This is a genomic window from Mesorhizobium sp. WSM4833, from assembly GCF_055811095.1.
Genome location: NZ_JBVVQG010000006.1, coordinates 275,598 through 329,357, shown reverse-complemented (window position 1 = coordinate 329,357; position 53,760 = coordinate 275,598). Strand labels below are relative to the sequence as shown.

64 protein-coding genes (1 of these 64 cut by a window edge) are annotated in these 53,760 nt (G+C 62.1%); 35 read left to right on the top strand and 29 right to left on the bottom strand.

Translation table 11 applies throughout. The features are described from left to right. From AC0L2D_RS14685 to AC0L2D_RS14675, 3 genes are all read left to right on the top strand, one after another. Positions 1–643 carry the 3' portion of an ABC transporter ATP-binding protein gene (locus AC0L2D_RS14685; RefSeq protein WP_013532066.1) on the top strand. It extends 98 nt beyond the left edge of the window, so only the last 643 of its 741 coding nucleotides appear in the window; the start codon falls outside the window, past its left edge; it ends in the stop codon at positions 641–643. 34 nt (positions 644–677) lie between these two features. After that, positions 678–1,640 (top strand): quinoprotein relay system zinc metallohydrolase 2, encoded by a 963-nt coding sequence (locus AC0L2D_RS14680; RefSeq protein ID WP_473541403.1) that lies wholly within the window; start codon positions 678–680, stop codon positions 1,638–1,640. 118 nt (positions 1,641–1,758) lie between these two features. Then, entirely contained in the window at positions 1,759–2,622 is an 864-nt protein-coding gene (locus AC0L2D_RS14675) for a quinoprotein dehydrogenase-associated SoxYZ-like carrier (protein ID WP_013532068.1), read from the top strand. Between the two features lie 123 nt (positions 2,623–2,745). Here the strand turns inward: AC0L2D_RS14675 and AC0L2D_RS14670 are convergent, their stop codons facing one another. Next, positions 2,746–3,099, bottom strand: coding sequence for a hypothetical protein (locus tag AC0L2D_RS14670; RefSeq protein ID WP_127368065.1), 354 nt, complete (start codon positions 3,097–3,099; stop codon positions 2,746–2,748). An 813-nt stretch (positions 3,100–3,912) separates the two neighbouring features. Here AC0L2D_RS14670 and AC0L2D_RS14665 point away from each other — a divergent pair. The 8 genes from AC0L2D_RS14665 (at position 3,913) to pqqE (ending at position 11,333) form a co-directional block, all read left to right on the top strand. Beyond that, positions 3,913–5,688, top strand: coding sequence for a methanol/ethanol family PQQ-dependent dehydrogenase (locus tag AC0L2D_RS14665; RefSeq protein WP_128278335.1), 1,776 nt, complete (start codon positions 3,913–3,915; stop codon positions 5,686–5,688). A gap of 178 nt (positions 5,689–5,866) precedes the next feature. Beyond that, positions 5,867–6,391, top strand: coding sequence for a c-type cytochrome, methanol metabolism-related (locus tag AC0L2D_RS14660; RefSeq protein ID WP_013532071.1), 525 nt, complete (start codon positions 5,867–5,869; stop codon positions 6,389–6,391). Continuing rightward, the gene (locus AC0L2D_RS14655) at positions 6,363–7,256 is read left to right on the top strand and encodes a quinoprotein dehydrogenase-associated putative ABC transporter substrate-binding protein (protein ID WP_013532072.1); all 894 of its coding nucleotides are present in this window, start codon (positions 6,363–6,365) and stop codon (positions 7,254–7,256) included. Before AC0L2D_RS14660 ends, AC0L2D_RS14655 begins: the two co-directional genes overlap by 29 nt. Continuing rightward, entirely contained in the window at positions 7,253–7,813 is a 561-nt protein-coding gene (locus AC0L2D_RS14650; protein ID WP_024504368.1) for a PQQ-dependent catabolism-associated CXXCW motif protein, read from the top strand. The genes AC0L2D_RS14655 and AC0L2D_RS14650 overlap by 4 nt, the downstream gene beginning before the upstream one ends. A gap of 415 nt (positions 7,814–8,228) precedes the next feature. Beyond that, positions 8,229–9,167, top strand: a complete 939-nt coding sequence (gene pqqB / locus AC0L2D_RS14645) for a pyrroloquinoline quinone biosynthesis protein PqqB (RefSeq protein WP_275954631.1) — start codon at positions 8,229–8,231, stop codon at positions 9,165–9,167. After that, complete coding sequence (gene pqqC, locus AC0L2D_RS14640; RefSeq protein WP_275954632.1) at positions 9,164–9,922, top strand: pyrroloquinoline-quinone synthase PqqC; 759 nt, start codon at positions 9,164–9,166, stop codon at positions 9,920–9,922. Before pqqB ends, pqqC begins: the two co-directional genes overlap by 4 nt. After that, positions 9,922–10,215 (top strand): pyrroloquinoline quinone biosynthesis peptide chaperone PqqD, encoded by a 294-nt coding sequence (gene pqqD / locus AC0L2D_RS14635; RefSeq protein WP_032808964.1) that lies wholly within the window; start codon positions 9,922–9,924, stop codon positions 10,213–10,215. The genes pqqC and pqqD overlap by 1 nt, the downstream gene beginning before the upstream one ends. Continuing rightward, a complete protein-coding gene (gene pqqE, locus AC0L2D_RS14630; protein WP_024504365.1) occupies positions 10,212–11,333 on the top strand; it encodes a pyrroloquinoline quinone biosynthesis protein PqqE in 1,122 nt (373 codons plus the stop codon). Before pqqD ends, pqqE begins: the two co-directional genes overlap by 4 nt. A gap of 19 nt (positions 11,334–11,352) precedes the next feature. Here the strand turns inward: pqqE and AC0L2D_RS14625 are convergent, their stop codons facing one another. After that, positions 11,353–11,907, bottom strand: a complete 555-nt coding sequence (locus AC0L2D_RS14625; protein WP_473541402.1) for a hypothetical protein — start codon at positions 11,905–11,907, stop codon at positions 11,353–11,355. 55 nt (positions 11,908–11,962) lie between these two features. Further along, the gene (locus AC0L2D_RS14620) at positions 11,963–12,484 is read right to left on the bottom strand and encodes a hypothetical protein (RefSeq protein ID WP_473541401.1); all 522 of its coding nucleotides are present in this window, start codon (positions 12,482–12,484) and stop codon (positions 11,963–11,965) included. A 164-nt stretch (positions 12,485–12,648) separates the two neighbouring features. Between AC0L2D_RS14620 and AC0L2D_RS14615 the strand changes: the two genes are divergently transcribed. Next, positions 12,649–13,008 (top strand): hypothetical protein, encoded by a 360-nt coding sequence (locus AC0L2D_RS14615; RefSeq protein ID WP_013532081.1) that lies wholly within the window; start codon positions 12,649–12,651, stop codon positions 13,006–13,008. Positions 13,009–13,022: 14 nt separating this feature from the next. Here the strand turns inward: AC0L2D_RS14615 and AC0L2D_RS14610 are convergent, their stop codons facing one another. The 10 genes from AC0L2D_RS14610 to AC0L2D_RS14565 all read right to left on the bottom strand — a co-directional run bounded on the left by AC0L2D_RS14610 (position 13,023) and on the right by AC0L2D_RS14565 (position 21,009). Beyond that, positions 13,023–13,988, bottom strand: coding sequence for a DUF3592 domain-containing protein (locus AC0L2D_RS14610; RefSeq protein ID WP_473541400.1), 966 nt, complete (start codon positions 13,986–13,988; stop codon positions 13,023–13,025). A gap of 118 nt (positions 13,989–14,106) precedes the next feature. Next, entirely contained in the window at positions 14,107–14,715 is a 609-nt protein-coding gene (locus tag AC0L2D_RS14605; RefSeq protein ID WP_013532083.1) for a class I SAM-dependent DNA methyltransferase, read from the bottom strand. Positions 14,716–14,941: 226 nt separating this feature from the next. Continuing rightward, positions 14,942–16,039, bottom strand: a complete 1,098-nt coding sequence (locus AC0L2D_RS14600; protein ID WP_027162631.1) for a glycoside hydrolase family 25 protein — start codon at positions 16,037–16,039, stop codon at positions 14,942–14,944. 148 nt (positions 16,040–16,187) lie between these two features. Continuing rightward, positions 16,188–16,976: a phosphodiester glycosidase family protein gene (locus AC0L2D_RS14595; RefSeq protein ID WP_013532085.1), complete on the bottom strand. Its 789-nt coding sequence runs from the start codon at positions 16,974–16,976 to the stop codon at positions 16,188–16,190. A gap of 71 nt (positions 16,977–17,047) precedes the next feature. Continuing rightward, positions 17,048–17,920 carry an undecaprenyl-diphosphate phosphatase gene (locus AC0L2D_RS14590; RefSeq protein WP_473541399.1) on the bottom strand — a complete coding sequence of 291 codons (873 nt, stop codon included), beginning with the start codon at positions 17,918–17,920 and terminating at the stop codon, positions 17,048–17,050. Positions 17,921–18,109: 189 nt separating this feature from the next. Beyond that, positions 18,110–18,307, bottom strand: coding sequence for a hypothetical protein (locus AC0L2D_RS14585; protein WP_013532087.1), 198 nt, complete (start codon positions 18,305–18,307; stop codon positions 18,110–18,112). A 185-nt stretch (positions 18,308–18,492) separates the two neighbouring features. After that, the gene (locus AC0L2D_RS14580) at positions 18,493–18,891 is read right to left on the bottom strand and encodes a GFA family protein (protein ID WP_013532088.1); all 399 of its coding nucleotides are present in this window, start codon (positions 18,889–18,891) and stop codon (positions 18,493–18,495) included. Between the two features lie 187 nt (positions 18,892–19,078). Further along, positions 19,079–20,035 (bottom strand): alpha/beta fold hydrolase, encoded by a 957-nt coding sequence (locus tag AC0L2D_RS14575; RefSeq protein ID WP_224672927.1) that lies wholly within the window; start codon positions 20,033–20,035, stop codon positions 19,079–19,081. A 40-nt stretch (positions 20,036–20,075) separates the two neighbouring features. Beyond that, the gene (locus AC0L2D_RS14570) at positions 20,076–20,561 is read right to left on the bottom strand and encodes an SRPBCC family protein (protein ID WP_024504356.1); all 486 of its coding nucleotides are present in this window, start codon (positions 20,559–20,561) and stop codon (positions 20,076–20,078) included. A gap of 199 nt (positions 20,562–20,760) precedes the next feature. After that, positions 20,761–21,009 (bottom strand): ParB N-terminal domain-containing protein, encoded by a 249-nt coding sequence (locus tag AC0L2D_RS14565; protein ID WP_013532091.1) that lies wholly within the window; start codon positions 21,007–21,009, stop codon positions 20,761–20,763. A 197-nt stretch (positions 21,010–21,206) separates the two neighbouring features. On the opposite strand from AC0L2D_RS14565, the gene AC0L2D_RS14560 reads away from it, so the two are divergent. Next, positions 21,207–21,623 (top strand): acyl-CoA thioesterase, encoded by a 417-nt coding sequence (locus AC0L2D_RS14560; protein ID WP_027162634.1) that lies wholly within the window; start codon positions 21,207–21,209, stop codon positions 21,621–21,623. Between the two features lie 15 nt (positions 21,624–21,638). Here AC0L2D_RS14560 and AC0L2D_RS14555 read toward each other — a convergent pair whose 3' ends face one another. Next, on the bottom strand, positions 21,639–22,598 hold the full coding sequence (locus AC0L2D_RS14555; protein ID WP_063171990.1) for a LysR family transcriptional regulator: 960 nt from the start codon (positions 22,596–22,598) through the stop codon (positions 21,639–21,641). 135 nt (positions 22,599–22,733) lie between these two features. Here AC0L2D_RS14555 and AC0L2D_RS14550 point away from each other — a divergent pair, with 135 nt between their 5' ends. The 9 genes from AC0L2D_RS14550 (at position 22,734) to AC0L2D_RS14510 (ending at position 31,196) form a co-directional block, all read left to right on the top strand. Beyond that, positions 22,734–23,516: an ABC transporter substrate-binding protein gene (locus AC0L2D_RS14550; protein ID WP_024504354.1), complete on the top strand. Its 783-nt coding sequence runs from the start codon at positions 22,734–22,736 to the stop codon at positions 23,514–23,516. 64 nt (positions 23,517–23,580) lie between these two features. Further along, the gene (locus AC0L2D_RS14545; protein ID WP_473541398.1) at positions 23,581–24,228 is read left to right on the top strand and encodes an amino acid ABC transporter permease; all 648 of its coding nucleotides are present in this window, start codon (positions 23,581–23,583) and stop codon (positions 24,226–24,228) included. Between the two features lie 12 nt (positions 24,229–24,240). Then, positions 24,241–24,900 (top strand): amino acid ABC transporter permease, encoded by a 660-nt coding sequence (locus tag AC0L2D_RS14540; protein WP_013532096.1) that lies wholly within the window; start codon positions 24,241–24,243, stop codon positions 24,898–24,900. Further along, positions 24,897–25,661 (top strand): amino acid ABC transporter ATP-binding protein, encoded by a 765-nt coding sequence (locus AC0L2D_RS14535; protein ID WP_013532097.1) that lies wholly within the window; start codon positions 24,897–24,899, stop codon positions 25,659–25,661. Before AC0L2D_RS14540 ends, AC0L2D_RS14535 begins: the two co-directional genes overlap by 4 nt. Positions 25,662–25,669: 8 nt before the next feature. Beyond that, positions 25,670–27,313, top strand: a complete 1,644-nt coding sequence (locus AC0L2D_RS14530; RefSeq protein WP_473541397.1) for a N,N-dimethylformamidase beta subunit family domain-containing protein — start codon at positions 25,670–25,672, stop codon at positions 27,311–27,313. A 1-nt stretch (position 27,314) separates the two neighbouring features. Next, positions 27,315–28,700, top strand: a complete 1,386-nt coding sequence (locus AC0L2D_RS14525; RefSeq protein WP_063171985.1) for an aminotransferase family protein — start codon at positions 27,315–27,317, stop codon at positions 28,698–28,700. A gap of 3 nt (positions 28,701–28,703) precedes the next feature. Continuing rightward, positions 28,704–29,633, top strand: coding sequence for a 3,5-dioxohexanoate:acetyl-CoA acetone transferase (gene kce, locus AC0L2D_RS14520; RefSeq protein WP_126069292.1), 930 nt, complete (start codon positions 28,704–28,706; stop codon positions 29,631–29,633). 25 nt (positions 29,634–29,658) lie between these two features. Next, positions 29,659–30,171 carry a GNAT family N-acetyltransferase gene (locus AC0L2D_RS14515; RefSeq protein ID WP_473541396.1) on the top strand — a complete coding sequence of 171 codons (513 nt, stop codon included), beginning with the start codon at positions 29,659–29,661 and terminating at the stop codon, positions 30,169–30,171. Then, the gene (locus AC0L2D_RS14510; protein ID WP_473541395.1) at positions 30,168–31,196 is read left to right on the top strand and encodes a histone deacetylase family protein; all 1,029 of its coding nucleotides are present in this window, start codon (positions 30,168–30,170) and stop codon (positions 31,194–31,196) included. The genes AC0L2D_RS14515 and AC0L2D_RS14510 overlap by 4 nt, the downstream gene beginning before the upstream one ends. Before the next feature lie 15 nt (positions 31,197–31,211). Here the strand turns inward: AC0L2D_RS14510 and AC0L2D_RS14505 are convergent, their stop codons facing one another. The 3 genes from AC0L2D_RS14505 to AC0L2D_RS14495 all read right to left on the bottom strand — a co-directional run bounded on the left by AC0L2D_RS14505 (position 31,212) and on the right by AC0L2D_RS14495 (position 34,166). Next, positions 31,212–32,477 carry a cysteine desulfurase-like protein gene (locus AC0L2D_RS14505; protein WP_473541394.1) on the bottom strand — a complete coding sequence of 422 codons (1,266 nt, stop codon included), beginning with the start codon at positions 32,475–32,477 and terminating at the stop codon, positions 31,212–31,214. Between the two features lie 51 nt (positions 32,478–32,528). Beyond that, entirely contained in the window at positions 32,529–33,596 is a 1,068-nt protein-coding gene (locus tag AC0L2D_RS14500; protein WP_473541393.1) for an aldo/keto reductase, read from the bottom strand. A gap of 114 nt (positions 33,597–33,710) precedes the next feature. Further along, complete coding sequence (locus AC0L2D_RS14495) at positions 33,711–34,166, bottom strand: hypothetical protein (protein WP_473541392.1); 456 nt, start codon at positions 34,164–34,166, stop codon at positions 33,711–33,713. A gap of 92 nt (positions 34,167–34,258) precedes the next feature. Between AC0L2D_RS14495 and AC0L2D_RS14490 the strand changes: the two genes are divergently transcribed. Then, positions 34,259–34,489 carry a hypothetical protein gene (locus AC0L2D_RS14490; RefSeq protein WP_473541391.1) on the top strand — a complete coding sequence of 77 codons (231 nt, stop codon included), beginning with the start codon at positions 34,259–34,261 and terminating at the stop codon, positions 34,487–34,489. Continuing rightward, positions 34,473–34,637 carry a hypothetical protein gene (locus AC0L2D_RS14485; RefSeq protein ID WP_023706483.1) on the top strand — a complete coding sequence of 55 codons (165 nt, stop codon included), beginning with the start codon at positions 34,473–34,475 and terminating at the stop codon, positions 34,635–34,637. Before AC0L2D_RS14490 ends, AC0L2D_RS14485 begins: the two co-directional genes overlap by 17 nt. 60 nt (positions 34,638–34,697) lie before the next feature. Here AC0L2D_RS14485 and AC0L2D_RS14480 read toward each other — a convergent pair whose 3' ends face one another. Then, on the bottom strand, positions 34,698–35,204 hold the full coding sequence (locus AC0L2D_RS14480) for a DUF1993 domain-containing protein (protein ID WP_027162644.1): 507 nt from the start codon (positions 35,202–35,204) through the stop codon (positions 34,698–34,700). Positions 35,205–35,342: 138 nt separating this feature from the next. On the opposite strand from AC0L2D_RS14480, the gene AC0L2D_RS14475 reads away from it, so the two are divergent. Then, positions 35,343–36,395 (top strand): DUF1176 domain-containing protein, encoded by a 1,053-nt coding sequence (locus tag AC0L2D_RS14475; RefSeq protein WP_027162645.1) that lies wholly within the window; start codon positions 35,343–35,345, stop codon positions 36,393–36,395. Positions 36,396–36,424: 29 nt separating this feature from the next. Here AC0L2D_RS14475 and AC0L2D_RS14470 read toward each other — a convergent pair whose 3' ends face one another. The 7 genes from AC0L2D_RS14470 to AC0L2D_RS14440 all read right to left on the bottom strand — a co-directional run bounded on the left by AC0L2D_RS14470 (position 36,425) and on the right by AC0L2D_RS14440 (position 42,825). After that, complete coding sequence (locus tag AC0L2D_RS14470; protein WP_473541390.1) at positions 36,425–37,315, bottom strand: alpha/beta hydrolase family protein; 891 nt, start codon at positions 37,313–37,315, stop codon at positions 36,425–36,427. Between the two features lie 32 nt (positions 37,316–37,347). Continuing rightward, the gene (locus AC0L2D_RS14465) at positions 37,348–38,958 is read right to left on the bottom strand and encodes an NTP transferase domain-containing protein (RefSeq protein ID WP_024504343.1); all 1,611 of its coding nucleotides are present in this window, start codon (positions 38,956–38,958) and stop codon (positions 37,348–37,350) included. Continuing rightward, positions 38,955–39,659: an XdhC family protein gene (locus AC0L2D_RS14460; protein WP_473541389.1), complete on the bottom strand. Its 705-nt coding sequence runs from the start codon at positions 39,657–39,659 to the stop codon at positions 38,955–38,957. The genes AC0L2D_RS14465 and AC0L2D_RS14460 overlap by 4 nt, the downstream gene beginning before the upstream one ends. A gap of 65 nt (positions 39,660–39,724) precedes the next feature. After that, on the bottom strand, positions 39,725–40,063 hold the full coding sequence (locus AC0L2D_RS14455) for an XdhC family protein (RefSeq protein ID WP_013532112.1): 339 nt from the start codon (positions 40,061–40,063) through the stop codon (positions 39,725–39,727). Positions 40,064–40,123: 60 nt separating this feature from the next. Continuing rightward, on the bottom strand, positions 40,124–41,368 hold the full coding sequence (locus tag AC0L2D_RS14450; RefSeq protein WP_024504342.1) for a vWA domain-containing protein: 1,245 nt from the start codon (positions 41,366–41,368) through the stop codon (positions 40,124–40,126). A gap of 3 nt (positions 41,369–41,371) precedes the next feature. Further along, positions 41,372–42,301 (bottom strand): AAA family ATPase, encoded by a 930-nt coding sequence (locus AC0L2D_RS14445; protein ID WP_473541388.1) that lies wholly within the window; start codon positions 42,299–42,301, stop codon positions 41,372–41,374. After that, complete coding sequence (locus AC0L2D_RS14440; RefSeq protein ID WP_013532115.1) at positions 42,298–42,825, bottom strand: flavin reductase; 528 nt, start codon at positions 42,823–42,825, stop codon at positions 42,298–42,300. The genes AC0L2D_RS14445 and AC0L2D_RS14440 overlap by 4 nt, the downstream gene beginning before the upstream one ends. A 179-nt stretch (positions 42,826–43,004) precedes the next feature. Between AC0L2D_RS14440 and AC0L2D_RS14435 the strand changes: the two genes are divergently transcribed. Then, positions 43,005–44,078: a branched-chain amino acid ABC transporter substrate-binding protein gene (locus AC0L2D_RS14435; RefSeq protein WP_473541387.1), complete on the top strand. Its 1,074-nt coding sequence runs from the start codon at positions 43,005–43,007 to the stop codon at positions 44,076–44,078. Beyond that, on the top strand, positions 44,078–45,103 hold the full coding sequence (locus AC0L2D_RS14430; protein WP_473541386.1) for a P1 family peptidase: 1,026 nt from the start codon (positions 44,078–44,080) through the stop codon (positions 45,101–45,103). Before AC0L2D_RS14435 ends, AC0L2D_RS14430 begins: the two co-directional genes overlap by 1 nt. A gap of 9 nt (positions 45,104–45,112) precedes the next feature. On the opposite strand, the gene AC0L2D_RS14425 is transcribed toward AC0L2D_RS14430, so the two are convergent. Then, positions 45,113–45,367 (bottom strand): DUF2171 domain-containing protein, encoded by a 255-nt coding sequence (locus AC0L2D_RS14425; protein ID WP_013532118.1) that lies wholly within the window; start codon positions 45,365–45,367, stop codon positions 45,113–45,115. 128 nt (positions 45,368–45,495) lie between these two features. Between AC0L2D_RS14425 and AC0L2D_RS14420 the strand changes: the two genes are divergently transcribed. The 3 genes from AC0L2D_RS14420 (at position 45,496) to purB (ending at position 48,109) form a co-directional block, all read left to right on the top strand. Next, on the top strand, positions 45,496–46,221 hold the full coding sequence (locus tag AC0L2D_RS14420; RefSeq protein ID WP_473541385.1) for a DUF2259 domain-containing protein: 726 nt from the start codon (positions 45,496–45,498) through the stop codon (positions 46,219–46,221). 107 nt (positions 46,222–46,328) lie between these two features. Further along, complete coding sequence (locus AC0L2D_RS14415) at positions 46,329–46,742, top strand: hypothetical protein (RefSeq protein ID WP_082826442.1); 414 nt, start codon at positions 46,329–46,331, stop codon at positions 46,740–46,742. 59 nt (positions 46,743–46,801) lie between these two features. Further along, positions 46,802–48,109 carry an adenylosuccinate lyase gene (purB, locus tag AC0L2D_RS14410; protein WP_127367026.1) on the top strand — a complete coding sequence of 436 codons (1,308 nt, stop codon included), beginning with the start codon at positions 46,802–46,804 and terminating at the stop codon, positions 48,107–48,109. 125 nt (positions 48,110–48,234) lie between these two features. Here the strand turns inward: purB and AC0L2D_RS14405 are convergent, their stop codons facing one another. Further along, positions 48,235–49,047: a VOC family protein gene (locus tag AC0L2D_RS14405; RefSeq protein ID WP_013532122.1), complete on the bottom strand. Its 813-nt coding sequence runs from the start codon at positions 49,045–49,047 to the stop codon at positions 48,235–48,237. Positions 49,048–49,296: 249 nt separating this feature from the next. On the opposite strand from AC0L2D_RS14405, the gene AC0L2D_RS14400 reads away from it, so the two are divergent. Further along, complete coding sequence (locus AC0L2D_RS14400; protein ID WP_224673101.1) at positions 49,297–49,845, top strand: RBBP9/YdeN family alpha/beta hydrolase; 549 nt, start codon at positions 49,297–49,299, stop codon at positions 49,843–49,845. Positions 49,846–50,044: 199 nt separating this feature from the next. Next, positions 50,045–50,218, top strand: a complete 174-nt coding sequence (locus AC0L2D_RS14395) for a hypothetical protein (protein WP_473541384.1) — start codon at positions 50,045–50,047, stop codon at positions 50,216–50,218. Positions 50,219–50,256: 38 nt separating this feature from the next. Here AC0L2D_RS14395 and AC0L2D_RS14390 read toward each other — a convergent pair whose 3' ends face one another. Both AC0L2D_RS14390 and AC0L2D_RS14385 read right to left on the bottom strand, forming a co-directional pair. Beyond that, positions 50,257–51,030: an HpcH/HpaI aldolase family protein gene (locus tag AC0L2D_RS14390; RefSeq protein ID WP_473541383.1), complete on the bottom strand. Its 774-nt coding sequence runs from the start codon at positions 51,028–51,030 to the stop codon at positions 50,257–50,259. A gap of 128 nt (positions 51,031–51,158) precedes the next feature. Next, positions 51,159–51,479 (bottom strand): DUF1476 domain-containing protein, encoded by a 321-nt coding sequence (locus tag AC0L2D_RS14385; protein ID WP_013532126.1) that lies wholly within the window; start codon positions 51,477–51,479, stop codon positions 51,159–51,161. 274 nt (positions 51,480–51,753) lie between these two features. Here AC0L2D_RS14385 and purC point away from each other — a divergent pair, with 274 nt between their 5' ends. From purC to purQ, 3 genes are all read left to right on the top strand, one after another. Beyond that, positions 51,754–52,548, top strand: a complete 795-nt coding sequence (gene purC, locus AC0L2D_RS14380) for a phosphoribosylaminoimidazolesuccinocarboxamide synthase (RefSeq protein ID WP_063171969.1) — start codon at positions 51,754–51,756, stop codon at positions 52,546–52,548. Between the two features lie 43 nt (positions 52,549–52,591). Next, positions 52,592–52,834, top strand: coding sequence for a phosphoribosylformylglycinamidine synthase subunit PurS (purS, locus tag AC0L2D_RS14375; protein ID WP_013532128.1), 243 nt, complete (start codon positions 52,592–52,594; stop codon positions 52,832–52,834). Positions 52,835–53,048: 214 nt separating this feature from the next. After that, positions 53,049–53,717 (top strand): phosphoribosylformylglycinamidine synthase subunit PurQ, encoded by a 669-nt coding sequence (purQ, locus tag AC0L2D_RS14370; RefSeq protein WP_024504558.1) that lies wholly within the window; start codon positions 53,049–53,051, stop codon positions 53,715–53,717. The last annotated feature ends 43 nt before the right edge of the window (positions 53,718–53,760 follow it).

Below are 53,760 nucleotides of genomic sequence, written 5' to 3'. Positions count from 1 at the left end.
TTCCTTCGAGGTCCGGCAAGGCGAATTCGCCTGCTTGCTTGGACCGTCGGGCTGCGGCAAGACCACGACGCTGCGTATCCTGCTTGGCTTGGACAAAGACTTTTCCGGCTCCTTCCAGTTGCCGCAAGGAGGTTCGAACCGCATCGCCGCCGTATTCCAGGAACCGACCCTGCTGCCGTGGCGAACGGTGGAGCAGAATGTCAGGCTGGCGTTGCCGAAAAGCTTGAGGGCGAAAAATCTCGACGGGCTGTTCGACACGCTCGGCCTCGCGGCCATGCGCTCGCTCTATCCTGCCGAACTGTCGCTCGGCCTTGCGCGCAGGGCAGCACTTGCCAGGGCTTTCGCCACGGAGCCGGCGGTGCTTTTCCTGGACGAACCCTTTGTCTCGCTCGACGAACAGACCGCCGAGCGGCTTCGGCATCTGCTTTTGACCGTGTGGTCGGCACGGCCCACGACCGCCTTGATGGTGACCCACAATCTACGCGAGGCACTGATGCTCTCGGACCGCATCATCGTGCTCGCGCCGCGGCCAACCCATGTGCTCGGCGTGTTCGACGTACGGTTGCCACGGCAACATCGCAATTCGCAGGTGATGAGCGACCTTCTGCGGTCGTTCCATCATAGATTTCCGGACGTCACCTGATCGCCTGCAGGTGAAATGCATATCGGAGGCCTTCATGTCGATCGATCGGCTAAGACGCAGGCTTGTGCGTGGCTTCGCCTGTACCGCCGCCAGCGCCGCCTTGCTGCCGTGCTGCCTCGGACGAGCCGCGGCTGGCAACCTGGGATTCTCGCTCAGGCAGATCGCCGACGGCGTCTTCGCCTTCCAGGGCACGGATGAATTGATGACCGCCGCCAACGACGGTGCGATCTGCAATCTGGGCGCCGTCATCGGTACCGATGCGGTTGCCGTCATCGACAGCGGTGGCAGCCTGATCGAGGCGCACGCCTTTCTCGCCGCGATCGGAAAGGTAACCGCAAAGCCGGTTCGCTTCCTGGTCAACACCCACATGCACCCCGACCACATCTTCGGCAATGCGGCATTCCGGGAGATCGGCGCGACCATCGTCGGTCACCGCAATCTGCCGCGCGCCCTCGACGCGCGTGGCGCGTTCTATCTGCACAACTATCGCGAACAGCTTGGCGAGGCGCTGATGGAGGGGGTCGAGATCGTGTCGCCGACCAGGCTGGTCGACGATCACCTGCAACTCGACCTCGGCGGGCGCACGATCGAACTGCGGGCATGGAAGGCGGCGCACACCGACAACGACCTGACCGTATTCGATACCACGACCAGAACGCTCTTTGCCGGCGATCTGGTGTTCATGGGCTCCTTGCCGACGCTCGACGGATCACTGCTTGGATGGCTCCGCCAGATGGATGCACTCACCGCGATCGACGCCGCGCGCGTCGTTCCAGGTCATGGTCCTGTAACGGCCGACTGGCCACAGGCACTGGCGGGGGAGCGACGCTATTTCGAGGTTCTGGCGCGCGATATCCGCAAGGCGATCGCCGACGGAACGCCGCTGCGCGAAGCAGTCAAAACCGCAGGCGGAAGCGAACGGGACAATTGGCACCTGTTCGACGATTACAACGAGCGCAACGCAACGGCCGCATTTGCCGAACTCGAATGGGAATAGACGACGCCGACATGCGCCAGGCGGCCGTAAAGCACGGCGATTTGCCAAGGCGTCGCCAAAGGCTTATCCTCAACGCCAGCCTGGGCACCACCTGTCTTGCATTGGTGGAGGCATCGAAATGCAAAATCAAGCTTACTCGAGCCGGCAGCTCGCCTTGCCGCTCGCATCCGTTTTCGCCGCGATCATCTTGACCATCGGCACGTTGCTCGGCTCCTCGGGAGCCGCCAACGCACAGCAAACAACCGCGTCCTCGGATAGAATCTGGCATGACTTGAAGGGCGACGTGTTCGGCGATCGGGCAATTCTGGTCGATACCGGCGTCGTCAGGATCGAAGCACCAAAGCGGGCGCAGGATGCCGCCATCGTGCCCGTCGACATCTATCTCGATCCAGCCAAGGCGCCAGACGGCATCAAATCCGTTACCTTGATCATCGACGCGAACCCTGCACCGGTGGCGGCAACGTTCCAGCTCGGCAAGGATGCCGGCGTGACGCATCTGTCGACGCGCGTGCGCGTCAACGACTATTCCTATCTGCGTGCCATCGCTGAGACGCAGGGTGGTCAACTCCATATGGTACAGACCTTCGTCAAGGCGTCAGGTGGCTGCTCCGCCCCTGCGGTCAAGAACCAGGACGAGGCCAACGCGACAATGGGTCAGATGAAGCTGCGCCAGTTCCCGCCCAAAGAGACGATGACCAAGACCGAGGAACTGCAGTTGATGATCCGGCACCCTAACAATTCGGGGCTGCAGCGGGATCCGCTGACCCAATATTTCATACCGGCGCATTTTGTCCAGAAACTGTCGATCTCCCAAGCCGGCCGGCCGATCCTCTCCATGGAAGGTGGAATATCGATTTCGGAAGATCCCAACTTCCGATTCGATTTCACCGTGCACGGCAAGGGCGAAATCCAGGTTGAAGCGATCGATACGGACGGCAAAACATTTCGCAATCAGTGGCCGCTCGAGACAGCGGGACTCTGAAGTCTCGATATCTTGCGCTGGACTGCCGGTGCTTGCCACTTGATCCCGAAAATGGAGCTCGTTCGGGAAGATCACGCCCAGGCAGAGGACGAAGCTCCATCCGGCTTCCGGATGGAGCAGGCTCTAAAAGCAGCGCACGTCGGCTTCCGACTGCGCGCGCTTCAATTCGGTACGGGCTGCCTTCGCCGGTGCGCTTTCGCGAAACAGCCCCGCGCTTTCGCCTGTGGTCAAAGACATGCTCTTGAAAGTCTCGGCTCTCTCATAGTGGTCGTAGGGAAGGATCGAGGCGATGACGTCGATCGAGCAGGAACAGCTTTCCAGCGCCTGACGTGTCTGGCCGTTCGTCTGCATGCAGCCGAGCACGTAGTCGGCGATCGTTGCTGTCGGGTAATCACCCGCGGCGCCCGCCGGGTTTGCGAAGGCCAGCGGCCCGGCAAGGAGCAGCGGCAAAGTCGAAAATCCAACATATCTGATCACGGGAAAACCTCCGGTTAGCCTAGGCGCGATGCGCCCAGTCGGGATCACCGTGGCAGTTGGCAACGTGCAGCAGAGTCAGTCAAGCGCCCATGGCTTCCGTATGCGACCAAAGGAGGAATGCGGGGCTTGTCGACCGTGGTTCCGCATGGCGGCTCCGTGGCCTGCTCCACGCCCCGACTCCAACGATCATCTCATGCTTGGCCCACTATCGATTCCCAATGGAGCACGCGCATGACCATGCCGAGACATCGAAGCGAATACCTCCAAATAAAATCAAAGCTTAGGCGAAATGTAAAAATCAACAAATAACTAAATTTTATGTGTCCCATCGTTATTTCGCGGTCATAAATACTTTATCTAACAAATACCGTCCTGCTTATTTTCTTATATTGCACCGCATCATTTACGATATTGCGGTGCAAAAACACCAGCAGGCTTTTTTGCTTGCCTAGCCTTTTACGATGACATAGCCTCACCCTGTTTCCGGCTTCAAGGGCGTCACCGTCATTAGGGAGCGGCGACAGTCTTTCGTAGGCCAAGGTGAGGTGGGCAGTAACGGTGCCCTCTGCACATCTGGCTTAGGTCGTGACACGCTGCCGGAAATATTTCCCCCCCCGTGAATCGCTTGGGCAAGCCCTTGTGGGCTCAGCAAATGATTCATCACTATGAACCTCGGGAGGAATTCGGATGCGTGTACTTACGAAAGCTACCTATATTCTAACCACTGCGGCGTTTCTGTCGCTCGGCGCGGCCTATACGGCGTCGGCTAACGAGGACCTTGCAAAGCTGGCTTCGGATTCGAAGAACTGGGCAATGCAGACGGGTGACTACGCCAACACCCGCTATTCCAAACTCAACCAGATTACTGCGGACAATGTGAAGAACCTGCAGGTCAAGTGGACCTTTTCCACCGGCGTGCTACGAGGCCACGAGGGTGGACCGCTTATCATCGGCGATGTGATGTATGTCCACACGCCTTTCCCGAACAATGTCTTTGCGCTCGATCTCAAGAATGACGGGAAGATCCTTTGGAAGTACGAACCCAAGCAGGATCCCAACGTCATTCCGATCATGTGTTGCGATACGGTCAACCGTGGCGTTGCCTATGGTGACGGCAAGATCATTCTCAATCAGGCCGACACCACAGTCGTCGCCCTCGACGCGAAGACTGGCAAGGTCGTCTGGTCGGTCAAGAACGGCGACCAGACCGATGGCGGCAAAGGCGAATCTGGTACGGCTGCCCCCGTCGTCGTCAAGGACAAGGTGCTCATCGGCGTCTCCGGCGCCGAATTCGGCGTTCGCGGCTGGCTGGCCGCCTACAATCTGAAAGATGGCAAACTCGCCTGGAAAGCCTATTCGGAAGGTCCGGACGCAGACACCCTGATCGATCCCGAGAAGACCACGCAACTCGGCAAGCCGGTTGGCAAGGATTCCGGCACGAACACCTGGGAAGGCGAGCAGTGGAAGACCGGCGGCGGCACGACATGGGGATGGTATTCCTATGATCCCAAGCTGAACCTGGTCTACTATGGCACCGGCAATCCCTCGACGTGGAACCCGGTCCAACGCCCCGGCGACAATCGCTGGTCGATGACGATCATGGCCCGCGATGCGGATACTGGTGTTGCCAAATGGCTCTACCAGATGACCCCGCATGACGAATGGGACTATGACGGCATCAACGAGATGATCCTCGTCGATGGCATGGAGGTCAACGGCGCCAAGCACGACGTGCTGGTGCATTTCGATCGCAATGGTTTTGCCTACACCATGGATCGCGCCACCGGCGACCTTCTCGTCGCCAAGAAATACGATCCGGCCGTGAACTGGGCGACCGAAGTCGTCATGGACCCCAAGAGCGAACAGTATGGTCGCCCGCAGGTCGTGGCGAAATATTCGACCCAGCAGAACGGCGAAGACACCAACTCGACGGGCATCTGCCCGGCGGCGCTTGGAACGAAGGACCAGCAGCCGGCGGCCTATTCGCCGAAGACCGGGCTGTTCTATGTCCCGACCAACCATGTCTGCATGGACTATGAGCCTTACAAGGTGAGCTACACCGCCGGTCAGCCTTATGTTGGCGCCACCGTGTCGATGTATCCCGCACCTGGCGGCGACGGCAACATGGGCAACTTCATTGCCTGGGATGCGGCCAAGGGCGAGATCGTCTGGTCGAAGCCCGAGCAGTTCTCGGTGTGGTCGGGCGCGTTGGCGACAGATGGCGACGTCGTCTTCTACGGTACACTCGAAGGCTACATCAAGGCGGTCGATAAGGACGGCAAGGAACTCTACAAGTTCAAGACCCCGTCCGGCATCATCGGCAACATCACGACCTACGAGCAGGGCGGCAAGCAGTATATCGCCGTTCTGTCGGGCGTCGGTGGATGGGCTGGTATCGGCCTGGCAGGCGGCCTGCTTTCGCCTGACAACGCCGCTGCCTGGCATGGCGCCGTCGATCAGGGCCGCGCGCAAGGCGACCAAGCCGCTGTCGTTGGTACAGCTGGCCTGGGTGCCGTCGGCGGCTACGCGGCACTTGCCGACTACACGACGCTGGGCGGTCAGCTCACCGTCTTCGGTCTCCCGGATTGATGCGCTGGGAACCTTGAGCATGCCTCAGGTCTTGTGAGACCAAAGGCTTGAAGAACGAGAGCCCGGACATCCGGAAGCCATGGCCGGGCTCTCGATTCGGTTACGCACCCAAAAACACCGATCAATGCCGGTCGCGACAGCAAAACCGTGTCCATTGGCAAATGAAGGAAGCGTTTGAATGTCCGTTCGCATTGTAATTTCGGCTTTCGTCCTGGCTCTGCTGCCTCTGGCAAGCTCGAGCCTCGCCCGGGCCGACGACAGCATGGAAAAAGCCAAGGCGGTAAAGGAAGAAGGCGGCAAGTATTTGGATGCGGATGGAAATCCGACCTACAAGATCGAAAACGGAACCGTCGATTGGTACACGTTCAGCGGCTACCGCCGGTATCATTCCGATTGCCATGTCTGCCACGGACAGGACGCGACAGGTTCGAGCTATGCGCCGGCTTTGGTCAACAGCCTGAAAACCATGGATTACGCCACATTCCTCTCGATCGTCGCCGAAGGCCGCAAGAATGTCGGCGGCGGCAAGGAAAACGTCATGCCTGCCTTTGGCGACAACAAGAACGTCTATTGCTACCTGGACGATCTCTACGTCTATCTGCGCGCGCGCGCGGATGGCGCGGCGCCCCGCGGAAGGCCGCCCAAGCACGAAGACAAGGCCCAGGCGGCGAAAGATGCCGAAGCATCCTGCATGGGTGGATGACATGATCGGCCGCGATGCATTGAAGCTGCGCGTCGTTCTGCCGATCCTCGGCACACTCGCCTTGCTGCCGTCGAACGCGCATGCGCAAAGCGCCGGCCTTGGCGCGGCGGGAGAACTGGTCGACCCTGACATTCTGCGCGTCTGCGCCGATCCTTCGAATATGCCCTTCACCGACAAGAGCGGCGAAGGCTTCGAAAACAAGCTGGCCGAACTGGTTGCCGCGAAAACCGGGCGCAAGTCCGTCTCCTACACCTGGTTTCCCACGATCACCGGCTTCGTGCGCAATACGTTGGGGGCCAACCGATGCGACATCATCATGGGCTATGCCCAAGGCGATGAGCTGGTGCAGAACACCAACGCCTACTATCGCTCCGCCTATGTGCTGGTGCATCCGAAAAGCCACGATATGGAAGGCGTGGAAACGATCGAGGATCCCAGACTCACAGGCAAAACGATCGGCGTCGTTGAAAGCACGCCGCCAACCGCCAACATGGCCGCCAACAAGCTTCTGCGGACCGCCAAGATCTATCCGCTTGCGGTGGATACGCGCGTCACCCCATCAATGGGGGAGGTCATGATCAAGGACATGCTGGCACACAAGATCGATGCGGCGGTGCTGTGGGGACCGATGGCAGGTTACTACGCCAAGGAACTCGGAGCTGATGTGACGATCGTTCCACTGGTGAAGGAAAAAACCGGCTCGCGCATGTCTTACCGCATCACCATGGGCGTACGTCCGTCGGACCAGGAATGGAAGCGGACGCTCAACCGGGTGATCAGGGAAAACCAGGCGGAGATCACCAGGATCCTGCTGAGCTACAACGTGCCGCTGATCGACGAACACGACAACCTGATTACCCAATGAATGGAAGGGAGACTATTTTCGTGCTGGTCGCCGCGAGCCTTCTGGGTCTGGCCGAGCCGACATGGGCTGGCGACATCGCCGAACCCAGCGGTTTCCGGATGGACGACTATCGGGCGCCGGTACCGCGGACGCTGCAAGGCGCGAGGGTGGTGACGACGGTGGAAGCGGAAGCGCTGTGGCGAACGAAAAAGGCGATCTTCTTCGACGTGATGCCGGACACGCCCAAACCGGCCAATTTGCCGGCAGGGACGATATGGAGAGACAAGGTCAGAAAGGACATTCCAGGCAGCATATGGCTGGCCAATGTGGGATACGGCGCTATTTCGCAGGAGACCGCCAGCTATTTTCGCCAAGGCCTCGCGGCCAAGGCCGGGACGGACAAGTCGCGCACGGTTCTGTTCTACTGCATGACGAATTGCTGGATGTCGTGGAATGCGGCGAAACGGGCCGTCCAGTGGGGCTACAGTTCAGTGATCTGGTATCCGCTCGGCGCCGATGGATGGGAAGATGCAAACCTTCCACTGGAGGAGAAGAAACCCTACGCAACGAACAATTGAAGGAAGGACTGCAATTATTCTCGATAGTTTGTTTTCAATTTTTCAAAACCTATTGTTTCATTTGTCCATTTTGAAACTTGATGGACGAGCCATTGCGTCGGTGCCCTGCAATGGTTGGCTAACGACAGGATCGGTCCCTTCGGGCTGGTATAAGAGGAGAAATGTCATGAAGAAGAACTGGAAAAAACCGACCATGTGTCAGGTTGCCGCTGGCTTCGAAATTTCACGGTATCTGCCTGCTGAAATTACTCCCAAGAAGTAGGCCGCAGAGGTGCGCGTCCCTGGCGACAGGGGCGCGCATCCCCTCCCCGCATGGGATTTTCGTGAAAGATTTTGACGCACGCAAAGCGCGCGGAGTGTTGTTTGTGACTGCAAATTGCCTGCAGGTCAGAGAAGCCGGCGCGCGGGCATTTTCATGCATTTGAGGATAATCGGATCGGCGGCGGGCGGCGGCTTTCCGCAATGGAACTGCAACTACCGTCTCAGTCGTGCGGCTCGCAACGGCATGGCAAGCGTGCATCCACGAACCCAGTCAAGTGTCGCCGCCTCGGCGGACGGGTTGGGTTGGGTTCTTTTCAATGCCTCGCCCGACATTCGCCAGCAAATCGCTGCAACACGTGAATTACAGCCTGCGGGCGATGCGCCGCTGCGCTCGACACCTATTCGCGCTGTGGTGCTGACCAATGCCGACGTCGATCATATCGCCGGACTGCTCAGCCTGCGCGAGCGGCAGCCTTTCGCCATCTATGCAACGGCGCAGGTTCTGGCGACGCTGGAGGCGAATTCGATTTTCAACGTTCTCGATCCAGCGCTTGTGCCGCGGCGCATCCTGCCGCCGGCGAAAGAGTTGGCCATCTGCGACGCAGAAGGCCGCGATACCGGCGTAATGATCGAGCCCTTTGCCGTGCCCGGGAAGATAGCACTCTATCTGGAGGATAGAGACCATCCGGATGCCAATTTCAGCTCCGACGCAGGTGACACGATCGGAGTCCGAATTGCCGGCATCGGCAGCCGCGGCTCCGTCTTCTATATCCCAGGCTGCGCGCGCATCGATGCGCGGCTACGCGCGCGTCTCACCGATGCCGCCTGTCTTTTGTTCGACGGCACGGTCTACACCGACGACGAGATGATCGTCGCCGGCGTCGGTCAGAAAACCGGCTCGCGCATGGGGCATCTGGCGATCTCGGGAGAATTGGGTTCGATTGCGGGCTTGGCCGATGTGAAGGTCGGCCGTCGCGTCTTCGTCCACATCAACAACACCAACCCCATCCTTGACAAGAGTTCCGCCGAGCACGCGGCGGTCAAGGCGGCAGGCTGGGAAATCGCAAACGACGGTATGGAGATGGAATTTTGAGCGACTTCCGCGATGCAGCCAAAGGCGGACTCTCCAAGAGCGCTCTCGAAGCCGTGCTGAGGCAGGTTGGCGCCGAACGTTATCACAATCGCCATCCCTTTCACCACAGGATGACCAGCGGCGCGTTGTCGAAGGCCGAGATGAAGGCCTGGGCGCTGAACCGCTATTGCTATCAGGCGGTCATCCCACGCAAGGATGCCATGATACTCGTACATGCCGAGGATCCAGCGTTTCGTGCCGCGTGGCGCAAGCGGATCGAGGATCATGACGGCGAGGACGGCTGGAGCGGCGGCATCGCGCGCTGGCTGCATCTGGCAACTTCGCTCGGCCTGGACGCCGAGGCCGTGAAGAGCGAAAGGCTGGCACTGCCGGCGACACGCTTCGCGGTGGGCGCTTACCTTTCCTTTTGCACAAACCGGACGCTGTTCGAGGCGGTCGCGTCCTCGCTGACCGAGATGTTCTCGCCACTCATCATCGGCGAGCGGGTGCCGGCAATGCTGGCCAAATACGACTACATCACCGAGGATACGCTGGCCTATTTCAAGCAACGGCCCGAACAGGCCTCGCGTGACGCCGACTTCGCCCTTGCCTACGTGCTCAGCCACGCCGATACGGCGGAGCGCCAGCAGCAGGCAATCGATGCACTGGTGTTCAAATGCGATATACTCTGGGCCATGCTTGACGCGCTTCAACACGCCTATGGCGAGCGGGGAAACATACCGCCCGGCGCCTTCCAGCCCGAGGCAGCCCTATGATGGCGCTGCGCGAAAGAGCTGTGGTGTCGTTGCGATCGGTACCTTCGCTGCCGAAGCACGTGCGCATACAATACGATCCCTTGCGGCAGGCATTCGCCGTGCTTTCACCGGAAAAGATATTCTGGCCGAACGATGTCAGTCTCGACATATTGCGACGCTGCGATGGACGGTCCACGGTCGGCGACATCATTGCCGGCCTTGCCGCCGATTATGAGGCCGAACAGGAGGCCGTGGCGACCGACGTCATCGCCTTCCTGCAGGAATGGTCGGACAAGCTGCTGGTGAGGCTATGAGCACGCCCCTCCTCCCTCCAATCGGCATGCTGGCGGAACTGACGCATCGCTGCCCGCTGCAATGCCCTTATTGCTCCAATCCGCTCGAACTGCTCAAGGCCAATCGCGAACTCGACACAGAGACCTGGCTCGCCCTGTTCTCGGAGGCCGCCGATCTCGGAGTGCTCCAGGTGCATCTGTCCGGTGGCGAGCCGACACTGCGCCGCGACCTCGAGCAATTGATCGCCGGGCTTGCGGGGCGCGGCGTCTACACCAATCTGATTACCGCGGGCGTTGGCATCGTCGAGGGCCGTGTCGAGGCATTTGCCGAAGCCGGTCTAGACCATCTGCAACTGAGCTTTCAGGGCGCGCGGCCGGCGACCACGGATCGCATCGGCAACCACAAGGGCGCCCACGAAAAGAAGCTGGAGACGGCACGCCGCGCGCGCGCGGCCGGTCTGCCTCTTACCATCAACGCGCCGATCCATCGCCATAACATCGAGGAGGTGCCGGAATTCATCGATCTCGCCCTTTCGTTGGGCGCGGAGAGGCTCGAGATCGCCAATGTGCAATATGCCGGCTGGGCGTTGACCAATCGCGATCAACTGATGCCGGAGCGTGAAGCGGTCGATAGGCAGGCGGAGATCGTCGCGGAGGCACAGGAGCGGTTGGCCGGCATCATCAACATCGATTTTGTGACGCCGGACTATTTCGCGATCTATCCCAAGCCGTGCATGGGCGGCTGGGCGCGGGACGCCTTCATGGTGACGCCTGACGGCACCGTACTGCCCTGCCATGCCGCACAGACGATCCCGTCGCTCAGCTTCGAGCGTTTCGAACCACGCAGGCTGTCCTCGATCTGGGCCGATTCGCCGGCGTTCAATGCTTTTCGCGGTACGGACTGGATGCAGGAGCCATGCCGCGGCTGTGAGCGGCGCGAGATCGACTGGGGCGGCTGCCGCTGCCAGGCGATGGCGATCGCCGGCGATGCCGCTGCAACGGACCCGGCTTGCGCGAAATCGCCGATCCATGCTCGCATGGCAATGCTGATCGACGAAGCCAGGCGCATTGCCACAGTTCCTTCGAGAGAAGAAGCATTCGTCTACCGGCGGATCGGTGCGGTGACCGAATCCGCCTGACCTGGCGAGAAAGCGCTTCTCACCCCCTCGGCAAGACGCGTAGCGTCTGCTCGTCAAATAATGGCTCGTCCTGGCCGATGCGCACAAAAAGCAGGCTGTACCCCTCACCCGCGGGCACCTCGAAATACTGCATGCCGTCAGGCATTTCACCCCAGTCGCCGCAGGGCGGTTCGGGAATCTCGTCGGAGCTGGCAAGTGCTTTCAGCTCTTTCGCATAGGCGGCGTCGGGGCTGAATGTGTAGCGTTTGACGCCGGCGGGTACCGTGCCCTCGGTGTAAGGCGCCAGCACACAGCGGGCGCTGACGGCCTTGTTGGTCTTTTCCAGGAACAGGCGCTGCAACGCAGCCTCGGCGGTTTCGCCAGGCTTGATGTCAAAGACCTCGACAAGAGGGTCAGCCGCGCCGCCGTCGCTGTATTTGATGGCGAGCGCTTTGCCGGCGAATTCGAAATGGATCTGGCGGAAGCCGAAATCGCAGCGCTGCGTCCAGGCGGCCAGCCCGACAGTTTTGTCAGACAATTTTTCCCAGGCGCATTTGTCGATGGGCGGGCGCGACGGCGCCGGCTCGTCCGCCATGGCTGGTATCGTCGCGGATGCAAGCAGGGCACTGGCCCAGATGGTCGATCGCACGCTATTCATGGCTGCATCCTGTTAAAATGAAGGCGTCCCAGGCCGAACCGCCTGGATTGGCATTGGCGAAATCGGCTCCTTCGGTGAAAGCCACGCCGAAACCGGGCAAGAGCAGCCCTCTCGGCGCCGGTGTCGCTTCGCGCGAATTCAACTGCTCGGCGCCGCCGCCGGTCAAGGCATAGACCTGGCCCTCCCATAGCCTGCACAATCCGCTACCGTCCTGCAGGCCGCCTTCCCGGTCGTCGTCGGTGCAGGCGTGGCGAATGGTGCCGAGCGGGAAGGAATTCTTGCCGTTGGTCCAGGTGATGTCGGCGGGCAGGCTCGTGCCGGTGTTGGGCACGGCCAGCGAAAACACTTCGGCCGTCAGCGCCGCCGGCTCGTTGGCGAGCGGCCGGAATTGCACGACGGCACCCGAGCGCGGCTCCTGATAGGTGGCGTGGCTCAGGAGGCATTCTTTTGCCAAGGCCGCCTGCATCGGGCCGAGCAGGCCCAGGAGGAAGAAGGCCAGTATGCGGGTGATCATCCAATGTCTCTGGGAAAGCGTTGAGTCGGCCCGCACAGTCGCATCATCCGCGCAAAAGCATAGCAAAATCCGGAACGGCGGCGTTTGTCCGCTCCTGGACAAAACTTGTCCTCGCAAAATCCCACCAGCCTGTATGGTCGAGCGCACTGATCGAAGGAGTGGTGATGCGGCGTTTGGTGATGACGACGGCAATATCCGCATTCGCCGGTGGCTCCGCGCTGGCGGCGCCGCCTTATGTTGGGACATGGTCTAGCGACAGGCTGAACTGCCACGCGGCTCCCGACATCCAACGCGAGACTGTGTTCACAGTGGACCAGGCGTCGCTGTCGTTCCCCGATCTCGGCTGCGAGCAGGCGACGTTTCGCAAAAGCTCGACCGGCTGGGTGGTGCATGCCAGCCAATGCTACGGTTCCGACCCGTCGATCGAGGAGCCGTTCGCGCGTGTCATCCATATCGTCAGGCATGGGGCCACGCTGCGGTTCACCTGGCCTGGCTTCGACAGCGGACCGCTCGTCCGCTGTTGAAGGCGTCCGGCGCCTCAGACCAGGCCGACCAGAAAGGCGGCGCCACCGAGAAAGCCTGCCGAGCAGATCCATAACAGCCAGAGCCCCCGTACCCGGCATTCCAGCACCGCCGAGCCGGGGTTGGCGGGGTCATAGTGGACGTCGACCTTGCTGCCTTCGACATACTGCCGTGCCTGGCCGCCGACGAGGCCGGGCAACGAAGCCGTCACGGTTCCGCCGAAGGTCACACGATCGGCGCTGTAGCGCTGGCCGGCGACGTCATAGGAGTAGACGATGCGGGATTTGAAGACGGTGCGCCAGCGACCATAGCCAGAATGGTTTCGGAGCGCCTGCAGGCCCGAGGCATCGATGCGGCCGGCAGTGACCGGCCATTTTGCCGCCTGCTCGGCCATCGATTTCTGGACGAAGCCCATGCGCAAGGCAAACAGGCCCATGAACAGCAGCAGCGCCGCCGCGCCGAGGTTTTGCGGCTTGGGCAAATGCGGCCTGATCGCCTCCAGGACGCCGCCGACGGAAAACACCAGCACCAGCGCGCCGACCACCAGCCCGGCCGAGAGCTGGATCATGAACTTGAAGGCGCCTTCGGGCATGGTGCGCTCGATCACGGCTTTGCTCGGATCGGCCGGATTGTAGAAGACAGTCACCTCCGCGCCGCGGGGAAACTGGGCAAGGGTTTCGGTGACTTCGAAATTCCCCAAATTCTCCTTCACGCTGTAGCGCGAGCTTTGAAATTTCTTGCCGCCAACCTTGTATTCGAAGGTGATCGCCGGAAAATTGCGCATTTCGGTCGTATCAGTGCTGTCCGAACCAACGCCCGAGCTTCTGACCTCGCGTGCCTCGACGCGCGACGAGATGATCTTTCCCGGCGTCGGCAGCCAGCGGCTGAGTGCCTTCACCTCTCGCCATTTCATGAAGGTGATGAACGACAGCGCGCCCGCGACCACGCAGGCAAAGCCGACAAGCATGATCTTGAGTTCCAACTCGTCTCCCCCCAGGAGTGCAGGAACCCGCACATAGACAGCATGGCGGCGGCAATGTCTTGTATTTTCGCAAATCTGAAAAGGCTGAGCAGCGCAAACGGCAACAGCCCACGCCGCGTTATGCAGGCTTCACGGCCAGGAACGTGTTCCATTCTTCGCTATTGCGGCCGACGTTGAAATCGTCCCTGATGAGGACCAGCCCGGCGCCTTCGAGACGGGCGGCGAAGTCGTCCCTGCGCCAGTAGACCATGTGATATTCGCCTGATGTCTCGCCATCGCCATTGCGCATCGAGACGAGGAAGGCGCCGCCCGGGCGCAGCGACCCGGCTATCTTGGCAAGCACCTGGTCGGTCTGGTCGCGAGGCACGTGGATCAGGACGCATAGGGCAAGGACCGCGTCGTAGGGGCCGCCGAGATCATCGGTGATGAGATCGAGCAACTCGCCATGCTTACCACGCGCGGCCTGCAGCTCGAGAAACCGCTTGGTCGCGTCGGTGCGCCGAACCTTGACGCCCAAATTTTCCAGAAAATCCGCATCGTATCCGGCTCCGGACCCGACTTCCAAAATCCGACCGCCTGTGCCGGCGATTGCCACCAGGCGCTTGAGCGATGCCTGCTCCCTCTCGTTGGGAACATGGCGCACGATGGCATCATATTGTTCCGCATAATCCTCGTAAGCGCTGATCGTTTGACGGCTCTGTGCCAGAGCCTCCGATGACACACCCATCTTTTCCTCCCATGCGTCCTTGTTGGTCAAAGAGCCAGACACTTTCCTCAGCGAATGCTGCCGGCGGAAGCGTGTCCATCGAGCAGTCCGATATCGCGCTTGAAATGGTCCGACAGCGCACGCTGGTCAAGCAGGCCGCGTGAGCGGGTCGTGAAGGGAGCGGCGAAGAGGTCGAGGATCGGCGGACACCCGAGAAAGCGAACGACGCCAAGCCTGATAGCTTGTCTCAGTTGGCGTCGGCTACCGTCTGCCGGCCGCCGGCCCAGGCGCGCCATTGCCGTTCGTCGCCATGGAAGACATTGAGGTCTATACGGCCAGTGACGCCGTGCGACAGGCCGGAGCCGGAATACTGCCAGAACAGCCATTTGCGGCCGGGATAGACCTTTGACGGATGCTGGGCGACCGCACGCAGCCAAAACGGATAGTCGAGGAATTCGCCCCTGAGATTGTCGCGGTAGAAATCGGGCGCGGTGTAGATGATGGGCCGCTGGCCGTAATAGCGCTCCAGCTTGTCCATGAACACCTGCATCTTTTCCAGCACCTTTTCGCGCGACGGCCGCCGCTTGCAGCTGGACTCGCCGTTCCACTCGACGTCGATCACCGGCGGCAGCGCGCCTTCGACCCTGGGCACGTTGCGGATGAACCAGTCCGCCTGCTCGCCCGCAGTGCGGCACCAGTAGAAGAAATGGTAGGCGCCGCGCTTCAAGCCGGCGGCGTCGGCGTTGCGCCAGTTTTTCATGAACATCGGATCGAGGTGGTCGCCACCGTCGGTCGCCTTGATGTAGGCGAAGTTGGCGCCCTGCGCCCGCAGCTTGTCCCAGTTGACGTTGCCTTGCCAACGCGAGACGTCGACGCCGTGCACTGCAAGGCGGCGAGGCGAACCCTTGCCGAAATTGATCGGCTTGGCGTCGCGAAAACCGTAACGGGTGAGCGGCCCGGCAAGCATGGCCGGTGCCGCGCGCGTCAACAGCTTGGGCGGCGACACCAAGGCTGCCGGCTCGACCGGCAGCCCGCCGACATCAGGCACTTGGGGATCAGGCGCATCAGGTGCGGCAAACACCCCCGTCTCTTCCTCCTCCGCCAAGCCGAACGGGCGCGTTTTTTCCCCCGGACCGTTGTCAGACATGGGAGCCAGTCCGGCCCTTGCCGCCCTGTTGCCCCTTGCCGCCGGAGCAGCGGCGATCGGTGCCGGCGGCCGGATCACGGAACTGGTGGTCTCGTTGGAGGGTTTCTGCAAATCCAGCGCATCGACGCCGGCCGTTGACGAGCAGCCGGCAAGGCATAGCGATGCTATCAAAAAACTGACGACGCCCGGAATCCGCATCTGGACCTGTACTCAAAACACAACAGACCGAGGGCGAAACGACAGCCGACGGACAAACCGGATCAGTTATGAATGAGAAATTACCAATAAAGTTTGAATCAAGTTATTTTCGCCATACCGCATGCGGGTAAGCGCGGTGGAGACTGGCTCAGGATTTCCTGAAGACGCCGATCATCGGCCCGAGATTCCAGTAGTCGTCTTTGCGGCCGATGGCAGGCGCAAACAGGCTGGATATCGTGCCGTCGAGGAACAGCGCGTTATCGCAACCGAGCGCGTCGCGGAAAAGCCGGGCGAAGGCATGGAAGGTCACCGTGCCATTCGAAATCGCAAAGACCGCGACGCCATCCTTTCGCACCCCGACACCGTCGCGGGTTTTCCGCGAAGTGCCGTCGGCCTGGAATTTCGGATGCAGCTTGCCGTCGATCACCAGCATCGGCCCCGATTGCGTCGCATAGTCGACGGTCGGGCGCCTCTTCACGAAGTCCCTGGTGGCGCGGACCGCGGCCCTGCCGTCGCGTATGTAGAAAATGCCGTTCGGCTGCAGGGAAAAGTTGCCGCTTCCCGAACCCGTTTTCACCGACGCCATCTCCTGGCCGCGCTCGACATAGAGACCGACCGGCGCGAGGTTCGGGTGATACATGCCGGCATTGATGCCGAACAGCATCGTGCGCCCGATCGCTTGTTGCGCGGCATGCAGATTGTGCAGCGACTGAAACGGCTTGCCCGCCGCATCCTTCCAGAACAGCTCGAGCTGATATCGTTTCGGATCGACCTCGCAAACGAGATAGCTGGTCGCCTCGAAGGTGAAGTCCCGGCATGGCGGCAGCGAGACAACCCACTGGCCGAACGACGCGCCAAGCGCCGCCACCGACGGCAGCGCCCCCTTGGCCATCGCCAGCAACAGTGGCACCGATTGCAGGAGGGTCAAAAAATCCATGTGCGTACCGGAATCGAAGTTCGAGGTCCGGTACGGATATAGCCCGTTTCAAGCGATACTGTGGAACTGCCTCAGACGAGCCATCCCATGGCGACGCTCGACAACAAGACGATGCCGAGCAGGCCGCGATAGATGACGAACGGCCAAGCCGAGAAACGCTCCAGCACGCGCATCAGCCCCCATATGGCGAAGAAGGCGGAGACCGACGCGACGACCAGCCCGACAGCAAGCACCGACCAGCCATGGGCGTCGAGATGGACCTTGTGCAGTCCCCAGAGTTCCTTGAGGCCGGCGAGCGCGATGGCAGGCAGCCCGAGCAGGAACGAGAAGCGCGCCGCTTCGGCCCGCTTGAAGCCGAGCCCCAGTGCCGCTGTCAGGGTCGAGCCCGAGCGCGAGACGCCGGGGACAAGCGCGCCGATCTGGGCGATACCGACGAGCAGCGCATCGGTCAGCGACGCATCGCCCATGCTGCGCCGGTGACGGGCAAAGATCTCGGCCAGCGCCAGCAGGATCGCCATGGCGATGCAGGCCCAGCCGATCACCGTCAGGCTACGCAGCGGCGAATTGCAGGCGTTGAGCAGGCCCGACAGCGCAACGCCGGCGATGACGATGGGGATCGTCGCCAGCACGATCCAGAGCGCCAGCTTGAAATGCCGGTCGGCGAAATCGCGTCGCGCCAGAGCGTCGAGCGATCCAAACAGGATATCCCTGACGTCGCTCCAGAAATAGCTGACCACCGCGGCAAGGGCCGCAAGCTGCATGGCGGCGGAGAAGGCGGAGCCAGGATCCTGCCAGCCGAGTACGGCCGGCACGATGCGCATATGGGCAGTCGAGGAAATTGGCAGCAGTTCCGTGATGCCTTGCACCACGCCGAGGAACGCCACCTTGGCGAACCCCAGGCCGACGAAGCCCGTGTCGAGGCCTTGGGTGCAGATATCGGCCAAAATCGAATTCCGTGCATGAGAGATCGGAGTTGCGTGGACCAACCATCGGTCAATCCCGGGCAAGCCTTATCGTCATGGGCCGGATAATCAATTTACGGATTTGTAAGCTGGCACGCCGAGGTGCACGCCGTTCGAAAACCGGCCCACCTTGGGGCCGGCTTGAGGTACACAGGGAAAATCGCAAAGCGACTACGGGCAGAGCCAGAGTTTCTGGCATGTCCTGGCGATCACATGCGCCGGCGGCACTTCGGGCTCATCGGTCGAAGGCCGGCGAGCCCGTTCGAGCAGCATGCGCACCTGTTCGGGACGCACACGATCGCGCTCCATCACAAGCAGGACCATCGGATCGCTCAAAAGCTCGTCCAGGGTGCTGATGCTGTCGTTCATCCGTCGTCTCCTCGAATGCCGTACCCGCGACCCTTAAATAGGACGACAAAGATGGCTCGCCAATGACGCTTTGCCGGCTATCTCGTGTCGATTTGGATTAAATTTTGGCCATGCTTGCGCTCTTCCCTTCCCCTGGCGCTGCGCGTCGATCCACCTTCTTCCACAACAAGGGGAGAAGGGAAAAATTAGCCTGGCGGAGGGGCGCCTTCGTATTTCGGCAGGCCGTCATCAAGCACCAGCCAAGGCTGCTTCGAGGCCGTGAAAATATGCATTTGCGGCTTGAAAACCGTGGGATCGTCGAGCGAACCGGTGGTGATGCCGATAATGCCTGCGGAATCACGTCGGGAGAACAGCGTTGTGCCGCAGCTCGGGCAAAAGCCGCGCTTGAGATCCGGTGAAGAGCCTATAGTCGCCAGCGGCCCATCGATCGTCACGTCCTCGATGCGAAACAGCACGCGTGCGTTGAAGGCGGCGCCGATCGCCTTCTGGCAAAGCCGGCAGTGGCAGACGCGTTCGTTGATGGGAGCCGCGTCCGCGCGGTAGCGCACCGCCTTGCACAGGCATCCGCCCTCATATCTTGCCATTGTCTGGATCCACTGGTGGGAGAGAATAGGCGCGCAACGTATCGGCGGGGCCGATTGGGTCAATTGAAAAGCTTTGATGCAATGTCATCGCTTGTGCTGATGCGAGTTGGGATGAAGCCATAACGCCGAAAGCCGTCATGGAGCCACGGAATGCCGGCTGCCCGCCAACAGCCGGCGGTTTTGGCGTTCACTCCATTTCGCCGACGACCTCGTCCCAGGTCTTGACCTTGGTCTGGCCGTTTAGGAACGGCAGCGCGGCGGCCGTCAGCTCCGGGGCGAAGAAGACATCGTAGTGGGTGCGGTTGGGCAGGATCGCCAGGCGGTTCTGCGACAGGTTCTCGCGCATCCAGCCGGCGTCCTTCAGTCCGCCGCCGAGCATCTGATAGAACTTGATCTCGTGTTCGGGCTTATACATATCGCTGTCGCCATAGACCAGCATGACAGGCATCTTCAGCTTGGCGACATCGGCCGAGTAATCGCGGTTCTGACGCATGAAGCCGCCCAGCGCATCGAGGAGCTTCGGGAACTCCTCCGGATGCGGCGCCACCGCGACGTAGGATTTGTACATCGGCGTGTCCTTCATGAACTCAGCCGCGGCTGCGCTCACCTGTGCCTGCTGCGGACGCATCTCGTCATAGAAGCCGTCCGTGGCGTAGCCGGTCGATACCAGGACGAGGCGGCGCACCGCTTCGGGATGCTGGACGGCCATGCGGAAGGCGACGCCGCCGCCCAGCGAATAGCCCATGACATCGACCTGGCTGTAACCGAGCGCCTTGACGATGGCGGCCATGTCGTCGCCCATCGCCTCCACGGTGAATGGTCGGTCACCCAGCGCGGTGCGGCCGTGACCCTGCAGGTCGACGCCGATGACGGTGCGGTTTTCGGCAAGTTTCGGCAGGATCGGCGCGAACATATCCGTGGTGCCAAGACCACCATGCAGCAGAAGCAGCGGCTCGCCCTTGCCATAGATTGCATAGTAGTAGTTCAGGCCGTTGATCGTCAGAAGGCCGGACTTTTCCGGCTTCGGCAGTGCATTCGTTTCAGTCGTCATGGCAGGTTTTGTCTCCTCTGCATTGGTGATGCCCGGGCAGGCAAGCAGTGCTGCGGCCGAAGCAAAAATGGCGAGAAACAGGATTTTGAACATATCGATCTCCTCTCCTGTCGATATCAAGGCGTTATGCGGATCAAAGCGTTTTGGCGAGTTCTTCGAGCTGGTCGGCGCACTGTCCCCAGCCCTCGTGGAACCCCATCTTCTCATGCTGTTCGCGGTCGGCGACGCTCCAGTGCCTGACCCGAGCGATGTAGCGGGTCTTGCCGTTGCCCTCGTCCTCGAAGGTCAGCGCGACGGTCATGAACGGCTTTTCCGAAGGCTGCCAAGCCTCAGTGTAGGCGTCGGTGAGGACGATCTTCCTGCCGGCAACGACTTCGAGGAAGACACCTGGGTTGGGGAACTCGTTGCCGTCCGGGCTGGCCATGACGACAAGGCTCGAGCCACCGGCGCGCACATCCATCTCCGCGCGCGGCGTCGTCCACGGTTTTGGCGAGAACCAGCGCGTGATCAGTTTCGGATCGGTCCAGCAGCGATAGACGTTCTCGCGCGGCGCATCGATGATGCGGGCGAGAACCAGTTCGCGGTCGTTGGTGGGGGCGATGTCGAGCTTGGTGGTCATGATGGCGTCCTGCGTTTGATCTGGCTTCCGTCCCAAGGACGAGCCGATGAACCGCAAGCCGACATCGGCCAGCGAAAATTTTGCGACACCGTTTCGATTGACCCGAGGCGTCACTCACCTTCGTCATCCACGGGCGGAGCAGGAACGCAGCTCCGTCGCGGAGACCCGAGGATGACAAAGTGATCGATGGGCCAAAGCCTCAGTGGCGCTTGGCTTGCACCAGATAGGCCTCGATCTCGGTCTCGCCGAGCCACTTTGCCGCTTCCAGCCGGTGCAGGCCTTCGACGAGGATGTGGCGCTTGCCGTCATGGCGGACCTGGATCGGCGTCTTCATGCCGTTTTCCAGAATGTCCTCGGCGAGATGGCGGACGGTCTCGGGATGCAGCGTCTTCTTGCGCGCCGTCGGCACGTAGATCTCGTCGACCTTGACCTTTTGCACTCTGAGCATGCCGACCCCCGTGGCGGAAACGCCGCCAACCCTGAGATAGTCCGTTTGATGGAGGCGGCCAAGGGTGCGGCTAACGAATACGAAGTCCGAAGGCCATTCTCGGTTCGAAGATGCCAGGGACAGCAGATCGTTTGCCTGTCGTCGCGCGTTTCGATATTGCGTCTGCGCGATCGTCGAGGGCCACGGAGCAAATCCCCATGAGCAAATCTCTCGTCACCTTTGTCGGCGTCGCTCATCCCTGGATGTGCGACGTGATGGGGCACGTGAATGTGCGTCACTACGCGGCGATGTTCGATGATGCCAGCTTCCAGCTTCTCGGCCATATCGCCGGACAGGACGACAACCAGGCGTCGCAGATCGGATGGGCCGACGTGCGCACCGAAATCGACTATCGGCATGAAACGAAAGCCGGTGCGCTCATCACCATCCACTCGCATGTCGTGAAGATCGGCCGCACCTCCATCACCTTCGAACAGGTGATGTTGGGCTCGCTCGACGGCATTGTCCGCGCATCGAGCCGGACGACAAGCGTGCGCTTCGACCTTGCCGCGCGCGCCTCGGTCGCTCTGGACGAGCCGATGCGCGACCGCTCTTCGGCCTTCCTGATCGAATAAGCCTGTCTCCGCCCGTCAGCCTATGTAGATGCGGTCCTCGAGGGGCGTGTCGGCAATCAGCATCTGCAGCCCTGACAGCAGCGCCTTCTCGGCGCGGTTCATCACCTTGTCCGGATTGACCAGCAGGAAGATGTCGATGGCCGGCGGCGCGTCATAGGGCGGCAGCCGCCACAGCATTCCATCCGCCACGTCCCGCCGCGCGACGTGCAGCGGCAGCGGCCCAATGCCCAACCCGGCGACGATCATGCGCCGCACCTCTTCCAGGCTCGAGGACACGCCGACGACATCGGCGTTGAGCCGGGCCTCGCTGCGCAACAGCGCGACCGGCCGCAACGCATCCGAGATATGGTCGGTCTGGAACGATACCGAGGGCTCGCCCCGGAGATCGGTCAGCGTCAGCCCGGTTTGCCCGTAAAGCCTGTGCTGCGGCCCACAGAAGAAGCCGAAGAACTCGCGGTAGACCATCGCATATTCCAGCGCCGGATCGCGCTGGCTGACCAGGCAGATGCCGAAGGAAGCACGCCGGTCCCTCACCTGCTTGGCGACTTCGGTGCTTGCTGCGACTGAAATGGTGATGCTGGCGTGCGGGTAGTTGCTGTGGAACTCGGACAGCGCCTGATCAAAGAGCGGCGAGACGACATGGCTTGCCGTCGCGATCATCACATGGCCGGTAACATCGTCGCTGATGCCGCGCATCAGCAGCGGCAACTGCGATATGGTGCCGAACACCTCGACGCTCTGCTCGTAGAGAAGCCGCCCGACCTCGGTCAGTTCGAAGCGCGTCGCGTCGCGCTCGACCAGACGCCGGCCCACCCGGTCCTCCAGCCGCCGCAGAGCATTGCTGACGCTGGGTTGCTTGAGGTTCAGTCGCTCCGCAGCTCGCGTGATGCCCTTCACCTCCGCGATGACGACGAATGTCCGCAGAAGGTTCCAGTCGAGATCCCAGACCAGCCGTTCGGGGCGTGGAAGTACCATTCCTGATATCTATGCTCTTTATTCCCATTATCTATTTGCGCAATGATACCGCAAAGGCAATCATTGATGACAGGAAAGCGTCTGCACGCCTCCCAAGAACAAACCTTGCGCGCCATCCAGAGGAGAGGAAATCAGATGAACAGAGTATTTTCCGGCATCGCCGTTGCGGCCCTGCTGCTTGCGTCGACCTTCACTGCCGTTTCGGCCAGGGCCGACGACCTCGAAAAGATCAAGGCGGCGGGCGAGCTGAAGATTTCCATGAGCGGTCAGTATCCGCCCTTCAACTTCGTCAACGACCAGAATGAAGTCGTCGGTTTCGACGCCGATATCGGCAAGGCCATCGCCGAGCGCATCGGTGTCAAGGGCACCATCATCACCACGGCCTGGGACGGCATCATTGCCGGCCTGCTCGCCAACAAATACGACACCGTCGTTGGCTCGATGACGATCACGCCTGAGCGTGAAAAGGTGGTCGATTTCGTCGGGCCTTACTACCACGCCGGCCGCGCCGTTTTCGTCAGCGAGCAGTCGAAAGTGCAGAGCCTCGACGACCTCAAGGGCAAGACCATTGGCGTGACGCTGGGCGAGACGCATGAGAAATGGGCGCGCGAAAAGGGCGGCTGGGATATCCGTACCTACAAGGGCCTGCCGGAACTGCTGCTGGAACTGAGGGCCGGCCGCGTCGACGCGATAGTCGTCGACAACATTCCGGTCATGGTTGCCGTCAAGGAGACGGGCGAGAAGGTCCGCAAGCTCAACACGCCCGATATCGAAGGCGGCGCTGTTGCCATCGGCATCGCCATCCGCAAGGACAATCCGGAGCTCAAGGCTGCGATGCAGAAGGCGCTGGACGACATGCTGGCGGACGGCAGCTACGAAAAGATCTCGATGAAGTGGGTCGGCAGCGACATCCGCTGATCTCTCCTGGCTTCAGGCGACCAAAGCCGCCTGAAGCCGAGCGTTACTCCTGCTGGACCCTTTCATGGATTTCTCCTTGATGCAGCGCGTCTTCCCGTTCTTCGTGGAGGCCGCCTTGGTGACGATCGAGATCACGGTGTTGGCCCTGATCCTGGGCCTCGCGGCTGCTTCATTGGCCGCGGCCGCCAAGATGTCGAAATCGGCAATCCTGCGGACCATCGGCCCGGTCTATGTCAGCCTGTTTCGCGGCACGCCGTGCCTGATCCAGCTCTTCGTGCTCTATTTCGGCGGCCCGCAGATCGGCATCAATCTGGAGCCGTTCGCCGCCGGCGTTATCGGCCTCGGTCTCAACATCGGCGCCTATATGGCGGAATCGATCCGTGGAGCGCTGGTCGCGGTCGACAGGGGCCAGACGGAGGCCGCCCGCACAATAGGCTTCAGCCGTTTCCAGACCTTGCGCAAGGTCGTGCTGCCGCAGGCCGCACGGCTGATGATCCGGCCGCTCGGGGTCAATACGGTTGCTTTGTTGAAAGGATCAGCACTTGTGTCGACCATTTCAGTCGTCGAACTGACCTACACCGCCCAGCGCTTCATCGGCTCCACCTACAAGCCGTTCGAGATATTCGGCGTTGCAGCCCTGCTCTACATGATCATGGTCTACGCGGTTGCGCGGGTCGTCGACCTGCTCGACAAACGCTTCGCCATCGTCTGACCGGAGAGCACGATGCAAGGTTTGGATTTCACCGTCGTCGCGCCCTACTGGGACCTTCTGTTGATTGGTGCCTGGTGGACGGCGGTGCTGACGGTCTCGGCGGGCGCACTCAGCTTCGTCGGCGGCATCCTGTTCGCGGTCATCGTGCTCTACGCCCCTAAGATCGTTGCCTATCCCGTGCGCGCGCTCATGTGGGTGTTCATGGGCACGCCGCTGCTGTTGCAGCTGTTCCTGATCTATTTCGGCCTGGTGCAGATCGGCATCGACATTCCCGCCCTTGCCGCCGGCATTGTTGGGCTCGGCCTGCACTTTGCCGTCTACAATGCCGACATCATCCGCGCCGGCATCGTGGCCGTCGATGTCGGCCAGACGGAGGGTGCGCGCAGCATCGGCTTCGGCAAGTGGCAGACGCTGCGCCATGTCGTGATACCGCAAGCCATCCGCAACACGGCACCACCGATCGGCGGCAATCTGATCGCGCTGTTGAAGGAATCCTCGATCGTCTCGGTCATCGGCATCGCCGAGTTGGTCCATTCGGCCCAGCTGGCGATCAGCGAAACGTTCCGCCCGTTCGAGTTCTACATCACCGCAGCGGCGCTTTATTACATTCTCAATCTTGTGCTCGAGGCGGCTTTGCGTCGGTTTGAAAGACATGTGGAGGTTTCCCGATGAGCACGCAGCGGCCAATGGTCGAGGTTCGCGGCGCGCGCAAATCGTTTGGCGCCGTCGAGGTTCTCAAAGGCATAGGCCTGTCGGTCGATCGCGGGCAGATCGTCGCCATCATCGGCCCGAGTGGCTCCGGCAAGAGCACGCTGCTGCGCTCCATCAACCATTTGGAATCCCTGGACTCCGGTGAAGTCTGGCTCGACGGCGTGCAGGTCAACCAGAAGCTGCACGGCCATGCCTTCGAGCGGCACATCAACAAGGTGCGCCAGCAGATGGGCATGGTGTTTCAGCACTTCAATCTGTTCCCGCATCTGACCGTGATCGAGAACATTTCCATGGGACCGATCATCCTAAAAGGCATGACCAAAAGTGACGCGCATGCGCTGGCGCATAGCCTTTTGTCCAAGGTCGGGCTCGCCGACAAGATCGACGCCTACCCCTCGCGGCTTTCGGGCGGCCAGAAGCAGCGTGTGGCCATTGCCCGTGCGCTGGCGATGCAGCCCAAGGTGATGCTGTTCGACGAAGCCACCTCGGCGCTCGATCCGGAACTGGTCGACGAGGTCAACGCGGTGATGAAACAGCTTGCCGCCGAACACATGACCATGCTCATCGTAACGCATGAGATGCGCTTTGCCGGCGAAGTGGCCGACAGGGTGCTGTTCATGGATGGCGGCGTGATCGTCGAGGAAGGCCCGCCCGGCGATATGTTCCGCGCGCCGCAGAAGGACCGCACGCGCAGCTTCCTCAAGAAATATCTTTCCGCCTGAGGATGACCATGACCAGCCCAAACACGGAATTCCCCGATTTCGGACTGACGCCGGAGCAGCGCCGCCACGCGGTGCGCGGCCACTATTACGAGTGGCCAGGCATGGATGGCGAGCGCGGCGAGATCTGGTGCTACAGCGACCGGTTTTCCTATCGCGCCGGCGAAACGGTGGCTTTGCATGTCAGTTCGACAGCTGCGACGTTCGGCATCACAATCACCCGAGATGGCGGCAGCGAAAACAAAGTATTCGAGAAATCGGGCATCGCGGCACGCTGGCAGGACACACCCGACCAGTGTTCGGCTGAAGGCTGCGGTTGGGACCCATCCTTCGAATTTCGCGTCGGAGCGGGCTGGCCGTCCGGCGCCTATCGGGTCACGCTGACCGCCGACGGGCTCGACGGCAAGCCGATCCAATGCCACCATATTTTCATCGTCTGCCCGCAGCCGGGCCGCAAACCTGGCCGCGTGCTCCAGGTGGCGGCGACAGGCACATGGCTGGCCTACAACACCTGGGGCGGCTCCAACCACTATCAGGGCATCACCGGGCCGGATCGCAACCAGTATTCGCCCATCGTCTCGACGCAGCGCCCCTGGTGCCGTGGCTTCGTCGTGCTGCCCAAGGATGCGCCGCGTGTGCCGCTGGAGGTCGCTGTGCCGCCGAAGACCGTGCCGCGCTATCCGCACATGGAGTGGGCGCACGCCACCGGCCATTCGAAGAAATACGCTTCGTCCGGCTGGGCCAGCTACGACAGCCATTTTTTCCGCTTCGCCGAACAGGCCGGCTATGGCGTCGATCTCGCCAGCCAGCATGATCTGCATTTTTCGCCGGAAATTCTCGACGGCTATGACTGCGCCGTGTTCGTCGGCCATGACGAATACTGGACCTGGGAAATGCGCGATGCCGTCGACGCCTATGTCGAGCGCGGTGGCCATGCAGCGCGCTTTGCCGGCAATTTCATGTGGCAGACGCGGTTCGAAGACGAGGGCCGCCGGCAGGTCTGCTATAAATATCGCTCGCGTGCCGAAGATCCGGCCTATCTCCCAGACGGCGACGTCACCCGTGCCACCAATTCCTGGGAGGCGCCGGAAATCGGCCGGCCGGGTTCGGCGACCTTCGGGCTCAACGCGACGCGCGGTGTCTATGCCGGCTGGGGCGGCTGTGCACCGCGCGGCGTGCGTGGTTTCCCGGTCTACCGGCCCGAGCATTGGGCCTTCGCCGGCACCGGCATCTACTATGGCGACCTGCTGGGCGCCGACAGCCATGTCTATGGCTATGAGGTCGACGGGCTCGACTTCGAGATACGCGGCGGCCTGCCCTACCCGACTGCGACCAGCGGCGCGCCAGACGGCCTGCAGGTTCTCGCCGTCGGCATGGCATCCCAGGTCGAGGAAAGCGCCGATATCCCGATCGAGGACCAGTTCCTCACCGACGAAGACGGCCGCTTCACCGCCGAAACGCTGTTTGGCGAGGCGAGCGACGCCAATCTGGAAAAGGTCAAACGCGGCAACGGCATGATCGTCAATTTCCCGCGCGGCAAGGGCGAGGTGTTCCATGCCGGAAGCTGCGAATGGGTCGCCGGCCTGCTAAGACAGGACCCGATGGTCGAACGCGTCACGAAAAATGTCCTCGATCGTTACCTCGGAAAGTCCTGACATGTCGAAAGTCCAATCCGCCGTTCAAGAAACCGAAGCCCGGCGAGACTCGCATCTGTTCTATCTGTCCAGCCTGCGCCGGCCGCTGATCGACCGCGCCGAAGGCATCTACATGTGGACGCAGGACGGCCGCCGCTTCATCGATGGCTCGAGCGGCCCGATGGTGGCCAATATCGGCCATTCCAATCGCAATGTGCTCGACGCCATGAAGCGGCAGATGGACCGCGCCACCTTCGCCTATCGGCTGCATTTCGAGAACGAGCCGGCGGAGGAGTTGGCGCGGGAGTTGGCCGGCAAGCTGCCGGAGGGCATGGACCGCATCTTCTTCGTCTCCGGTGGCTCGGAGGCGACGGAATCCTGCATCAAGCTGGCGCGGCAATGGGCGGTCGCCACCGGCCAGGCCGGCCGCTGGAAGGTGATCACGCGTTTTCCCTCCTATCATGGTGGCACGTTGGGTTCGCTCTCGATCACCGGCGACGATGCGCTGGCCGAAACGTTCGAGCCGATGATGCGGGTGATGCCAACCGTGCCGGCGCCGAATGCCTGGCGCGACCGCGACAATCTCTCGATTGAGCAGCGCGGCATCCGCTATGCCGACATGCTGGAGGAGAAGATTCTTGCGGAAGGCCCGGACAGCGTGGTTGCCTTCATCATGGAGCCGATCGGCGGTGCGGCGACCGCGGCGCTGGTGGCGCCGGACAGTTATTATCCACGCATCCGCGAGATCTGCGACCGCTACGGCATCCTGCTCATCCACGACGAAGTCATGAGCGGTGCCGGCCGCACCGGCAAATTCCTCGGCGGCGATCACTGGAACTGCAAGCCAGACATCGTCGCCTTGTCGAAGGGGCTGGGCTCCGGATATGCGCCGCTTGGCGCACTCGCCGCACCGATGCGGCTGGTGCAGCCGTTGCTCGCCTCCGGCGGCTTCCAGCACGGCCACACCTATGCCGGCAATCCGCTGGCCTGTGCCGCTGGCCTGGCTGTGCTCGGCGAAATGGACCGGCTCGACCTGATCGCCAATGCGGCAGCCATGGGCGATGTGCTGATGGACGGGCTTAAAGGCCTGGCGAAGCGGTTTCCGTTCCTTGCCGACGTGCGTGGCAAGGGCCTGCTCACCGGCGCCCAGATGGTCGCCGATCCCGAGACCCTAAAACCGATCGACCAGAACAAGAAAGCCACGCAGCGGCTGCTCGACCTCGCCTATGAACGCGGGCTGATCATCTATGGCCGCAGGGTCAAGGGCGGCGTCGACGGCGACAATTTCATGGTCGCGCCACCGATGATCGTCACGGCCGAGCAGGTCGGCGAGATCATCTCCATCATCGGTGACTCGCTGGAGGTTCTGGCCGCCGAGCTCGACCTGCCGGTCGGAGGCCAGGGGTAAGAAATGGCACCGCGAAAAGTCATCATCACCTGCGCCGTCACCGGCTCGGTGCACACGCCGTCCATGTCGCCCTATCTGCCGGTGACGCCGGACCAGATCGCCGCAGACGCGATCGCGGCGGCGGAAGCCGGCGCCTCGATCCTGCATCTGCACGCCCGCGACCCCAGAGATGGCCGCCCGACCGCCGATCCGGACGTCTACATGCAGTTCCTGCCGCGCATCAAGCAGGCGACCGATGCGGTGATCAACATCACCACCGGCGGCTCGTCGCTGATGACGCTGGACCAGCGGTTGGCAGCCCCTTTGCGGGCCGAACCAGAAATGTGCTCGCTCAACATGGGTTCGATGAATTTCGCGCTGTTCCCGATGCTCGACAAGCCAAGGGAATGGCAGCACGAATGGGAGCCGAAGCTGCTCGAAGCGACGCGGGACACGATCTTCAAGAACACCTTCGCCGATATGGAAGGGGTGCTGGAAAGACTGGGAAAGGGCTGCGGCACGCGCTTCGAATTCGAATGCTACGATGTCGGCCATCTCTATTCGCTGGCGCATTTTCGCGATCGGGGGTTGGTGTCGGGACCGCTGTTCATCCAATTCGTCCTTGGCATATTGGGCGGCATCGGCGCCGACCCGGACAATCTCGTCCACATGAAGCGGATCGCCGACAAATTGTTCGGCGACAGCTACCAGTTCTCGGTGCTCGCCGCCGGCCGCCAGCAGATGCCGCTGATCTCAATTGCAGCAGCCATGGGCGGCAATGTCCGTGTCGGGCTGGAGGACAGTCTCTATGACGGCCGCCAGCTGGCGAAATCCAATGCCGATCAGGTGCGCCGTATCCGTGGCATTCTCGACGGGCTGTCGCTGGAGGTTGCAACGCCAACCGAAGCGCGCGACATGCTGGCGCTCAAGGGCGGCGACCGGGTGGCGTTTTGAGATGCTGATCTGAGATGAACCTGCAATGATTGCCTCGCCCAAAATCCGCCTCCGCCCCGGCCGAGTGGAAGACGTCGAAACCATCCACGCCGCGATCCTGAAACTCGGCACGCATATCGGTGCGCCGGAGGAGATCATTTCGACAGCAGATGATTTGCGCACCTACGGCTTTGGTGAAAAGCCCGCTTTCTCCACCCTGATCGCCGAAGTGGGCGGCGAGTTTGCCGGCCTTTGCCTGCATTTCCCGATCTTTTCGACATGGATGGGGCGGCCTGGCGTCTATGTGCAGGACCTCTATGTCGAGGATCGTTTTCGCGGCCGCAAGATCGGCGAGCGGCTGCTGCGGCAAGTTGCGGCGCAGTGCCGGAAGGAAGGCGGCGTCTATCTCCGGCTGTCCGTCGACACCGACAATGAAGGGGCCAAGGCCTTCTACGAGAGGCTGGGCATCGCCTGGTCGAGCTACGAACAGACCCAAAAAATCATCGGCGAGGCCTTCTTTGCTTTCGCCGACGCGCCGGAAAACGGGGATCAGGAATGAAAGCCTTCTATGCCGAGGAACAGAAGCGCCACGACCCCAAGGCCTTTCTTTCGAGCGGCGCGGCACAGTCCAATCCGGAAAAGCCGGAGCGCATCGAGAGATTGTTGGTCGGCGCACTATCTGCGGGTTGCACGATCGAGCGACCTCGGGATCATGGGCTCGGCCCGGCCGCGGCGGTGCACACGCCGGAATATCTGGATTTCCTCGAGCATATCTACGTGCGCTGGCAGCGCATCGAGGGCGCTTCGGCCGAAGTGATCCCCAACATCCATCCGATCGCGCGCAATGGCTCCTATCCGGCCTCGGCGGTCGGCCAGGCCGGCTATCACATGGCCGACACTGCCTGCCCGATCTCGGGCGAGACATGGCAGAGCGCGCTATGGAGCGCCTGGAGCGCGGTCGATGCGGCCGAGGCGGTGATATCAGGCGCACCGGCCGCCTACGCGCTGTGCCGCCCTCCCGGCCACCATGCCTTTGCCGATGTCGCCGGCGGCTTCTGTTTCATCAACAATTCGGCCGTCGCGGCGCAGGTTCTGCGCAAACAGGCCGCACGGGTGGCGATCCTCGATGTCGACCTGCATCACGGCAACGGCACGCAAGGCATCTTCTATGCACGGCCGGATGTGCTGACCGTCTCGCTGCACGCCGATCCGGTGCGCTTCTATCCGTTTTTCTGGGGCCATGCCGACGAGCGCGGCGAAGGGCCCGGCCTTGGCTACAATTTCAACCTGCCGCTGCCGCGCAAATCCGCGGACGCGGCGTTTCTCGAAGCGCTCGAGGTGGCCTTCCAGCGTATCCGTGCCTTTTCGCCCGACGCGCTCGTTGTGGCGCTCGGCCTCGACGCGTTCGAGGGCGATCCGTTCGGCGGACTTTCGGTGACGACGCCTGGCTTCTCGCGCATCGGCGAGGCCATCGCAAAGCTCGACCTGCCGACGGTCATCGTCCAGGAGGGCGGCTACCTCTGCGACGAACTCGGCGACAATCTCACGGCGTTCCTCACTGGTTTCGGCGGCAAGATGCGGTGAATGCTCAAGCCAGCGTCAGGAGCGCTGCTGCCTGAGCATGGCGATGACCCGATGCACACTTTCCAGCGTTTCGTCGATTTCGGCTGCCGTGTTGTAGTGAGCAATGCCGATGCGCACGACGCCATGCTCGGCTGGAATGCCGAGCTGGTGGACGATCTCCCAGGCGTAGTTGTGACCGGACCACAGGAAGATGTTTTCGGCGTTCATCTGCCGCACGATTGTCTCCGGCACGATGCGCTCGACCGTGAAGGAAACCGTCGGCACGCGATCGCCGAGCCGCTTCGGGTCAGTGATGCCGTGGACGGTCAAGCCCTCGATATCGGACAGGCCGTCGATCAGTTGTTGCGCCAACGGGTTTTCGTATGCGATCGAAGCCGCGAACGCCTTGGCGATCTTCTGCCTTCTTGAACCGCCCTCGCCCGCCGCCGCGCCAAGGTCGGCAAAGTAGTCGACCGCGGCGGTGAGGCCGGCCATCAGCTCGATCTGCGGCGTGCCGAGTTCGAACCGCTCCGGCAGACCGTTGGAAGAGCAGCGGCATTTGTAGGGCTCCAGCGTCTCGATGACATCACGCCGGCCCCACAATATGCCCATATGCGGTCCGAAGAATTTGTAGGCCGAGCAGATCAAAAAATCGCAGCCGAGCTCCTGCACGTCGATCAGGCCGTGCGGCGCGAATTGGACGGCATCGACATAGACCAGCGCACCGGCATTCCTGGCTATCGCAGTCAGCGCCTTCACCCGGTTGATCGAACCGGTCAAATTGCTGGCGTAGTTCAACGCGACCAGCCGTGTCTTCTCCGAAAGCAAGCCAGCCAGCGTCGCCTCCTCGACCTGCCAGCTGGTTTCGTCGAACGGCAGCCAGCGCACGACGAGGCCGTGATCCTCGGCCAGTTGCAGCCAGGGCGAGACGTTGCCCTCATGGTCCATGCGGGTGAGGATGATCTCGTCACCGGGCTGCATCGTGCGGCCGAGCGTGCGCGAGATGTGGTAGGTCAGCGTCGTCATGTTGGCGCCGATGACGATTTCCTCAGGGCTTGCGGCGCCGAGGAAATCGGCCATGGCCTCATGTGCCTCATCGACGACGGCCTGCGCGGCAATCGTCGTTTCGAAGTAGCCGCCAAGGTTCGCATTGGTGGTCAAGAGACAGCGCGATACCGCATCCGCCACTGCCTGTGGCACCTGCGTGCCGGCAGGGTTGTCGAGATAGATGCGGCGGCGGCCCTTGTCGGTCAGAGAGAGAGCGGGAAATCTCCCCCGGATAGCCTCGATCGGAAAATTCATTGCCGCCCTTCTCCCATTGTAATCGTTGGATATTCGGCCAGCAATCCCCGTTCAAGGACAGGGATTGCCGACCCGCTGGTGGATCGCATCCACCGCCTTCTGCATTTCGTCGGTCCAGACGACGTCGACGGAAGACAGCGCCATATCGAGCTGCGCAACGGTCGTCGCGCCGACGATGTTCGAGGTTACGAACGGCCGGCTCGAGACAAAGGCGTTGGCAAACAGTGCCGGCTCCAGGCCAAAGGAGCGCGCCAGCTCGTTGTACTCAAGTTGCGCTTCGGCGGCACCTGGCGTCTCGTAGCGCTGGCCGCGGTTGAACAGCTGCGTGCGCGAGCCCTGTGGCCGCGCGCCGTGGTCGTACTTGCCGGTGAGATAGCCCTGCGCCAGCGGCGAATAGGGCAGCAGCGACACCTGCTCGCGCTCGCAGACCTCGGCGAGATTCACCTCGAAGGTGCGGTTGACGAGATTATAGGCGTTCTGGATCGACGCGACGCGCGGGCCGATACCCTGGTCGGCTTCGGCAAGGAACCGCATCACGCCCCAGGAACTCTCGTTCGACAGGCCGAAATGCCGGATCTTTCCTGCCTTCACCAATTCGTCAAACACGGCAAGCGTCTCGGCGATCGGCGTTTCGCCGGCCGGTGCGCCGACGGAATCGGCGCGTGGCGACACGGCGCCGACGCGCGTCGGGTTGGCGCCCCAGGGGATATCCCGCTCCGGCCAGTGGATCTGATAGAGGTCGATGTAGTCGGTGCCGAGCTTGGCTAGCGACTTGTCGATGGCGTCAAAGATATCGGCGCGCACCAGTTGCGACGGCCTGTCGCCGCGAAACCAGCTGTTGGCCGTGCGGCCGACGACCTTCGAGGCCAAGATCACCTTGTCGCGGTTGCCCTTGGCCTTCATCCAGCTGCCGATGATATTTTCGGTCCGCCCCTGCGTCTCCGCCTTGGGCGGGATCGGATAGAGCTCGGCAGTGTCGATGAAATTGACGCCGCGCGAGAAAGCCAGGTCCATCTGGGCGTGGCCTTCGGCCTCGGTGTTCTGCTGGCCCCAGGTCATGGAGCCCAGGCAGATCTGGGTAACAAGAAGATCAGTCCGACCGAGACGGCGTTTGTGCATGGAATTCGGCTCCGGAGGAAGGCTGGCGCGACTGCGCGGAGGAGCCGCATCTATAGGCAAAGCAGAGCCGCTCTCCAAGCCTCGCCAGGCCGACTTTTGCGTGAACCAGCCGGGTTAGCGGCGAGCACCGGCCAGTGCACGACGCTTGGCCTCATCGATCAGCATGTTGGCCACTTGCATTCGGATCATGGCGCGCTGGCGCAAATGTGGGGCGACGCGGTCGGGATGGTTGGCAAAGGCAAAGCTGCGGCGCATACGGCCGAAATCGGCGATCTGCTTGGGCTGATTGAGGCCGAGTTCGACGGCGATGGCTTCGGGATCGATCGGCGGCAGTTTTTCCTCGGGCTTTGGCTCTTCGCCGGCGAGAACCAGCTTGGCATGATCGAGCAAAGCGGCGAATTCGGTCGCCAGATCCGCGCCCGCCTCGCGATATTCGGCAGCGGAAACCTTGATGCGGCCGGAATGGAGTTCATCGGCCACCGAAAGATAGTCGAACGGGATGGATGGACGAGCGCCGGCCGCTTCGCCCTCGCCATTCTTGTCGGGGGCGATGAAGAGGTCGTCGAGCAACGAAGCGAAATCCCGCTTGGCGCCAGTAGCGATGTCAGCCTCCCCCTCGCCCGACCATTCGGGTATCGAAGCATAGAACCGGCTCGTTAAAAATGCATGGCACCGATCTCAATGAATTTAGCCGTCGCCTCGTGGCAGCCATGCAGCCAGCATTCGGCTACGATGCGCGTCAGCAAAAGTTTCACCCGGTTGCGGAAAATGGCGAAAAAATCGCCAAGACATGGCAGGTATGCAAATGCTGCACTGCACAATTGTCACGATTCACCTATATTGGCAGCCGTGGAGGACCAATTTGGGGCTTGAATCATGGGTTTCTTCACTGAAATGTTCGCCCGGCCTCGGCCGCAGGAACATCTGAGATACCGCTCGGCGCTCGCGCTGCTTCATTCGATGAGCAATGCCGACCGCGCCGACATCGGGATCAAGCCGGCCGACTTCCCCCGCATCGCCCGCGAAATGTCCGTTCGCTAGCTGCATCCGGTGTTCAGGATGTCCCGGATCGGTCCGGGACACCTCCAAAAACTCAATTCCTTAGCGCGATCCCAGGAATGTCGCCTTGCCCAACGGTACGCCATTGTGGCGAAGGATGTCGTAAGCCGTGGTGAGATGAAAATAGAAGTTGGGCATGGCCACATGCAGCAGATACTGCAGGCCGGGCATCGAGCTTTCGCGTCCACCAAGCTTCAGCTCGATGATCTTGTCATCGGAGCCGTTGAATTCGGCAGCCGAAAATGTCGCGAGAAGGTCGAGCGTCTTCGTGATGCGAGCCTGGACATCGGCAAAACTCGCCTCATTGTCCTCGTATTTCGGCACTTCGCGGCCGGCGAGCCGTGACGGCGCGCCCTTGGCATGATCGGTGGCGATCTGCACCTGCCTGGTCAAGGCGAACATGTCCGGCGCCAGCCGCGCCGTCAAAAAAACCTGCGGGTCTATCTTGCGGTCCAGCGCATTCTGTTCGGCGGTCGCAAGAACATTGGAAAGCGCTTTCAGCCTGGCCGAAAACACCGGCACGGATGCCTCATACATCGATATCGTCACGTCAAATCTCCTGCCCGGCCCAGCGCCGGCGGACGCGACGTAGCGCCTTCGTGCAGGATTTTTCAAGGCCGCCGACGCCGCGTCACCACGTTGCCGCAATCGCCGTCGTAGAATCCTCTTATCGAGCGGAGGTTCCCGATGAGATGCGCCCTTTTCGCAGCGACTGCCTTTCTCTCCCTTGCCCCGATCGGTCAAACGACCTTGGCAGCCGAAGATGCCCGCGAAACGCCCTATGTCGACGACCGGTCGAGCGCCGATGCTGTTGTGCGTTCGCTCTACAGCGCCATCAGCCGGCACGAATTCGCTCGCGCCTGGGGGTATTTCGGCGATACAAAACCGGCAAAGGATTTCGACAGTTTCGTCAAGGGCTATGACGGCACCGACAAGGTCGAGGTCTTGACCGGGGCGGTTTCCGACGAAGGTGCGGCCGGCAGCATTTTCTACAACGTGCCCGTCGCCATCCGCGCCACCGACAAGAGCGGCGGCGAAAAGGTTTTTGCGGGCTGCTACACGCTGCGCCAGGTGAATGCCCAGATCCAGGCGGAGCCACCCTTCGATCCGATCCACATCGAGAAGGGGGCACTGAAACCCTCCACCGCCGATTTCGAGGAGGCGCTGCCGCCAAGCTGCGGCGACGGGCCGCCGCCACCGAAGAAGGACACTGCGCTGGAGCAGGCAAAGAAGGCGTTTCTGGCAACCTATGGCGGCCAGTGCGACAAACAGTTCCTGGCCGACGAGCCGACGGTCTTTTCAATCAAATACAAGGACAAGGATGCGCAGCCCGGCGACCCCGACAAGGAGACGCGGCTGTTTCATTTTTCCTGCTCGGCCGCCGCCTACAATGAAAGCTCGGTCTATTATATGACCGACGAGATATCGGCCGTGCAGCAATTGCAATTCGCCGAACCCAAGATGGACATCCGCTACGAGAACAATGACAGCAACGGCAAATTGCTGGGCATGAGCATCGTCGGTTTCCAGACGTCCGGCTGGGCGGTCAATTCCGACTATGACGAGGCCACCCAGACGATCACCACGTTCAACAAGTGGCGCGGGGTCGGCGATGCTTCCGACGCCGGCACGTATCTGTTCCGCAACGGCAATTTCTCGCTGGTCCAGTACGACGTCGATGCATCCTATGACGGCGAGCAAAATCCCGAGACTGTCGTCGACTACAACACTGCGCCTTGAGCGTCACACGGGCTTGCAGGCTGTGTCGATCAGGGCGACTTCGACAGCATCCAGTTGAGCGTGCCGCGCCAGTCGGTCATGCGGATCGGGGTGCCATGGGTGCCGGTCTCGAAACGAACGAAACGGGTCGGGTAAGTCTTCGATTTGGCCAGGATCGAGCGAAAGAATGCCTCCTGATTTGCCACTGGGAAGACCACGTCGTGACTGCCCTGGCCGAAAAAGACCGGCACACGGCGCTTGAATGCTGGGCTGGTGAAAAAGCTCTCATCCCACAGCGAGCCGAGCAGCAGCAGGCCGTCGATGCGGCCGCCCATGTCCTTGCGCGCGGCAAGCTTCCAGCACAGCGCGCCGCCCATCGAGCCGCAGGCGACGAAGATCTTCGCGCCTGGCGACCGTTCGGCATAATGACCGATCAGCGCCGCCACCTGCGCCGCTCCCTTGTCGCCGAAATCGGTAAAATCCGGACTGAGATAGAGGCCGCCATTGCCGGCCATCAGGTTCTTGAGCCGGTTGAAATTGCCGCCGAAGGTGAAGTCGTCGACACCTTGCTTGCGGCTGCCGCCCTGCCCGTGCAGGTAAAGCACGATGATGCCGGCGCCCTCGGTCTTGCCGACGGCGACATGCCTGATATCGCCGGCGTCGGTTTTCAGCAACAGATCCTGCTGCACCTTGCGCACGCTGGCGTCGGTATATTGGGCGTTCACCCGCCGCTCGGGCACCTGGTCACGCTGGTTGATGTCGCGCATCTCGCGGTAGTCGATGACCGTGTAGGCGCCGTTGCTGTCGGACGACAGCGTGGGCGGATAGGCGAAGAGATCGTCCTTGAAGGGTTTTAGGGACAGCGTCTGACTTTGCGCGGCCGAAGACAGCAACGCGGTCGTGACTGCAAAGGCACAGAAAATTTGGCGGCGAAAAGACATACCCAAGGCATGCGTAATTCGGCTTGGGTTTGTCAATCCTGCAGCACGCCGCCGGCGCCTTCCAGCGCCTCGCGCGTGTCGACATCGACAGACGCCGCCGCGCCGATCTCGACATCGATGACATCGAGCCCTTCGGTCTCGACCAGATGGCGTGCACCGGTGTCGCCCTCCAGATGGGCGATCGCCGGAAACAGCGAACGCGGCAACAGCACCGGATTGCCGCGCTTGCCGTCATGCGAAGCGCGGACCACCGCATTGCCGCCGCCCTTGCGGAACGCATCGATCAATCTGTCGAGATCGTGGGACGTGATATCGGGCATGTCGCCGAGCACGATCATCACACCGGCGGAGTCCTCCGGCAGATAGGCAATGCCGGCCTTCAGCGACGTGGACAAGCCGTCGGTAAAATCAGGATTGTGCGCGAAGGTCACGTCGAGGCCCGCCAGCGCAGCGCGCACCCGCTCGCGCTGGTGGCCGGTGACAACGACAGTTCTGGACGCCTTCGAGCCAAGCGCCCGCTCGGCGGTGCGGTACACCAGCGGCTTGCCGTCGAACAGCGCCAACAGCTTGTTCGGCCCGCCCATGCGGCTCGACCGGCCGGCCGCCAGCAGCACGATGCCGATCTTCAGTTGAGATTTGGCCGGCAGCGGTTCGCGCGGCTGCGGCCGTGTGGGGATTTCCATCAACAGTCCGCCGACCCCCATGCCGGCAATATCCCTGGCGGTCACGTCGAGACCGGCGATCAATCGGTCCAGCACCCAATCGAACCCGTTCTCCTTGGGGCTGCGGGCGCAGCCGGGCGCGCCGATGATGTGCTTGCCTCCGAGTGCACCGAGCACCAGCAGATTGCCGGGATCGACCGGCATACCCGCGCGGACGACGGTACCGCCCGCTTTCTCGATCGCCGCGGGAATGACATCGGCGAAATCGCTCATCGCCGAGGCGCCGAAGATCACCACCATGTCATTGTCGCGCACCAGGGAAGCCGTGGCCTCCGCCACCGGCGCGATCTCATGCGCCGTGCGGCGCTCGGCCGTCAGCCTGCCGCCGGTACGCGCCAGCCGTGCTTCGGTGACGCGCAGCGTCTTGTCGAGCACGGAAGGCTTGATGCCCGGCAGAACCGTCTGGATGACGCCGACACGCACGGGCCGGTAGGCATTGACGGCAAATATCTCGCCTGCGGCGCAGATTTCTGTCGCAGCGTCGACCAGCGCTGAACCGACCGCGAAGGGAATGATCTTCACCGTCGCGACCATCTGGCCTTTTTCGACCGGCGCATGCTGCGCCAGCGTGGCGATGGTGATGGCGGGATCGATGGCATTGATGGCGTCGATGGCAGCGGCATCGACGGTGAAGATGCCCGGCGCCTTGGCGTGGAGGTTGACCCGCCCGGTCGCGGCAGGCTTGGCTTCGATGCCGCGAAAGGCCATGCTCCCGGCAATCGTTTGCGCGGCCGCATCCTCGCCGAGGTCGTCCTCAGCCAGAACAGCCGCAACGACCTCGGAAACACCGGCAGTCCGTAGCAGCGCCACATCTTCGGCGCTCAGCCTATGCGCCTTGCGGAAGCGGCGTTCACCAGCGGTGGTGGAGTGTGCCAGCACCGCGCCTTCCGCCGTCTCGATCGGGATCGGTCCGAATTTCACGCCGCCGCACCTTTTGCGTCCAGCCCGCGCGAGCGGAAGGCATGGATCGCCTGGGCCAACACCGCAACAGCAATCTCTCCCGGGCTGGCAGCACCAATATCGAGCCCGATCGGCGCATGGATACGGGCGATCTGGTCGGCGCTCGCGCCCAGCGCCAGCAAACGTTCGACACGCTTGGCATGCGTCTTCCTGCTGCCGAGCGCGCCGACATAGAAGCAGTTGGCGTCTAGTGCTGCCTTCAGGGCGAAATCATCGACCTTCGGATCATGGGTGACGGCGGCAAGTGCGGTGTAGCTGTCGAGCGGCTGACGCTTCAGCACATCCTCCGGCCATTCGGCATGAAGCGCCACATCGGGAAAGCGGTCCGGCGTGGCGAAAGCGGTGCGGGGGTCGATGATCTCCACGGGATAGCCGGCGATCTTCGCCATCGGCGCCAGCGCCTGGCTGATATGGACAGCGCCAATCACGACCAGACGCGGCTGCGGCAGATGCGCGTTGAGAAAGAAAGTCCGCCCCTCGGCTTCGACCGAACCGGAATTACCGGTGCGAAACGCCCTGGCGATCGCGGTTCCGAGATCGCCGGCGACGTGATAGCCCTCGCGCACGATCCGGTCGCGGCCGTCACCGAGATCGGTGACAAGGATCGCCGCACGGCGGGCGCGTCGTTCGGCGTTCAAAGTTTTTAAGGCGTAGGGATCCATCAGGAAATCTCTTGTCCGAGCATCATCTTGTCCAAAAACCGGGTCCCACTTTTTGGGATCATGCTCTAGCCCAGTCTTTCCACGTACACCTTGATGCGGCCGCCACAGGACAAGCCCACTTGCCATGCGGTTTCGTCGGCAACACCGAACTCCAGCATCCTGGCCTTGCCGCTGTCGATGACGTCGATGGCCTCGCTGACCACAGCGCCTTCGACGCAGCCGCCCGAGACGGAGCCATGGAAATTGCCGTCTGCGTCGATGACCAGATGGCTGCCTACAGGTCGGGGCGCCGAACCCCAGGTCTCGACCACTGTCGCGATGGCCACGTCCTTGCCGTCCTTCATCCAGCCCTCCGCAATGATCAGCGGGTCGCGGGCCTCATCCAGATAAATGCTGTTTTCCATGACCGTTTCTCCAGAAGTCTGTTTTTCTCGGGATCTGTTTTCCGGATGGGAAGGATATGGTTATGCGGCGCGCCTCGCGCCAGCTTCCAGCCATCGGCGCGGATCGACGGATTGTGCCGACTTCTTGTCCAATGACGCGCAGAGATCGGCGAGCGCATCGAGATTGTGCACCGAGCGGAACTCGTCGACATGCGGCAGCATCGCCTTGACGCCACGGGCGCGCGCCTGGAAGCCGTCGAAGCGCAGCAACGGGTTCAGCCAGATCAGCCGCCGGCAGGATTTGTGCAGGCGCTCCATCTCCTCCGACAGGCCGGCGACATCGTCGCGCTCCAGCCCATCTGTGATCAGAAGCACGACCGCCCCCTGCCCCAGCACGCGACGCGACCATATCAGGTTGAACTCGGCCAGCGTGTCGCCGATGCGGGTGCCACCCGACCAGTCCATGACCGCCGCCGAACAGTCGGCAAGGGCTGCATCCGGGTCGCGATGGCGCATCTGCCGCGTCAGATTGGTCAGCCGGGTACCGAAGACGAAGGTGTGCACGCGACGCCTTTTTTCCGTCAGCGCATGCAGGAAATGCAGGAAAATCCGCGTGTACTGGCTCATCGAGCCGGAAATGTCGGCCAACACCACCAGTGGCGGATGAACCTCGCGGGCTGAGCGGAATTTCGGCAGGATCAGTTCGCCGCCGGTGCGCGCGGCCGAACGCATCATGGCGCGCGGATCGATGCGGCGGCCGTGCGCATCGGCCTTGAAGCGCCGCGTCCGCACCATGTCGAAAGGCAACCGCAACTGCGCGATCGCCTTCTTGGCGTCGGCCATCTCGGCGGCGTTCATCTGGGCAAAATCCTTGGCCCGCAGCACCTCGTTGCCGGAAAAGGTGAAGCGGGCGTCGACCTCGATCTCGGGAATTTCCTGTGGCGGCTGGTTCTTCTGGTGTCCCTCGAACATCGCCTGGCTGACCCGGTTTTCAGCGGCTCGTGGCTTCTGCTTTTCCCTGGTGTCGGGCGCCACCGGCGAAAACATCGCCAGCATCTTTTCGATCAGTTCGCGCGACTTCCAGAACAGCCGGAAGGCCTCGTCGAAAATGGCGTGATCCTCATGCCGCGACACCAGCACGGCGTGCAGCGTCCAGTAGAAATCGTCGCGCGAACCGATGCCCGCGGCGAGCACCGCCTCGATGGCGTCCTTGACCGAGGCCGGCCCCACCCGCATGCCAGCCTTGCGCAAGGTGCGGGCAAAATAGACGATGTTGTCGGCGATCCGCCCGTGCGGCATGGCCTCTTTTGGCTCGGGGCGCGGCATCGCCTACTCCGCCGCCGAAAGCTCGGCCTTCACCTCGTTGAGGATGCGCCGGCCTTCGCCCTGCTCGATGCGGGCAATGTCGTCCTGGTATTTCAACAGCACACCGATCGTATCGGAGACGGTTTCCGGATCGAGCGCCACCTTGTCGAGCTCGGTCAGCGCGCCGGCCCAGTCGATGGTTTCGGCGACACCCGGCACCTTGAACAGCTCGATCTGGCGCAGCTTCTGGATGAAGGAGACAACTTCGGCCGAAAGGCGCTGGTTGGCCTGCGGCACCTTGCGGCGCACGATCTCCAACTCGCGCTCGGCATTGGGATAGTCGACCCAGTGATAGAGGCAGCGCCGCTTCAGCGCGTCGTGGATCTCACGGGTGCGGTTGGTGGTGATGATGACGATCGGCGGCTCTTCCGCCTTGATGGTGCCGAGCTCGGGCACCGTCACCTGGAAGTCGGACAGGATTTCGAGCAGGAAGGCCTCGAACGCCTCGTCGGTGCGGTCGAGCTCATCGATCAGGAAAACCGGGGCAGCCCCCGCCTTGCCGGTCAGCGCATCGAGCACCGGGCGGCGGATCAGGTATTTTTCGGAGAAGACGTTGCGCTCCATGGCGGAGCGCTTGACCTTGCCGGCCGCCTCCTCCATGCGGATCTCGATCATCTGCGCGGCGTAGTTCCACTCGTAGACGGCGGACGAGACGTCAAGGCCTTCATAGCATTGCAGGCGGATCAGCCGGCGGCCGAGCGCCTGTGCCAACACCTTGGCGATCTCGGTCTTGCCGACGCCGGCCTCGCCCTCAAGGAAAAGCGGCCGCTTCATACGCAACGACAGGAACAGTACGGTCGCCAGCGACCGGTCCGCCACATAGTCCGCACCGGTCAGGAGATCGAGCGTCTCGTCGATCGTCCGTGGCGCGGCGCGCGGTTTCAGCTCGGTCATTCTTTCTCCGTGAACGCCGCCGCTCCGCTTTCCAGTACGTGGTAGCCGCGGGCGTGATAGATCAGCGGCCGCAAATTATCGCCCATCCGCAGGCCTGTCACCTTGCCAAAAAGCACACGATGGGTGGCCAGGTCCTTGGTATCGATCAATTCGCAGTCGAACACGGCGAGCGCACCCTTCAGCGTGGGCGCGCCGGTGGAGATCACGTCCCATTCGCCGAGCGCGAAGCGCTCCTCGACCGGCAAGCCGGTGATTCCGGAAAAGCCGACTGACAGCGGCTCCTGGTGGGAAGCCAGGGTGTTCAAGGCAAACCTGCCGTTTTTCACGAACGGTTCGTTCTTGGGATTTTCGCGATTGAGACAGACCAGAATGGTCGGCGGGGTGTCCGAAACCGAGCAGGCCGCGATCACCGTCGCGCCGCGCTTGCCGGCCGGCCCGTCGGTGGTGACCACATGGACGTGGCCGGCAAAGTGGCTCATCGCGTCGCGATAGGCCTGCGGCCCAATGTCGTTCTTCTTCAGCACCGTATTTTTTCCATTGTCAGGATCCTATCGACATATATGGCCAGACATAGCCCGCCACAAGCGAAGTGCCTGAGCCATATCCCGAAATTCGCGTGTTGCACCAAGGCCGGGCAGCCTTTAGGTCTTGGCGGCAACAGTGCCGGGAGCATAGGACCGGCCCGGAGGATCCCATCGCTCGAATGCGACCCAGGACAAGAACAATAGCGGCGCTGTTCTGGCTGTTCCTGGCCAGTGGTGCGGATGCCCGGACGCTGCTGGTCGGCGTCTCGGCGCCCCTGTCGGGACCATCGGCCATTCTCGGCAAGCAGATCGAGGCCGGTACCGGTATGGCCGCCGAAGCGGACGGCATCGAACTCAAGACCGTGGATGACGCCTGCACCGCCGATGGCGGCGCTGCCGCGGCCAGGGAATTCGCAGCCGTCAAGGTCAATATCGTGGTCGGCTTTCTCTGCACCGAGGCGATCGAGGCGGCGATACCGATCCTGAAGGACGCCAACATTCCGGTCATCACCATTGGCGTGCGAACCGAAAGCCTGACCGACCGCCGCGCCAAGACCGGCTGGCCGGTCTATCGCCTCGGACCACGCGGCGACGATGAGCGCAATGCGGTCGCGTCAGCCCTCACCCGCCTGTGGCAAAACGAATTGTTCGCCATTATCGACGACGGCACCATCTACGGCCGTGAAATCGCCGAGACGTTGCGGGCAGCGGCCGAACAGGCAGCGCTGAAACCTGTGTTCGTCGACACGTTCCGGCCCCAGCTCGACAATCAGATCGGCATGATCGGTCGGCTGAAGAAGGCCGGCGCGACGCATGTCTTTGCCGGCGCCGATGGCGACGACATCGCCATCATGGGCCGCGATGCCGCACAGCTTCAGGCGGGCATCGTCTTTGCCGGCGGCGAGAATCTGCGCACGCCGCCCGGCGACGTGCCCTATTCCTTGGGCACACTGATGATCGCACCGCCGGAATGGGCCGATGTCGCCGATCCAAAAGTGCTGGCGGCCTTTGCCGCGCAGAAGCTCGTGCCCGACGGCTATACGCTGCCGGCCTTTGCGGCGGTCGAAATCGCCAAGGCAGCGTCGGGCTTGTCCGAAAGCTCGGGCAAACCACTGACCGAAGCTCTGACCGGACAGGATTTCACCACGGCGATCGGGCCGATCCGGTTTGATGCGAAAGGCGATCTCAGCCGGAGCCCCTACCGCGTCTTCCGCTTCGATGGCACGCGCTTTGCGCCCTTGGAAAGCAACTGATGTTTCGCACCGGCCCACGCAACCTGATCACCGACGTTGCCGGCCTGCGCGTCGGCAATGCGTCCGACGCCAGGCTGAAATCCGGGGTAACGACCGTGCTTTGCGATGCGTCCACAGTGGCCGGCGTTCAGATCCTGGGCGGTGCGCCGGGCACCCGCGAGACCGACCTGCTCGAACCGCACAATTCCGTCGATGTGGTGCACGCTGTGGTGCTTTCGGGCGGCTCGGCTTTCGGCCTCGACGCAGCTTCCGGCGTGCAGGCGGCGTTGCGTGAACGCGGCATCGGCCTCGAGGTCGGCGGTTTTCGCGTTCCGATCGTGCCGTCGGCGATCCTGTTCGACCTGCGCAATGGCGGCGACAAGGATTGGGGCCGTTATCCGCCCTACCGCGAGCTTGGCTATGAAGCCGCGCAAACCGCCACCGCCGATTTCCAACTCGGCACTATCGGCGCCGGCACCGGCGCGCTCACTTCGGGGCTGAAAGGAGGCCTCGGCTCCGCCTCGACGCTGCTCGACAATGGCGTCACCATCGGCGCGCTGGCCGCCGTCAATCCGACCGGTTCGGTGACCACAGGCCGAACCCGCCATTTCTGGGCGGCACCGTTCGAAATCGGCGACGAATTCGGTGGGCTTGGCTATCCCTCGCCGATGCCTGACGAGGCGAAACGGATTCTTTTGAAGTACCGCGACAAACATTTTGGCCGGCAGACGGAGACCGGCGGCAACACCACCATCGCCGTCATTGCCACCGATGCAGTGCTCACAAAGGCTGCCGCCAAGCGCCTGGCGATGTCGGCGCATGATGGATTCGTGCGCGCCATCTGGCCGACGCACACGCCGGCCGATGGCGACCTTGTGTTCGCGCTGGCGACCGGCACGAGCGGTATCGAACTCTCCGCCGATGCAGCAATCGATCTCTACGCCGCCGCCGGCGCCACCATGGCGCGCGCCATCAGCCGAGGCGTCTATGCCGCGACGCCTGCCGAAAACGATCTGTTTCCGGTCTGGTCGTCACGCATGAAGTGAAGCGATCAATCAGACCGGATCGGACTTTTCTTCCTCGAACGTCACCGCGACATCAGAATTCGCCGACAGCCAGACCTTCTTGCCGTCGACTTCGGCAATCAGGCTCAGGGGAATGTAGTGGTGATGGCCCTTGTGGGCGCCCTCGCCGCTATCGGCCTTGGTCAGCTTGATGCGCTGGCCATCGACCTTGTCGACAGTACCGACATGCACGCCATCGGCGCCGACGACTTCCATATGCTCACGAATTTTGCTGGTGTCGGTCATGGTGGTTCTCCATTGGGACTGCCGACAATAACAAATGACGGGCCGATTGGATGCATCGGCTTTCGCACCGCACGACGTTTTGATTCCGTCGTGCTAGGGGATTGAAACGATCACGGGGGTGAAGACCGATGCGAATGCTCTTTCTGTTTGCCGTTGGCCTGCTTGCACAGCTTGCGACCTCGATCGCGGCTCATGCCGGCGATGTCGCTGAACTTGAGATCCTCGGCTTCACCAAGGACGGCAGCGTCTTCGCTTTCGAGGAATATGGCGTGCAGGATGGATCGGGCTTTCCCTATGCCAACCGCTACTACATCGACACCAGCACCGACAGCTTTCTGAAGGGCACGCCGATCCGGGTCCGGCTTGAGGACGAGAATGCCAAACTGGATGCGGTGCGCCTTCAGGCCCGGCAAAAAGGCGAAGCCATTGTCAGCCAGGCCGAGTTGGACGCCAACCGGGGCATCACCGCAGGTTTCAACCCGGTGACCGAGCTTTCGGCGGATCCGCACCGGATGGCGGTCAATCCGCGCCCGATCTTCACTCCGGTCGACCCACCGCTCGAGTTCCGGCTCGACGAGTTCGGCATGAACAACGCCGATGGCTGCGAGAGCCAGGGCGAAATCAACGGCTTCCGGCTGCTGCGCATCGAGGCGCAGGATGGCGGCACGACCAAGCTGCTGCACGAGGACAAGGCGATACCGAAAAGCCGGGGTTGCCCGAACGGCTATCGCATCGGCGCCGTGCAGACCTTTTCCATGGACAGCCTCAGCGCCTATGCCGTGCTGATCGCGGTGCGCCAATACGGCTTTGAAGGCCCGGACTTTCGCTGGATCGCGGTGACCGGCCGCCTGTGACACCCCCTGCTCAACCCGCCGCGCGCGATCGTGCGCTGAACCGCCTTCGCCGCGCGATACCGACGCCGCGCACAGCGCTTATCGGCGCCTTGTTGTGGGCTGTGACAATGGGCGCCAGCGCGCTCCTCACCTTGTTTTTGGGCGACTGGGAGACGCCGGCGAAAATCCGCATTGTCACCATGCTGTTTGCGGCGGGAGCTGCGCTGGCCTTCCCCATCGGCCTGTTTGCGGCGCGGCTGGTCTCGCAGGGAAGACGCTGGGAAGTCGCTTTCGCCGCCGCCTTCGTGTGCCTAGCAGCGGCGACGATCGGCCTGACCGGCGGGCTGTTTGCCCTGCAGTACCGCTCCTACTACGCCGAGTGGCATGCGCCTGCTTTCACCCGCACCTGGGTCCTCCAGTTCGTCTTCACGACGTTGATTGCGCTCTATCAATTCGTGGTGCTGGGCATCCGGCTCTATTTTCCAGTTGGTTTCATCGCTCTGTTTGCCGCGGGCGTCTGGTTTGCGCGCCAGCGGCGTTGAGCATTTTGCTCGCCTCTGTTAGGACGCGGGCAAACTTCTCGATATGTCAGGACTGACCGATGATCCCTCGCTATTCCCGGCCGGAAATGGTCGCCATCTGGTCGCCAGAAACCCGGTTCCGCATCTGGTTCGAGATCGAAGCCTATGCCTGCGATGCGCTGGCCGAACTCGGCGTCATCCCCAGGGAAGCGGCAAAAACCATCTGGGAAAAGGGCAGTGCCGCAAAATTCGACGTCGAGGCGATCGACGAGATCGAACGAGTCACCAAGCATGACGTCATCGCCTTCCTGACCCATCTTGCCGAATTCGTCGGGCCGGACGCTCGCTTCATCCACCAGGGCATGACCTCATCGGACGTTCTCGACACCTGCTTCGCCGTACAGCTGACCCGCGCCAGCGACATCCTGCTCGCCGACATCGACGGTCTGCTTGCAGCGCTCAAGCGCCGCGCCTTCGAGCACAAGAACACCGTCACCATTGGCCGCAGCCACGGCATCCATGCCGAGCCGACGACCTTCGGCGTCAAGCTGGCGCAGGCCTATGCCGAGTTCTCGCGCTGCCGCGAGCGGTTGGTGCACGCGCGAGAGGATATCGCCACCTGTGCGATCTCCGGGGCGGTCGGCACCTTCGCCAACATCGACCCCTATGTCGAGGAACATGTGGCGGCGAAGCTCGGCCTGAAGCCCGAGCCGGTGTCGACGCAGGTGATCCCGCGCGACCGCCACGCGATGTTCTTTGCCACGCTCGGCGTCATCGCCTCGTCGGTCGAGCGGCTGTCGATCGAGATAAGGCATTTGCAGCGCACCGAAGTGCTCGAAGCGGAAGAGTATTTTTCGCCGGGCCAAAAGGGCTCCTCGGCCATGCCGCACAAGCGCAACCCGGTGCTGACCGAAAACCTCACCGGCCTTGCCCGCATGGTTCGCTCCATGGCGATGCCGGCGATGGAGAATGTGGCGCTCTGGCATGAGCGCGACATTTCCCACTCCTCGGTCGAGCGCATGATCGGCCCTGACGCCACCGTGACGCTCGATTTCGCACTGTCACGGCTGACCGGCGTCATCGACAAGCTGCTCGTCTATCCCGACAACATGCTGAAGAACATGAACAAGTTCCGCGGCCTCGTGCATTCGCAGCGTGTCATGCTGGCGCTGACGCAGGCTGGGTTGTCTCGCGAAGACTCCTACCGTCTGGTCCAGCGCAACGCCATGAGGGTGTGGGAGCAAGGCGCTGATTTTCTTGAAGAATTACTGGCCGACAAGGAAGTGACCGCTGCCCTGCCCGAGGCCGAAATCCGCGAGAAATTCGACCTGGGCTATCACACCAAGCATGTCGACACGATCTTCAAGCGGGTGTTTGGCAAAGCCTGAGGCAAAGCGCTATACCGTCGCTGGCCGCGAGCGGCAGGCTTCACCTTCTCCCCTGTGGGAGAAGGTGGATCGGCGCGCAACGCCGCGACGGTTGAGGGGTGCTCCAGCTTGGCGCAGCCCTCAAATCAAGCCTTGCCAGGCACAGTCCTGATCACCGTGCCCCATGGATCTTCGCGGGTCACCGGGCTGGTCACATTGTCCGAACGCATCTCGACCCAGGCCAGACCCGACCGGCTGGGATCGCGGCGGCCGGCGCCCGAACTCTGCCAGGCGTTGGCGCCGATGTGGTGGTGATAGCCGCCTGACGACAGGAACACCGCCTGGCCGCCATATTTGGCCACCGTGTCGAAGCCGAATTCCTGGTTCCACCAGGCTTCGGCGTCTTCCGGCCTGCCGACGCGAAGGTGGACATGGCCGACGACGCTGTTTTCCGGCGCGCCCTGCCAGCCGGCGTCACCCGCAGGCACTTCGGCAACGACGGACGGAATGTTCATCCGCTCGGTCGCCATCGCCACCTTGTCGCCATTCCACTTCCAGTCCTGCGGACGGCGGTCGGCATAGATCTCGATGCCGTTGCCTTCGGGATCGGTCAGGTACAGTGCTTCGCTGACCAGATGGTCGGAAGCGCCCTCGATGGCGATCTTGTTTGATATGGCGTGGTTGATCCAGCGGCCGAGATCGGCACGGCTGGGCAGCAGGAAGGCAGTATGGAACAGGCCTGCGCTGCGAGGATCATCCGGCTTGGCCGAAGGATCGGCCTCGATGACCAGCAACGGACGGTTGGCGGCGCCCAGCGTGATCGCCCCATCGGCGCGGCTCAGTTCCTGCAGACCGACGATGCTGCGATAATATGCGGCAAGGCTTTCCGCGTCGCGCGCCTTCAGCCCGACGCGGGCAACGCTGACCGGGGTGGTGGCGGCAAAAGGCAACTCGCTCATCAAATGCTCCGTTCGACCGGCCTGCGATGAAGCTCCCAAAGCGAGAAACCCCACTCCGCCGATCATTGTACGTCGTGTCAGTTCCAAAGTCAGGGTTCCCGCGCACGGCTGTTTCTTTTCCTGACAACAGATCGTCCATCCGCATCGTTCACACAAGACGCGAAGAAGCGAACATGGTGTTCACTATTGTGATCAAACGTGGCGTTTCTGCCGGTTGCACGAAGCGATGCCGCTCGCTATCTCAGCGCCATGAAGGTCAGAGACGCAGATATTCTCATCGTGCCGGGCTACACCAATTCCGGCCCCGACCATTGGCAGAGCCGCTGGCAGTCGAAGCTGTCGACGGCGCGCCGCGTCGAACAGGCGGAGTGGTCGAAGCCGGTGCGCGAGGACTGGACGGCGAGCGTCGCCAAGGCGGTCAACGAGGCCGAGCGGCCGGTCGTCCTGGTCGCGCACTCACTTGGCGTCGCCACCGCGGTGCAAGCCATTCCGCAATTCCGCAAGCCGGTCGCCGGGGCCTTCTTCGTGGCGCCGCCCGATGTCGCTAACCCCGAGATCAGGCCCAGGCACCTGATGACCTTCGGCCCCTACCCGCGTGAGCCGCTGCCCTTTCCCTCGATCGTGATTGCCAGCCGCAACGATCCGTTCTGCGCCTTCGATGTCGCCGAAGACATTGCCGGTGCCTGGGGCTCGCTGTTCATCGATGCCGGCGAAACCGGTCATCTCAACGCGGATTCGGGCTTCGGACCGTGGCCCGAAGGCTCGATGACCTTCGCCAAGTTCCTGACGGACCTGTAATATATACGGTCAAAGCCTGAACACGAAGCTGCTCGGCAGGCCATCCGGCTTGCGTGAACAATAATTTAATGCAGATCGCGATAATCTCTCCAGCAACGGCGAACTCTGTTCGCCGAACGCACGTTTTCTGGGCGACCTGTCCTTCCCACTCTACCTCGTGCATGTACCCGTTATCTGCTCATTGGGGTCATGGGTTTTGTTGACAAGCGGTTCCACCGCACTCGGCGCCCCCGCCGCCATACTGGGTTCGATCCTCGCGGCGTTGCCGCTCATGACCTTCAACAACTGGTGGGTCCAGATGGTCGGCGCCCTGTTCAACAGGTTCAGGCGCGGCGGACCTATCGCCGCGGCGCCTGCGGCGTCGAGCGCCTAACCGCCCGGCGCTGTGACGGCAGTGCGTCCGGTTCGGGTTCAGGATCCGATCGAATCCTTGATGCCCTTGAGCAGGGTCTTTGCGCCCAGTGAAATCAGCGCATGCTCCGAGCCCATGGCCAGCAGGCGATAGCCCATCGACACGACCCGGCCGGCAATTGCCGGCTCGACAACGTAGATCGCCGCATGTTTGCCGGCCTTGCGGGTGCGCTCGGCCACCGACGCCACCGTCTCCATCATGCTTTCCAGCGTCGAATTGACCGTGGCGCCATTGCTCCAGGCGATCGAGAAATCCGACGGGCCCAGGAAGATGCCGTCGATGCCGGGCGTATCGAGGATGCCATCGAGAGCATCGAGGGCTGCACGCGTCTCGACCATGGCGAAGGCCATGGTGCGCTGGTTGGTGTCGCGCAGCCAGTCGGCCTGGTCGCCTTGGCCGTGGCGGGGAAAAGCGTAGGTCGGGCCCCAGGAGCGCTCGCCGACCGGCGGGTATTTCATGGCGGCGGCGAACAGTTTTGCGTCGGCAACCGAGTTCACCATCGGCGCGATGACCGCCTCGGCGCCGAAATCGAGCGCGCGGCTTGCCATGTCGAAACGGCCAACGGGAATTCGCACCAGCGCCGGCTTGCCGGTAGCGAGCACCGGCACCACGCCACGCAGCACGCTGTCTTCGTGATGGCCGCCATGCTGCATGTCGAGCGTGACGGCATCGAAACCCTGCTTGGCGACGATCTCGACCGTCAAGGCATCCGGCACACCGGACCATGCGGTGAACAACGTTTCATCGGCCGCGAGGCGGGACTTCAGGGACATGAACTCTTTCCTTGTTAGCGACCGCAGTTTCAGCCGGAAACCGCGGCAAAGGCAAAGAAAAACCGCCCGGATAGGCCGGGCGGTCGATTGGTCCAGCGTATGGCCGCGGGATCAGCGCATGGCCCGGATCAGGTGTTCTTGATCTGCTCGATCGCCTGCGCCATCAGTTCGTCCATGGTGCGGCGGATCTGGTGGTCCGACTGCTCGACGCCGGCCGCGTCGAAATCCCCGCGGATCTTGCGGAACACGTCGTGGTCGCCGGCCTCCTCGATGTCGGAGATAACCACTTCCTTGGCATAGGCGTCGGCATCGGCGCCGGACTTTCCGAGCTTTTCGGCGGCCCACAGGCCGAGCGCCTTGTTGCGGCGCGCCGAGGCCTTGAACCGAAGCTCCTCGTCGAATGCGAATTTACGCTCAAAGCCCTCTTCACGGTCTTTCATGCTGCTCATGGCGTCCCTCCGGGTCAAATTCGATTCGTTGGCGGTGAATATGTGCGTTGCCAAAGCACAAACCAAAAGGTCGCGGGCCGGTCAATATGCTTCATCGCATGCTGCGCTGCGGCATTTCAGTCCCGAAAGCGGTTGATTGGAAGGATTTGCCGATTGAGCAAACGATGTGATTGGGATAGACCCGGCATTGAACCCTACCGTAGCCGCACTATTTCAGGCAGACGGACAGGAAATGGTCTGATACCGCCTGTCCGGAACCCCAGAGAAAAATCAGATGAAAAATCGCCGCCGCATTTATGAAGGCAAGGCCAAGATACTCTATGAGGGACCCGAACCGGGCACGCTTATCCAGTTCTTCAAGGATGATGCAACCGCGTTCAACAAGAAGAAGCACGAGGTCATCGACGGCAAGGGCGTCCTCAACAACCGCATTTCCGAGTATATTTTCAACCATTTGAACCGCATGGGCATTCCGACCCATTTCATCCGCCGTCTGAACATGCGCGAGCAGCTGATCAAGGAAGTCGAGATCATTCCGCTCGAAGTGGTGGTGCGCAATGTCGCCGCCGGTTCGCTGTCCAAGCGGCTCGGCATCGAGGAAGGCACCGTTCTGCCGCGCTCGATCATCGAATTCTATTACAAGGCCGACGCGCTCGAGGACCCGATGGTGTCGGAAGAGCACATCACCGCGTTCGGCTGGGCGAGCCCGCAGGAGATCGACGACGTGATGGCGCTGGCGATCCGCGTCAACGACTTCCTCTCCGGCCTGTTCATGGGCGTCGGCATCCAGCTCGTCGACTTCAAGATCGAATGCGGCCGCCTGTTCGAAGGCGACATGATGCGCATCGTCGTCGCCGACGAGATCTCGCCGGACTCCTGCCGCCTGTGGGACGTGGCGACGCAGGACAAGCTCGACAAGGACCGTTTCCGCCGCGACATGGGCGGCCTCGTAGAGGCCTACCAGGAAGTTGCCCGCCGCCTCGGCATCATGAACGAGAACGAGCCGCCGCGCCCGACCGGCCCGGTGCTCGTCGCCTCGACCGACGGCCTCAAAGGCAAGCCGCACTGATCGCGGTTTGCGACCCGATAGTCAGAACAGGAGCATGTCCAGCGTGATCAAGGCCCGCATTACCGTCACCCTCAAGAACGGCGTGCTCGACCCGCAGGGCAAGGCGATCGAACACGCATTGTCCGGCCTGGGCTTCGGCGGCGTCGGCACGGTGCGGCAGGGCAAGGTGTTCGATGTCGAGCTGGCGGAAAGCGACAAGGCCAAGGCCGAAGCCGACCTCAAGGCCATGTGCGACAAGCTGCTGGCGAATACGGTGATCGAGAATTATAGTGTGACGCTTACCTAAGGCTGTGCCGGAGGCACGGATGCCTGAAGTCACGAATGAACTGATGTACGAGCTTCTCGAGATTGTAGCGATCAGGCTTGCAGGCGTTGAGCACGCAAACGGACGTCAACAATATCTACGCGATAGCAGGCCGTATCGATCAACATCTTGAACGGATTGAGCAGCGCCTCGAGTTGCGCGAACTCGCCGAAGCACAAAGGCCTTACGAACCGAAATGAAATCAGCCGTCGTCCTCCTGCCTGGCCTCAATCGCGACCGCGACATGATCGCGGCGCTGACCAAGATTTCGGGAACACCGCCGGTCACCGTCTGGCAAACCGACACCGAAATCCCCGATGTCGATCTGATCGCCATTCCGGGCGGTTTTTCCTTCGGCGACTATCTGCGCTGTGGCGCGATCGCCGCGCGCATGCCGGTCATGCGGGCAGTGGCCGAAAAAGCGGCCGCGGGCGTGACGGTCATCGGCGTCTGCAACGGTTTCCAGATCCTGGTCGAGGCCGGCTTGTTGCCGGGTGCCTTGATGCGCAACACCTCGCTGAAATTCGTCTGCCGGCAGGTGAAGCTCGAGATCACCAATGCCAACACCATGTTCACCCGCCGCTATCAGCCGGGCCAGATCATCCGCTCGCCGGTCGCGCATCATGACGGCAATTATTTCGCCGACGCCGACACGCTTGCCCGTCTCGAAGGCGAAGGCCAGGTGGTGTTCCGCTATGCCGAGGGCACCAACCCCAACGGCTCGATCAACGACATTGCCGGCATCGTCAACAGCCAAGGCAATGTGCTCGGGCTGATGCCGCATCCGGAAAACCTGATCGAAGCAGCCCATGGCGGTACCGACGGCCGCGGACTGTTCGAGAGCGCCCTCGGCATCGCTGCCTGACGATATCGAAGCGAACAGCTTGAAAACAGCCGGACATTCCTGT

Coding starts and splice junctions, on each gene's coding strand:
- AC0L2D_RS14680 (WP_473541403.1), top strand. CDS start 678: ATGTCGATCGATCGGCTAAGACGCAGGCTTGTGCGTGGCTTCGCCTGT.
- AC0L2D_RS14675 (WP_013532068.1), top strand. CDS start 1,759: ATGCAAAATCAAGCTTACTCGAGCCGGCAGCTCGCCTTGCCGCTCGCA.
- AC0L2D_RS14665 (WP_128278335.1), top strand. CDS start 3,913: ATGCAGACGGGTGACTACGCCAACACCCGCTATTCCAAACTCAACCAG.
- AC0L2D_RS14660 (WP_013532071.1), top strand. CDS start 5,867: ATGTCCGTTCGCATTGTAATTTCGGCTTTCGTCCTGGCTCTGCTGCCT.
- AC0L2D_RS14655 (WP_013532072.1), top strand. CDS start 6,363: ATGCCGAAGCATCCTGCATGGGTGGATGACATGATCGGCCGCGATGCA.
- AC0L2D_RS14650 (WP_024504368.1), top strand. CDS start 7,253: ATGAATGGAAGGGAGACTATTTTCGTGCTGGTCGCCGCGAGCCTTCTG.
- pqqB (WP_275954631.1), top strand. CDS start 8,229: ATGCATTTGAGGATAATCGGATCGGCGGCGGGCGGCGGCTTTCCGCAA.
- pqqD (WP_032808964.1), top strand. CDS start 9,922: ATGGCGCTGCGCGAAAGAGCTGTGGTGTCGTTGCGATCGGTACCTTCG.
- pqqE (WP_024504365.1), top strand. CDS start 10,212: ATGAGCACGCCCCTCCTCCCTCCAATCGGCATGCTGGCGGAACTGACG.
- AC0L2D_RS14625 (WP_473541402.1), bottom strand. CDS start 11,907: ATGGCGGACGAGCCGGCGCCGTCGCGCCCGCCCATCGACAAATGCGCC.
- AC0L2D_RS14620 (WP_473541401.1), bottom strand. CDS start 12,484: ATGATCACCCGCATACTGGCCTTCTTCCTCCTGGGCCTGCTCGGCCCG.
- AC0L2D_RS14615 (WP_013532081.1), top strand. CDS start 12,649: ATGCGGCGTTTGGTGATGACGACGGCAATATCCGCATTCGCCGGTGGC.
- AC0L2D_RS14605 (WP_013532083.1), bottom strand. CDS start 14,715: ATGGGTGTGTCATCGGAGGCTCTGGCACAGAGCCGTCAAACGATCAGC.
- AC0L2D_RS14600 (WP_027162631.1), bottom strand. CDS start 16,039: ATGCGGATTCCGGGCGTCGTCAGTTTTTTGATAGCATCGCTATGCCTT.
- AC0L2D_RS14595 (WP_013532085.1), bottom strand. CDS start 16,976: ATGGATTTTTTGACCCTCCTGCAATCGGTGCCACTGTTGCTGGCGATG.
- AC0L2D_RS14585 (WP_013532087.1), bottom strand. CDS start 18,307: ATGAACGACAGCATCAGCACCCTGGACGAGCTTTTGAGCGATCCGATG.
- AC0L2D_RS14580 (WP_013532088.1), bottom strand. CDS start 18,891: ATGGCAAGATATGAGGGCGGATGCCTGTGCAAGGCGGTGCGCTACCGC.
- AC0L2D_RS14575 (WP_224672927.1), bottom strand. CDS start 20,035: ATGTTCAAAATCCTGTTTCTCGCCATTTTTGCTTCGGCCGCAGCACTG.
- AC0L2D_RS14570 (WP_024504356.1), bottom strand. CDS start 20,561: ATGACCACCAAGCTCGACATCGCCCCCACCAACGACCGCGAACTGGTT.
- AC0L2D_RS14565 (WP_013532091.1), bottom strand. CDS start 21,009: ATGCTCAGAGTGCAAAAGGTCAAGGTCGACGAGATCTACGTGCCGACG.
- AC0L2D_RS14560 (WP_027162634.1), top strand. CDS start 21,207: ATGAGCAAATCTCTCGTCACCTTTGTCGGCGTCGCTCATCCCTGGATG.
- AC0L2D_RS14555 (WP_063171990.1), bottom strand. CDS start 22,598: ATGGTACTTCCACGCCCCGAACGGCTGGTCTGGGATCTCGACTGGAAC.
- AC0L2D_RS14550 (WP_024504354.1), top strand. CDS start 22,734: ATGAACAGAGTATTTTCCGGCATCGCCGTTGCGGCCCTGCTGCTTGCG.
- AC0L2D_RS14545 (WP_473541398.1), top strand. CDS start 23,581: ATGGATTTCTCCTTGATGCAGCGCGTCTTCCCGTTCTTCGTGGAGGCC.
- AC0L2D_RS14540 (WP_013532096.1), top strand. CDS start 24,241: ATGCAAGGTTTGGATTTCACCGTCGTCGCGCCCTACTGGGACCTTCTG.
- AC0L2D_RS14535 (WP_013532097.1), top strand. CDS start 24,897: ATGAGCACGCAGCGGCCAATGGTCGAGGTTCGCGGCGCGCGCAAATCG.
- AC0L2D_RS14530 (WP_473541397.1), top strand. CDS start 25,670: ATGACCAGCCCAAACACGGAATTCCCCGATTTCGGACTGACGCCGGAG.
- AC0L2D_RS14525 (WP_063171985.1), top strand. CDS start 27,315: ATGTCGAAAGTCCAATCCGCCGTTCAAGAAACCGAAGCCCGGCGAGAC.
- kce (WP_126069292.1), top strand. CDS start 28,704: ATGGCACCGCGAAAAGTCATCATCACCTGCGCCGTCACCGGCTCGGTG.
- AC0L2D_RS14515 (WP_473541396.1), top strand. CDS start 29,659: ATGATTGCCTCGCCCAAAATCCGCCTCCGCCCCGGCCGAGTGGAAGAC.
- AC0L2D_RS14510 (WP_473541395.1), top strand. CDS start 30,168: ATGAAAGCCTTCTATGCCGAGGAACAGAAGCGCCACGACCCCAAGGCC.
- AC0L2D_RS14505 (WP_473541394.1), bottom strand. CDS start 32,477: ATGAATTTTCCGATCGAGGCTATCCGGGGGAGATTTCCCGCTCTCTCT.
- AC0L2D_RS14500 (WP_473541393.1), bottom strand. CDS start 33,596: ATGCACAAACGCCGTCTCGGTCGGACTGATCTTCTTGTTACCCAGATC.
- AC0L2D_RS14490 (WP_473541391.1), top strand. CDS start 34,259: ATGCATGGCACCGATCTCAATGAATTTAGCCGTCGCCTCGTGGCAGCC.
- AC0L2D_RS14485 (WP_023706483.1), top strand. CDS start 34,473: ATGGGTTTCTTCACTGAAATGTTCGCCCGGCCTCGGCCGCAGGAACAT.
- AC0L2D_RS14475 (WP_027162645.1), top strand. CDS start 35,343: ATGAGATGCGCCCTTTTCGCAGCGACTGCCTTTCTCTCCCTTGCCCCG.
- AC0L2D_RS14470 (WP_473541390.1), bottom strand. CDS start 37,315: ATGTCTTTTCGCCGCCAAATTTTCTGTGCCTTTGCAGTCACGACCGCG.
- AC0L2D_RS14460 (WP_473541389.1), bottom strand. CDS start 39,659: ATGGATCCCTACGCCTTAAAAACTTTGAACGCCGAACGACGCGCCCGC.
- AC0L2D_RS14455 (WP_013532112.1), bottom strand. CDS start 40,063: ATGGAAAACAGCATTTATCTGGATGAGGCCCGCGACCCGCTGATCATT.
- AC0L2D_RS14450 (WP_024504342.1), bottom strand. CDS start 41,368: ATGCCGCGCCCCGAGCCAAAAGAGGCCATGCCGCACGGGCGGATCGCC.
- AC0L2D_RS14445 (WP_473541388.1), bottom strand. CDS start 42,301: ATGACCGAGCTGAAACCGCGCGCCGCGCCACGGACGATCGACGAGACG.
- AC0L2D_RS14435 (WP_473541387.1), top strand. CDS start 43,005: ATGCGACCCAGGACAAGAACAATAGCGGCGCTGTTCTGGCTGTTCCTG.
- AC0L2D_RS14430 (WP_473541386.1), top strand. CDS start 44,078: ATGTTTCGCACCGGCCCACGCAACCTGATCACCGACGTTGCCGGCCTG.
- AC0L2D_RS14425 (WP_013532118.1), bottom strand. CDS start 45,367: ATGACCGACACCAGCAAAATTCGTGAGCATATGGAAGTCGTCGGCGCC.
- AC0L2D_RS14420 (WP_473541385.1), top strand. CDS start 45,496: ATGCGAATGCTCTTTCTGTTTGCCGTTGGCCTGCTTGCACAGCTTGCG.
- AC0L2D_RS14415 (WP_082826442.1), top strand. CDS start 46,329: ATGGGCGCCAGCGCGCTCCTCACCTTGTTTTTGGGCGACTGGGAGACG.
- purB (WP_127367026.1), top strand. CDS start 46,802: ATGATCCCTCGCTATTCCCGGCCGGAAATGGTCGCCATCTGGTCGCCA.
- AC0L2D_RS14405 (WP_013532122.1), bottom strand. CDS start 49,047: ATGAGCGAGTTGCCTTTTGCCGCCACCACCCCGGTCAGCGTTGCCCGC.
- AC0L2D_RS14400 (WP_224673101.1), top strand. CDS start 49,297: ATGAAGGTCAGAGACGCAGATATTCTCATCGTGCCGGGCTACACCAAT.
- AC0L2D_RS14390 (WP_473541383.1), bottom strand. CDS start 51,030: ATGTCCCTGAAGTCCCGCCTCGCGGCCGATGAAACGTTGTTCACCGCA.
- AC0L2D_RS14385 (WP_013532126.1), bottom strand. CDS start 51,479: ATGAGCAGCATGAAAGACCGTGAAGAGGGCTTTGAGCGTAAATTCGCA.
- purC (WP_063171969.1), top strand. CDS start 51,754: ATGAAAAATCGCCGCCGCATTTATGAAGGCAAGGCCAAGATACTCTAT.
- purQ (WP_024504558.1), top strand. CDS start 53,049: ATGAAATCAGCCGTCGTCCTCCTGCCTGGCCTCAATCGCGACCGCGAC.